Origin of the sequence: Indioceanicola profundi (assembly GCF_003568845.1) — a bacterium.
GTDB classification, from domain to species: domain Bacteria; phylum Pseudomonadota; class Alphaproteobacteria; order Azospirillales; family Azospirillaceae; genus Indioceanicola; species Indioceanicola profundi.
Genome location: NZ_CP030126.1, coordinates 1,007,307 through 1,063,523, shown reverse-complemented (window position 1 = coordinate 1,063,523; position 56,217 = coordinate 1,007,307). Strand labels below are relative to the sequence as shown.

50 protein-coding genes and 3 tRNA genes (2 of these 53 running past the window's edge) are annotated in these 56,217 nt (G+C 66.7%); 24 read left to right on the top strand and 29 right to left on the bottom strand.

The annotated features are described in order from the left end of the window. A protein-coding gene (locus DOL89_RS04980) for a hypothetical protein (protein WP_119678144.1) crosses the window boundary here: on the top strand, window positions 1–449 show its 3' portion. It extends 100 nt beyond the left edge of the window; only the last 449 of its 549 coding nucleotides appear in the window; its start codon lies off the left edge, out of view; the stop codon is at window positions 447–449. Window positions 450–452: 3 nt separating this feature from the next. Next, window positions 453–980 (top strand): hypothetical protein, encoded by a 528-nt coding sequence (locus DOL89_RS04975; protein ID WP_119678143.1) that lies wholly within the window; start codon window positions 453–455, stop codon window positions 978–980. Here DOL89_RS04975 and DOL89_RS04970 read toward each other — a convergent pair whose 3' ends face one another. Together DOL89_RS04970 and DOL89_RS04965 are read right to left on the bottom strand one after the other, a co-directional pair. Continuing rightward, a complete protein-coding gene (locus DOL89_RS04970) occupies window positions 981–2,507 on the bottom strand; it encodes a carboxypeptidase M32 (protein WP_119678142.1) in 1,527 nt (508 codons plus the stop codon). It abuts the gene before it with no gap. Between the two features lie 65 nt (window positions 2,508–2,572). Further along, window positions 2,573–3,994 carry a class II 3-deoxy-7-phosphoheptulonate synthase gene (locus DOL89_RS04965; RefSeq protein WP_225889895.1) on the bottom strand — a complete coding sequence of 474 codons (1,422 nt, stop codon included), beginning with the start codon at window positions 3,992–3,994 and terminating at the stop codon, window positions 2,573–2,575. Between the two features lie 378 nt (window positions 3,995–4,372). Here DOL89_RS04965 and DOL89_RS04960 point away from each other — a divergent pair, with 378 nt between their 5' ends. Together DOL89_RS04960 and DOL89_RS04955 are read left to right on the top strand one after the other, a co-directional pair. Continuing rightward, window positions 4,373–5,752: an AmpG family muropeptide MFS transporter gene (locus DOL89_RS04960; protein ID WP_119678141.1), complete on the top strand. Its 1,380-nt coding sequence runs from the start codon at window positions 4,373–4,375 to the stop codon at window positions 5,750–5,752. Window positions 5,753–5,928: 176 nt separating this feature from the next. Further along, window positions 5,929–6,003, top strand: a tRNA-Met gene (locus tag DOL89_RS04955). 333 nt (window positions 6,004–6,336) lie between these two features. On the opposite strand, the gene DOL89_RS04945 is transcribed toward DOL89_RS04955, so the two are convergent. Beyond that, complete coding sequence (locus DOL89_RS04945) at window positions 6,337–7,371, bottom strand: retropepsin-like aspartic protease (RefSeq protein ID WP_119678139.1); 1,035 nt, start codon at window positions 7,369–7,371, stop codon at window positions 6,337–6,339. A 102-nt stretch (window positions 7,372–7,473) separates the two neighbouring features. Here DOL89_RS04945 and DOL89_RS04940 point away from each other — a divergent pair, with 102 nt between their 5' ends. Continuing rightward, window positions 7,474–8,034, top strand: a complete 561-nt coding sequence (locus tag DOL89_RS04940) for an acyloxyacyl hydrolase (RefSeq protein WP_119678138.1) — start codon at window positions 7,474–7,476, stop codon at window positions 8,032–8,034. Here DOL89_RS04940 and DOL89_RS04935 read toward each other — a convergent pair. The 3 genes from DOL89_RS04935 to DOL89_RS04925 form a co-directional block, all read right to left on the bottom strand. Next, entirely contained in the window at window positions 8,031–9,650 is a 1,620-nt protein-coding gene (locus DOL89_RS04935; RefSeq protein ID WP_119678137.1) for a cisplatin damage response ATP-dependent DNA ligase, read from the bottom strand. The two genes, DOL89_RS04940 and DOL89_RS04935, sit on opposite strands and share 4 nt — an antisense overlap. A 13-nt stretch (window positions 9,651–9,663) precedes the next feature. After that, window positions 9,664–10,695 (bottom strand): ligase-associated DNA damage response exonuclease, encoded by a 1,032-nt coding sequence (locus tag DOL89_RS04930; RefSeq protein WP_119678136.1) that lies wholly within the window; start codon window positions 10,693–10,695, stop codon window positions 9,664–9,666. Between the two features lie 67 nt (window positions 10,696–10,762). Further along, window positions 10,763–12,307 carry an AbgT family transporter gene (locus tag DOL89_RS04925; RefSeq protein WP_119680252.1) on the bottom strand — a complete coding sequence of 515 codons (1,545 nt, stop codon included), beginning with the start codon at window positions 12,305–12,307 and terminating at the stop codon, window positions 10,763–10,765. A gap of 170 nt (window positions 12,308–12,477) precedes the next feature. Between DOL89_RS04925 and DOL89_RS04920 the strand changes: the two genes are divergently transcribed. Next, window positions 12,478–13,458, top strand: coding sequence for a pseudouridine-5'-phosphate glycosidase (locus DOL89_RS04920; RefSeq protein ID WP_119678135.1), 981 nt, complete (start codon window positions 12,478–12,480; stop codon window positions 13,456–13,458). A gap of 101 nt (window positions 13,459–13,559) precedes the next feature. On the opposite strand, the gene DOL89_RS04915 is transcribed toward DOL89_RS04920, so the two are convergent. Then, entirely contained in the window at window positions 13,560–15,167 is a 1,608-nt protein-coding gene (locus tag DOL89_RS04915; protein WP_119678134.1) for a carboxyl transferase domain-containing protein, read from the bottom strand. Between the two features lie 139 nt (window positions 15,168–15,306). On the opposite strand from DOL89_RS04915, the gene DOL89_RS04910 reads away from it, so the two are divergent. Next, window positions 15,307–16,125: an aminoglycoside N(3)-acetyltransferase gene (locus tag DOL89_RS04910; protein WP_119678133.1), complete on the top strand. Its 819-nt coding sequence runs from the start codon at window positions 15,307–15,309 to the stop codon at window positions 16,123–16,125. A 35-nt stretch (window positions 16,126–16,160) separates the two neighbouring features. Here DOL89_RS04910 and gabD read toward each other — a convergent pair whose 3' ends face one another. Next, window positions 16,161–17,651 carry an NADP-dependent succinate-semialdehyde dehydrogenase gene (gabD, locus tag DOL89_RS04905; protein WP_119678132.1) on the bottom strand — a complete coding sequence of 497 codons (1,491 nt, stop codon included), beginning with the start codon at window positions 17,649–17,651 and terminating at the stop codon, window positions 16,161–16,163. Window positions 17,652–17,748: 97 nt separating this feature from the next. Continuing rightward, window positions 17,749–19,113 carry a bifunctional UDP-N-acetylglucosamine diphosphorylase/glucosamine-1-phosphate N-acetyltransferase GlmU gene (glmU, locus tag DOL89_RS04900; protein ID WP_119678131.1) on the bottom strand — a complete coding sequence of 455 codons (1,365 nt, stop codon included), beginning with the start codon at window positions 19,111–19,113 and terminating at the stop codon, window positions 17,749–17,751. 96 nt (window positions 19,114–19,209) lie between these two features. On the opposite strand from glmU, the gene gph reads away from it, so the two are divergent. Further along, window positions 19,210–19,890, top strand: coding sequence for a phosphoglycolate phosphatase (gene gph / locus DOL89_RS04895; protein ID WP_119678130.1), 681 nt, complete (start codon window positions 19,210–19,212; stop codon window positions 19,888–19,890). 6 nt (window positions 19,891–19,896) lie between these two features. Here gph and DOL89_RS04890 read toward each other — a convergent pair whose 3' ends face one another. Next, the gene (locus tag DOL89_RS04890) at window positions 19,897–20,757 is read right to left on the bottom strand and encodes a DUF3108 domain-containing protein (protein WP_162937335.1); all 861 of its coding nucleotides are present in this window, start codon (window positions 20,755–20,757) and stop codon (window positions 19,897–19,899) included. 242 nt (window positions 20,758–20,999) lie between these two features. On the opposite strand from DOL89_RS04890, the gene DOL89_RS04885 reads away from it, so the two are divergent. Continuing rightward, window positions 21,000–21,074 (top strand) — tRNA-Val (locus DOL89_RS04885). A gap of 160 nt (window positions 21,075–21,234) precedes the next feature. Further along, window positions 21,235–21,495, top strand: a complete 261-nt coding sequence (locus DOL89_RS04880) for a GlsB/YeaQ/YmgE family stress response membrane protein (protein ID WP_119678128.1) — start codon at window positions 21,235–21,237, stop codon at window positions 21,493–21,495. A gap of 11 nt (window positions 21,496–21,506) precedes the next feature. Here DOL89_RS04880 and DOL89_RS04875 read toward each other — a convergent pair whose 3' ends face one another. Further along, window positions 21,507–22,001: a thermonuclease family protein gene (locus tag DOL89_RS04875; RefSeq protein WP_162937334.1), complete on the bottom strand. Its 495-nt coding sequence runs from the start codon at window positions 21,999–22,001 to the stop codon at window positions 21,507–21,509. Beyond that, complete coding sequence (locus DOL89_RS04870) at window positions 21,998–22,720, bottom strand: SOS response-associated peptidase (RefSeq protein ID WP_119678126.1); 723 nt, start codon at window positions 22,718–22,720, stop codon at window positions 21,998–22,000. The genes DOL89_RS04875 and DOL89_RS04870 overlap by 4 nt, the downstream gene beginning before the upstream one ends. A gap of 160 nt (window positions 22,721–22,880) precedes the next feature. Between DOL89_RS04870 and cysQ the strand changes: the two genes are divergently transcribed. The 4 genes from cysQ to DOL89_RS04850 all read left to right on the top strand — a co-directional run bounded on the left by cysQ (window position 22,881) and on the right by DOL89_RS04850 (window position 26,870). After that, window positions 22,881–23,660: a 3'(2'),5'-bisphosphate nucleotidase CysQ gene (gene cysQ / locus DOL89_RS04865; protein WP_225889894.1), complete on the top strand. Its 780-nt coding sequence runs from the start codon at window positions 22,881–22,883 to the stop codon at window positions 23,658–23,660. Window positions 23,661–23,805: 145 nt separating this feature from the next. Further along, on the top strand, window positions 23,806–24,012 hold the full coding sequence (locus tag DOL89_RS04860) for a hypothetical protein (protein WP_119678125.1): 207 nt from the start codon (window positions 23,806–23,808) through the stop codon (window positions 24,010–24,012). A 63-nt stretch (window positions 24,013–24,075) separates the two neighbouring features. Further along, window positions 24,076–24,900 (top strand): ferritin-like domain-containing protein, encoded by an 825-nt coding sequence (locus DOL89_RS04855; protein ID WP_119678124.1) that lies wholly within the window; start codon window positions 24,076–24,078, stop codon window positions 24,898–24,900. 104 nt (window positions 24,901–25,004) lie between these two features. Further along, window positions 25,005–26,870 (top strand): DUF885 domain-containing protein, encoded by a 1,866-nt coding sequence (locus DOL89_RS04850; RefSeq protein ID WP_162937333.1) that lies wholly within the window; start codon window positions 25,005–25,007, stop codon window positions 26,868–26,870. A gap of 75 nt (window positions 26,871–26,945) precedes the next feature. Here DOL89_RS04850 and prfB read toward each other — a convergent pair. From prfB to DOL89_RS04830, 4 genes are all read right to left on the bottom strand, one after another. After that, window positions 26,946–28,071, bottom strand: a protein-coding gene (gene prfB / locus DOL89_RS04845; protein ID WP_119678122.1) for a peptide chain release factor 2 whose coding sequence is annotated in 2 segments (ribosomal slippage) — window positions 26,946–28,001 and window positions 28,003–28,071 — 1,125 coding nt in all. Because the reading frame shifts where the segments join, the coding sequence is not laid out codon by codon here. Window positions 28,072–28,237: 166 nt separating this feature from the next. Next, window positions 28,238–28,897, bottom strand: a complete 660-nt coding sequence (locus DOL89_RS04840; RefSeq protein WP_119678121.1) for an OmpW/AlkL family protein — start codon at window positions 28,895–28,897, stop codon at window positions 28,238–28,240. Between the two features lie 383 nt (window positions 28,898–29,280). Continuing rightward, window positions 29,281–31,908, bottom strand: a complete 2,628-nt coding sequence (locus tag DOL89_RS04835) for a penicillin-binding protein 1A (protein WP_119678120.1) — start codon at window positions 31,906–31,908, stop codon at window positions 29,281–29,283. Between the two features lie 109 nt (window positions 31,909–32,017). Beyond that, window positions 32,018–33,274, bottom strand: a complete 1,257-nt coding sequence (locus DOL89_RS04830; RefSeq protein WP_225889893.1) for an N-acetylmuramoyl-L-alanine amidase family protein — start codon at window positions 33,272–33,274, stop codon at window positions 32,018–32,020. Window positions 33,275–34,000: 726 nt separating this feature from the next. Here DOL89_RS04830 and DOL89_RS04825 point away from each other — a divergent pair. After that, window positions 34,001–37,120 (top strand): Rne/Rng family ribonuclease, encoded by a 3,120-nt coding sequence (locus tag DOL89_RS04825; protein WP_119678119.1) that lies wholly within the window; start codon window positions 34,001–34,003, stop codon window positions 37,118–37,120. Between the two features lie 155 nt (window positions 37,121–37,275). On the opposite strand, the gene tenA is transcribed toward DOL89_RS04825, so the two are convergent. The 6 genes from tenA to cysE all read right to left on the bottom strand — a co-directional run bounded on the left by tenA (window position 37,276) and on the right by cysE (window position 41,550). Beyond that, window positions 37,276–37,977: a thiaminase II gene (gene tenA, locus DOL89_RS04820; RefSeq protein WP_119678118.1), complete on the bottom strand. Its 702-nt coding sequence runs from the start codon at window positions 37,975–37,977 to the stop codon at window positions 37,276–37,278. 3 nt (window positions 37,978–37,980) lie between these two features. Continuing rightward, on the bottom strand, window positions 37,981–38,295 hold the full coding sequence (locus DOL89_RS04815) for a ferredoxin family 2Fe-2S iron-sulfur cluster binding protein (RefSeq protein WP_119678117.1): 315 nt from the start codon (window positions 38,293–38,295) through the stop codon (window positions 37,981–37,983). A 110-nt stretch (window positions 38,296–38,405) separates the two neighbouring features. Further along, a complete protein-coding gene (locus DOL89_RS04810) occupies window positions 38,406–39,044 on the bottom strand; it encodes a hypothetical protein (RefSeq protein WP_119678116.1) in 639 nt (212 codons plus the stop codon). A 114-nt stretch (window positions 39,045–39,158) separates the two neighbouring features. Next, window positions 39,159–40,268, bottom strand: a complete 1,110-nt coding sequence (locus tag DOL89_RS04805; protein ID WP_119678115.1) for a cysteine desulfurase family protein — start codon at window positions 40,266–40,268, stop codon at window positions 39,159–39,161. 10 nt (window positions 40,269–40,278) lie between these two features. Further along, window positions 40,279–40,749: an Rrf2 family transcriptional regulator gene (locus DOL89_RS04800; protein WP_119678114.1), complete on the bottom strand. Its 471-nt coding sequence runs from the start codon at window positions 40,747–40,749 to the stop codon at window positions 40,279–40,281. 63 nt (window positions 40,750–40,812) lie between these two features. Continuing rightward, window positions 40,813–41,550: a serine O-acetyltransferase gene (gene cysE / locus DOL89_RS04795; RefSeq protein WP_119678113.1), complete on the bottom strand. Its 738-nt coding sequence runs from the start codon at window positions 41,548–41,550 to the stop codon at window positions 40,813–40,815. A gap of 269 nt (window positions 41,551–41,819) precedes the next feature. Here cysE and DOL89_RS04790 point away from each other — a divergent pair, with 269 nt between their 5' ends. Beyond that, window positions 41,820–42,482 (top strand): alpha/beta hydrolase, encoded by a 663-nt coding sequence (locus DOL89_RS04790; protein WP_119678112.1) that lies wholly within the window; start codon window positions 41,820–41,822, stop codon window positions 42,480–42,482. Window positions 42,483–42,581: 99 nt separating this feature from the next. Here DOL89_RS04790 and DOL89_RS04785 read toward each other — a convergent pair whose 3' ends face one another. After that, window positions 42,582–43,658, bottom strand: coding sequence for an anhydro-N-acetylmuramic acid kinase (locus tag DOL89_RS04785; protein ID WP_119678111.1), 1,077 nt, complete (start codon window positions 43,656–43,658; stop codon window positions 42,582–42,584). Between the two features lie 100 nt (window positions 43,659–43,758). Here DOL89_RS04785 and tyrS point away from each other — a divergent pair, with 100 nt between their 5' ends. After that, the gene (gene tyrS, locus DOL89_RS04780; protein WP_119678110.1) at window positions 43,759–45,027 is read left to right on the top strand and encodes a tyrosine--tRNA ligase; all 1,269 of its coding nucleotides are present in this window, start codon (window positions 43,759–43,761) and stop codon (window positions 45,025–45,027) included. A gap of 64 nt (window positions 45,028–45,091) precedes the next feature. Here tyrS and rpoH read toward each other — a convergent pair whose 3' ends face one another. Both rpoH and DOL89_RS04770 read right to left on the bottom strand, forming a co-directional pair. After that, window positions 45,092–45,970, bottom strand: coding sequence for an RNA polymerase sigma factor RpoH (rpoH, locus tag DOL89_RS04775; protein ID WP_119678109.1), 879 nt, complete (start codon window positions 45,968–45,970; stop codon window positions 45,092–45,094). A 74-nt stretch (window positions 45,971–46,044) separates the two neighbouring features. Next, complete coding sequence (locus DOL89_RS04770; protein ID WP_225889892.1) at window positions 46,045–47,157, bottom strand: RluA family pseudouridine synthase; 1,113 nt, start codon at window positions 47,155–47,157, stop codon at window positions 46,045–46,047. On the opposite strand from DOL89_RS04770, the gene DOL89_RS04765 reads away from it, so the two are divergent. From DOL89_RS04765 to DOL89_RS04755, 3 genes are all read left to right on the top strand, one after another. Beyond that, the gene (locus DOL89_RS04765) at window positions 47,148–47,501 is read left to right on the top strand and encodes a hypothetical protein (protein ID WP_119678107.1); all 354 of its coding nucleotides are present in this window, start codon (window positions 47,148–47,150) and stop codon (window positions 47,499–47,501) included. The genes DOL89_RS04770 and DOL89_RS04765 overlap by 10 nt on opposite strands. A 70-nt stretch (window positions 47,502–47,571) precedes the next feature. Next, window positions 47,572–48,600, top strand: a complete 1,029-nt coding sequence (locus DOL89_RS04760; protein ID WP_119678106.1) for a threonine aldolase family protein — start codon at window positions 47,572–47,574, stop codon at window positions 48,598–48,600. A gap of 137 nt (window positions 48,601–48,737) precedes the next feature. Next, window positions 48,738–48,813 (top strand) — tRNA-Glu (locus DOL89_RS04755). 280 nt (window positions 48,814–49,093) lie between these two features. Here DOL89_RS04755 and DOL89_RS04750 read toward each other — a convergent pair. Further along, window positions 49,094–50,326 carry an acyl-CoA desaturase gene (locus DOL89_RS04750; RefSeq protein WP_119678105.1) on the bottom strand — a complete coding sequence of 411 codons (1,233 nt, stop codon included), beginning with the start codon at window positions 50,324–50,326 and terminating at the stop codon, window positions 49,094–49,096. 507 nt (window positions 50,327–50,833) lie between these two features. Between DOL89_RS04750 and DOL89_RS04745 the strand changes: the two genes are divergently transcribed. The 3 genes from DOL89_RS04745 (at window position 50,834) to DOL89_RS04735 (ending at window position 51,893) form a co-directional block, all read left to right on the top strand. Continuing rightward, the gene (locus DOL89_RS04745; protein ID WP_162937332.1) at window positions 50,834–51,094 is read left to right on the top strand and encodes a hypothetical protein; all 261 of its coding nucleotides are present in this window, start codon (window positions 50,834–50,836) and stop codon (window positions 51,092–51,094) included. Window positions 51,095–51,157: 63 nt separating this feature from the next. Further along, window positions 51,158–51,394, top strand: coding sequence for a hypothetical protein (locus DOL89_RS04740; protein ID WP_119678103.1), 237 nt, complete (start codon window positions 51,158–51,160; stop codon window positions 51,392–51,394). A gap of 97 nt (window positions 51,395–51,491) precedes the next feature. Beyond that, window positions 51,492–51,893: a VanZ family protein gene (locus DOL89_RS04735; protein WP_162937331.1), complete on the top strand. Its 402-nt coding sequence runs from the start codon at window positions 51,492–51,494 to the stop codon at window positions 51,891–51,893. A 90-nt stretch (window positions 51,894–51,983) separates the two neighbouring features. On the opposite strand, the gene lon is transcribed toward DOL89_RS04735, so the two are convergent. The 3 genes from lon to DOL89_RS04720 all read right to left on the bottom strand — a co-directional run bounded on the left by lon (window position 51,984) and on the right by DOL89_RS04720 (window position 55,944). Beyond that, a complete protein-coding gene (gene lon, locus DOL89_RS04730) occupies window positions 51,984–54,440 on the bottom strand; it encodes an endopeptidase La (protein WP_119678101.1) in 2,457 nt (818 codons plus the stop codon). Between the two features lie 32 nt (window positions 54,441–54,472). Next, window positions 54,473–54,883 carry an Hsp20/alpha crystallin family protein gene (locus tag DOL89_RS04725; RefSeq protein ID WP_119678100.1) on the bottom strand — a complete coding sequence of 137 codons (411 nt, stop codon included), beginning with the start codon at window positions 54,881–54,883 and terminating at the stop codon, window positions 54,473–54,475. 125 nt (window positions 54,884–55,008) lie between these two features. Further along, complete coding sequence (locus DOL89_RS04720) at window positions 55,009–55,944, bottom strand: ketopantoate reductase family protein (RefSeq protein WP_119678099.1); 936 nt, start codon at window positions 55,942–55,944, stop codon at window positions 55,009–55,011. Window positions 55,945–56,036: 92 nt separating this feature from the next. Between DOL89_RS04720 and DOL89_RS04715 the strand changes: the two genes are divergently transcribed. Beyond that, on the top strand, window positions 56,037–56,217 hold the 5' portion of the coding sequence (locus DOL89_RS04715) for a hypothetical protein (protein WP_119678098.1). The gene runs 77 nt beyond the window's last position; 181 of the gene's 258 nt are visible here — the first part of the coding sequence; it begins with the start codon at window positions 56,037–56,039; the stop codon falls past the right edge of the window.

Below are 56,217 nucleotides of genomic sequence, written 5' to 3'. Positions count from 1 at the left end.
GGCTGCCCCAGATCAAGGCAGCGGAAGAAGTGATTCCCCTGCGGGCCCGCATGGAGGCGCAGTTCGATCTGCGCAGCACCGGTCTGAAGCAGGAGATCGCGCGCCTGTCGTCGGAGATGACGACCCTGCGCCGCCAGCGGTTCTCCCTGGAGAAGATGCTGCTGGACACGCGACGGGAGGCGGAGTCCCCCATTCGCGTCGTCGGCCGGGAAGGCTCCACCCCCGTCTGCTTCCGTGCCTGGATGATCAACCGGCAGGTCCAGGCCGCCGTCGTGGACGGAAAGCAGCACCCATCCCTGGACAAGAGTTGGGCCTCGCCGCAGGTGGTCGAAGTCTGGGCCGACAATCTGGGCGAGGCGCGCAGGGAGGTCCAACGCATCTATCCGCCTCCCCTCGGCTTCACGATCCTGAACCTGCGTCTGGACAGCTCGGACGGGCAGGAGGTCTGAACGGTGTCCGCAGGACTGATCTTCGCGCTGCTGATCGCGCTCGCCGTCTTCGGCTGGCGTCTGGAACGGGCGATGGCGCAGGTGGCCGAGTCGAAGCGCCGCTACCGGGCACTGATGGCCAAGCGTCAGGCCCAGGTGGACCGCCTGAAGAAATCGGCGCTGGAAACGCTTTATCTGAAGCGGGAGCACCGCCACACCGTCGCCACACGGGATGGCCTGATGGCGGATTGTGACCGGCTGGAAGCCGAAATCCGCCACATCGCGCGACCGGCAAACCGGGTTTTCGTACTGGATGAACGACGGATGCCATCCGACCGGACCTGGCTTCTGCACCTCTCCGCCCCGGCGGGGGATGCCGGGCGGAGCGCACCCTGGACAGGCGTGCGCCGCTTCCAGGTCTGGGCGGTGGACGAGGAAGCGGCGCGGGCAAAGGCACTGCGCCGCTTCCCGGAAAGTCAGGGCTACCGTATCGCCGCTCTCAAAGTGGTAGAGGGCGCGTCGGCCCCTGCGGCGCAGGCGGCAGCCGGCTGATCACTCCTCCGCGCGCAGATAGCGCCGGCGCAGATGGCGTTTGTAGACCTCCGCATCCAGACCGCGGCCGGTCGCACGGGCCAGGATGCCATCGGTCGTGTCCACACTGCCCAGGCTATGGACATTGGCGCGGAGCCATCCGATGAGCGGACCGAAATCGCCCCTTGCCAGCCCCTCCTCCATCTTCGGCACAGCCGTACGGCAGGAATCGAAAAGCTGTGCGGCGGCGATAGCGCCCATGGTGTAAGTCGGGAAATAGCCCCAGGCGCCGCTCGGCCAGTGAATGTCCTGGAGGCAGCCGCGGCGGTCGTCCGGCGGGACGATCCCCAGCAGGTCGCGCATACCCTCGTTCCAGGCGTCCGGCAGATCAGCCAGATCCATGGCCCCCTCGATCAGCGCCTTTTCCAGCCGGTAGCGCAGGATCACATGGGCAGGGTACGTAGCCTCGTCCGCATCCACCCGGATGAAACCGCGCTCGACACGGGTATAGAGGCGGTAAAGGTTCTCCTCCGTCCAGGCCGGGCCGGTGCCCCCGAACGCCTCCCGCAGCAGCGGGGCGGCGTAGCGCAGGAAGTGCGGGGATCGGCAGGCCTGCATCTCGACGATCAGGCTCTGGCTCTCATGCAGGGCCATGCCGCGGGCCGCCCCCACCGGTTGGGTCAGCCATGCCGCCGGCCGGCCAAGCTCATACATGGCGTGCCCGGTCTCATGCAGCACGCCCATCAGGGCGGAGGTGAAATCCCCCTCCTCATACCGGGTGGTCAGCCGCACATCGCCCGTGGCCCCGCCGCAGAAGGGATGCAGTGACACGTCCAGCCGCCCGCGGGTAAAATCGAACCCGATGGCCTTCATCAGAGCCTCGCCCATGCGGCGTTGGGTATCCACCGGGAACGGCCCCTCGGGCACAATCACCGGCGGCTGGGCGGCCTGATGGTCCAGGACGGATTGGATGAAGCCGGGCAGGAACTCCGCCAGATCGGCGAACAGAAGGTCGATCTTCGCCGACCGCCCTTCCGGCTCGTACTGGTCGAGCAGGGCGTCGTAGAGGCCGGTGCCCAGCAGGTCGGCCTTCGCCTCCGCGATCCGGCGCTGGAGGGTCAGCACCTCGCGCAGGTAGGGAAGCAGGGCCGGGAAGTCGTTCTCCGCTCGCGCCGTACGCCACGCCATCTCGCTGGCGCTGATGGCGCGAGAACTGGCTTCGACCAGATCGGAGGGCACGGCATTGGCATGTATCCACTGCCGCCGCATCTCCCGCAGGTTCGCCTGCTGCCAGTGGCGGATTTCGGCATCACCGTCGGCCGCCTGCATTTCCCGCTCCGCCTGGTCGATCAGCTCGCCCATGTCGGGGGCGGTCATGGTCTCGTGGGAGAGGACGCGCAATGTGGCGAGCTGCTCCGCCCGTCCTGCGGCGGCTCCTGCCGGCATGGTGGTCTGGCTGTCCCAGTCCAGGATGCCGATGGCGTCGCCCAGAGCGGAGACGCGGGCGAAGCGGCGTTCCAGTGCGGTGTAGGCAGGATGTGCGGTCATGAGGGCCTTCTCCGGCGGTGGGGACGGCATCATAGCCGCCCCCGCCGTGGAGGGAAGGACCCCGGTTACTCCGCCGCCTGCTCGAGAGCGGGCTGGCCGTTCCTTTCCCGCTTCACCTGGGCGGCCAGCTGGAAGGCCAGCTCCAGGGCCTGGCTGGCATTCAGGCGCGGGTCGCAGGCAGTGTGGTAGCGCAAGGCCAGCGCATGGTCGGTGATGGCCTGGGCACCGCCGGTGCACTCCGTCACGTCCTGGCCGGTCATCTCGAAATGCACGCCGCCGGGATAGGCCCCCTCCTCCCGGCAGACCTGCATGAAGCTGCTGACCTCCGCCAGGATGCGGTCGAAGGGACGGGTCTTGTAGCCGGTGGAGGATTTGATGGTGTTGCCGTGCATGGGATCGCACGACCAGACCACCTTCCGCCCTTCCTTCAGCACGCGGCGCAGGATGGGCGGCAGCTTGTCCTCCGCCTTGTCGTGGCCCATGCGCACGATCAGGGTCAGGCGGCCGGGCTCATCCTCCGGGTTCAGGATGTCGATGAGGCGGATCAGCTCGTCCGGGTCAGTGGTGGGACCGCACTTCAGGCCGATCGGGTTGGCGATGCCGCGCATGAATTCCACATGCGCCCCGTCCAACTGGCGGGTGCGGTCGCCGATCCACAGCATATGGGCGGAGCCGTCGTACCACTGCCCCGTGGTCTCGTCGAAGCGGGTCAGCGCCTCCTCATAGGGAAGCAGCAGCGCCTCGTGGCTGGTGAAGAACTCCGTCTCGCGGAGCTGGGGCGTGGTGTTGCCGGTGATGCCGCAGGCGGCCATGAACTCCAGCGCCTCGTCCAGCCGGCCGGCCAGATCGCTGTAGCGGTTGCCCTGCGGGCTGTTCTCCACAAAGCCCAGGTTCCACTGGTGCACCTTGTGCAGGTCGGCATAGCCGCCCTGGGCGAAGGCGCGCAGCAGGTTCAGCGTGGCCGTCGCCTGATTATAGGCGTGCAGCATGCGCTCCGGATCGGGGATGCGGGCTTCCGACGTGAAGTCGAATCCGTTGATAATGTCGCCACGGTAGCTGGGCAGCTCCTGCCCGTCGATCACCTCGGTATCGGCGCTGCGCGGCTTGGCGAACTGGCCGGCCATGCGGCCGATCTTCACCACCGGCGTGGCCCCGCCGAAGGTCAGCACCACGGCCATCTGCAGCAGCACCCGGAAGGTGTCGCGGATGTTGTTCGGGTGGAACTCCGCGAAGCTTTCCGCACAGTCGCCGCCCTGGAGCAGGAAGGCCTTGCCGGCCGCGACCTTGGCCAGATGCGCCTTCAGCCGCTGCGCCTCGCCCGCGAAGACGAGCGGCGGGTGCTTGGCGAGCTGGGCTTCGACAGAGTTCAGCCGGGCGGTGTCGGGATATGTCGGCACCTGCCGGATCGGCATGGCGCGCCAGCTATCCGGCGCCCAGCCATTGCTGGCGCCCTTGGACGGCATCCGGCCCTTCACTTCCGTCGGCATGGTCAACCTCATCTCATCAATACCCGCCGGAATCCGCGCTTTTCCATAGTGCCGCGCCGCGGCGGGATGGCTGTTCTAAACTCGGCCCCGGAAAATTTCCAGGCATTATACCCTGCCGTTTGCGCAAAGATCGTACCCGATTCTGCCGGGTCCGCCTATACTGGCGGGGCAAATCCCGAAGAACTGAGATGGCATCTCCCGCGTGAGCCGACACCTGCCGCCCGCACATCCCGCCCCTGCGCGCCACGCCGGCTTGCTGCTTCGACCGCTACAGCGCCATAAAGCTCTGAGATACCGTGCGCCGACGGCAGCTTTGCAGACGATCCGTTCATTTTCCCGCGTCAGGATGGCCCGCGCCGCGCAGTTCCAGGAGCAGCCATGACCACCAGCGAGACAAGCCCGAACGCCACCACGGCAGACCAGCCGGAGCGGCGCTCCACCGGCTGGCGCGACGTGCTGAAGGCGTTGGGCAGGCCCCGCGTTTCCATCATGCTGCTGCTGGGCTTTTCCTCCGGCCTGCCCTTCCTTCTGACCGGCAATACGCTGGGGTTCTGGCTGCGCGAAGGCGGGATCGAGCTTGCCACCATTGGCTTTCTCTCATGGGTCGGCCTCGCCTACTCGCTGAAATTCCTCTGGGCGCCCATCGTGGACAAGGTGGACGCTCCGGTCCTGGGCCGAATGCTGGGCCGGCGACGTGGATGGATGGCCCTGTCCCAGCTCGCCATCGGGGCCGGACTGGTCGGAATGTCCATTGTCGGGCCGGAAGGCGGTCTTGGCCTTCTGGCCGTCTTTGCCCTGCTGGCCGCCTTCGCCTCCGCCACACAGGATGTGGTGGTCGATGCGTGGCGCATCGAATGCGCCGCCAGCGATGAGGAGTTGGGCCTTCTCTCGGCCGCCTACCAACTGGGATATCGCGCGGCCCTGCTGGCCACCGACGCGCTGATTCTGTTCCTGGCCGCGGCCATCGGGTGGAGCGGGTCCTATCTGGCCGCCGGCATTGCCATGGGCATCGGCCTTGCCGCCACGCTTGCGGCCAAGGAACCAGCGCGGACGGAACTCGCGGCCGTCGCGGGTGCGCCGACCCTCTGGAGCCTGCGTGGCCTTTTCGACGCGGTGGTGGGGCCCTTCATCGCCTTCTTCCGCACGCACAGGGAACTGGCGCTGCTGATGTTGGTCACGATCAGCCTCTACCGGCTTCCCGACTTCCTGATGGGGCCGATGGCCAATCCGCTCTATGTGGATCTCGGCCTGACCAAGGAGGCCGTGGGGTCCGTACGCGCGACCGTCGGGCTCTGGGCCGCGGTCGCCGGCGTGGCCCTAGGCGGGATCAGCGCCGTCAGGCTCGGCTTCGGCCCGACGCTGATTTTGGGCGCCGTTCTGGGGCCGGCATCGAACATCGCGTTTTCCGTGATGGCCTGGACCGGCCCGGACATCGGCATCTTCGCCACCGCCATGGCCATCGACAATCTTTCGGCCGGATTCGCCGGCGTGGCGCTGGTGGCCTACATGTCCTCCCTCACCAGCATCGGGTACACCGCCACGCAATATGCGCTCCTGACGTCCTTCTATGCCCTGCTCGGCAAGCTTCTGAAGGGCTTCTCGGGGGGAGCTGTGGAGTGGCTCTCCTCGGCCTACGATCTGATGACGGCCTATGCCCTCTTCTTCCTGGTCACGGCAGCCATCGGCATCCCGGCGGTGATCCTGTGCGCGTTCCTGGACAGGGCAACACGCCGCCGTGATCGGTTGCGCAGCATCTGAACCTCATCAAGCGCGGCAGGGTGCGGCTGGTCGGCACCCATCGTCGTCTCACCGCCAGCGGCCGGGGTTGTTCCAACGATTTACCCCGCGTCAAATGCTTGACAGGGAGGATCGGTTTGACTAAATCACGGCTCCCGTCGCGACGATGGTCGCGGCGGGGCTCGAAAGAGCAAAGTGGCACCGTAGCTCAGTGGTAGAGCAGGGGACTCATAAGCCCTTGGTCGGGTGTTCAAATCACCCCGGTGCTACCAAGTTTTTCGCGGATCGCGAACCGAACAGCCGGCGGCCAAGACCCGACCGGCTGTTCTTGTATCCGACCCTCCCTCCTGCTTTCGGATGTTCAGGGCAGAAGGGCGACGGCCCGTTCGACACCGTCTCCGTCATATGGCTTCCTGATGATGCCCAGCGGGTTGGTCCGCTGTACCCGTGTGACGGTTGCGGCGGATCGGCCGGCATGGCGCTGGTGCAGACCCTCGCCGCCCAGGCTGATGTGGAGATCAGTACAGAGCGCAGCCCCGCCGGCGGAGCGCGGATTCTTCTTCTCGGCACTTTCCATCGAGCGGCGGAATAAGCTCCGCCCTGCCCTACCGCTCGGCTTCCTGAAGAGGGGCGGATGTCAGGTCGGCTATATGCTGGTCCGTCCTGGGCACCAGCACCATGCGGCGGTTCGCCGGGTCCAGCGTCACGCCGAACAGCGACAGCAATCCAACTCCCAGTCTTCCACTGATCTGCGGCGGCAGGCCGGTGCCCCGCGGGGCGATGGCGGCTGGCACCTCGGCCAGCCCGACCCCGGCCATCTCCACCCGATCCAGCGTCGTGCTGCGGAGCATGTAGGGACCGGCGGCGCCCAGCACAGGCAGATGGCCCGCCTCGCCGGTCTCTTCCGCCCCGGCGACAAGCCCGAGGCGCTCCGCCACATCGTCGTAGAGCGTCAAGGTGTGGAAGTCGCCGGTATCCACCATGACCAGCTCTGCCTGTCCGTTGACCAAGACGATGGTGGTCAGCAGGTTGCCGCTCCAGACCAGAGGCAGCACGGCCACGGCGTCAGGGGGAAGCGGCGGCGGATCGGCTGACAGCTCCACTTTCATCGCCGCGAAGTCCAGGGTCAGGGCGAAATTCTCCAGCAGCCGGTCGCCCAGCACGCCGGCCATTCTGCGGCCGGCATCCAGGGTGAGCACGGCCGGCGGCAGCGTCATGATGGCGACAGGCTCGTCGATGAGCATCAGCCCGCCGACGATCAGGTTGGGAAGCACCGCCTCCTCCAGCGCGAAACGGCGGCCGGCGGAGTCGTAGCCATGCCCTGCGGGTTGCGCCTCAAGCCCCAGCGTTGCGGCCGTCTCCCGGGTGAGCAGGTGGTAGTCCGTCATGCCCGTGTCGAGCACGAAGGGAAAGCCATCACGTCCGTTCAGGCTGACCTCCAGCACGATCCTGTTCCGGTCCAGCGTGAAGGGCATCTCAAGCGGCGCAGCCGGGATGGCGAGCGCCACCTCCTCCGCCTGAAGGCGGCCGGAATCGGGTCCTTCGTCCCCTTTGGCGCAGGCGGCGGCAAGGACCAGCATCGACAGCGCGGCGACCGGGCGGAGAAGGCGCGGGAACATGGGGGGGCGGCGGCGCGTCATCCAACCAATGCACCCGGTGAACCCGCGTTGCACAACGGCGCAGGTGGGGATGGCCCCCAAGGGGTAGAGCCGGTGGTGCGGCGGCAAGGGAGAGGTCAAGGCATGGCGTACCGGCGTATCCGTAGCGGAATCCTTGCTTCCCTGCTGCTTGCCGCGACCGGCACCGCCGCCCCGGCGGATGCGATGGAGTTCCGCGGCGGACTGCTGCGCCAGGATGCCTTCAGCCTCTGGGCCATCGGAACGAACCGGGAGCGGGCCTGGGCGATTCTGGCCGAGGTGGGCTTCGATCCGGTGGCCAGGGTACTTGGAGGCGACATCGCCCCCATGGTCGGCGGCACGCTCGCGCCGGGCCGGGAACTGGATACCGCCTACGCCGGGCTGACCTGGACGCTGGAAGGCGATGCGGCATTTCTGCGCCTGGGCATCGGCGGATTGATCCACAGCGGCAATCTGGAAAACCGGGCAGCCGCTGCGCGCCGCCGTCAATTGGGCAGCCGTGTCCTGTTCCATGTCCCCGTGGAGGTGGGGCTACGTCTCGGCCCCGATGGCGGTGCGGCTCCAAGCTGGGTCGGGCTGTACTTCAGCCATATGTCCAACGCCGATCTGTCGGACCCAAATCCCGGAATGGACAATCTGGGCGTCCGCCTCGGCTGGCGGTTCTAGCCGGCCACCATCCGCTCCAGCGTTCCCAGAAGGTCCGCCTCCTGGGCCGGCTTGTCCCAGCGGATGCGGCTGACGCGGGGGAAACGCATGGCGATGCCGGATTTATGCCGGGGGGAGCGGTGGACGCTGTCGAACGCCACCTCCAGCACCAGCCCCGGCCGCACCTCCCGCACCGGGCCGAAGCGGTTGGTGGTGTTGTTGCGCACCCATTTGTCGAGCTGGGCCAACTCCTCATCCGTGAAGCCGAAATAGGCCTTGCCCACGGGCACGAGCTGCCCGCCCTCCGACGGCTCCGCCGTCCAGGCGCCGAAGGTGTAGTCGCTGTAGTAGCTGGACCGCTTGCCGTGCCCGCGCTGGGCGTACATCAGCACGCAATCCACGGTCAGCGGTCCGCGCTTCCATTTGAACCAGGGTCCTTTCGGCCGTCCGGCGACATAGGCGGAATCGCTCCGCTTCAGCATCAGCCCTTCGATCGCCCCGTTCTCGATCTCCGCCTGCCGGGCACTGCCGCGCAGCTCCGCCAGCTCCTCCCAGCTCGCGAAGGACAGCACGGGCGACAGGTCCATCCGCCCCGGCCGGACCCGGTCGAACCATGCCTCCAGCCGCGCCCGGCGCTCATCGAAGGTCAGGCTCCGCAGATCCTCATCCCCGTCCATCAGGATGTCGTAGAGGCGGACATGTGCCGGAAAGTCCTTCAGCATCTTCGCCGTGACCTGCTTACGGTTCAGCCGCTGCTGAAGGTCGTTGAAAGGGGCGACCTGCCCGTCCCGCACCACCAGCAGCTCCCCGTCCAGGACGGCGTCGAAGGTCAGGCGCTGCGCCACGTCGGGAAAGGTGGTGGAGATTTCGTCGCCGGTGCGGCTGTAGATGCGCCCCTCCCCCAGCGTACGGCCGACCAGTTGCACCCGAATGCCGTCCCACTTCCACTCCGCCCTGTAGGAAGCGGGGTCCAGCGCCTTGATGTCCGGCTCCTCCAGCGGGTGGGCCAGCATCAGGGGGCGGAAACCGCCGGTGTCGGTGACGGTGGGCTTGCCCGTCCGGTTCTCCAGCCAGGCGAACAGCTCCGCATATGGCGGGTGCAGCCCGTGCCACAGCTCCTCGATCTCGTCGACGCTGCTGGCGGCACCGTTCTGCGCTCCCCAATCGGCCAAGGCGGTCTTTGCCAGCCGCGCCGAGACGCCGATGCGCAGCGACCCGGTGATCAGCTTCAGCAACGCCCAGCGCCCGGTGCTGTCCAGCGCATCCAGCCAGCCGGCGATCAGGGCCGGAACCTCGGCCCTGCTGGCCTGCTCCAGCTCCCCCACCACCTCTGCCAGCCCTGGCGGCGGGCGGTTCACCCCTTCCCGCTCCGGCCAGATCAGCGCCACCGTCTCCGCCAGATCGCCGACGAAGTCGTAGGACCAGCCGAACAGCTCCGGGTCCACCCGCTCCATGACCAGTCCGCGGATGGCCGCGGGCTTGGCGGCGGAGAAGGACAGGCTGCCCGTCAGCGCCGCCAGCGCCCAGCCCCGCTCCGGGTCCGGCGTGGTGGCAAAGTAGTCTTGCATCAGGCGGATTTTGCCGTTGCGGGACGGCATGAACACCAGCGCATCGATCAGGGCGGCGAAGCGGTTCATGGGATGGCCTGCCTCACACATCCTCCTCCTCGAACCCGACCAGGGCCAGGGCGCGGGCCGGGTAGCCGTTGGTGCGGCACCAATGGACCAGCGCCTCCTCCCGCCCATGGGTAACCCAGACCTCGCCCGGGTTCACGTCGCGCACTGTCTCAATCAATTCGTCCCAGTCGCAATGGTCGGAGATGATCAGCGGCAGTTCCACGCCGCGCTGGCGGGCGCGCTGCCGCACCCGCATCCAACCCGACGCATAGGCCACCACCGGATCGGGCAGGCGGCGGGACCAGCGGTCCTGGATGGCGGAAGGGGTGGACAGGACGATCTGCCCCTTCATCTCGTCCTTCTTCGACCCCGTGGCGGGACGCAGTTCCCCGAGATCGATGCCGTGGGCCTGGTACAGCTCGCAGATCGGGATGAGCGCTCCGTGCAGCCAGATCGGCCGGTCGTACCCGGCCTGCCGAAGCAGCGCGATCAGCCTCTGGCACTTGCCCAGTGCGTAGACGCCGACGACATGCGCCCGCTCCGGAAACAGGGCCAGGGAGTGCAGCAGCTTGCCGACCTCATGCTCGTCCGGCGGATGACGGAAGACAGGCAGACCGAAGGTGGCTTCGGTGATGAAGGCATCGCAGGAAACCGGCTCGAACGGAGCGCAGGTGGGATCGGGCCGGCGCTTGTAGTCGCCGGAGGCCACGACCCGGCTGCCCCGCCAGTCCAGCACCACCTGCGCGCTGCCCAGCACATGGCCGGCGGGCACCAGCCGCACTGTCACCTCCCCGATGGTGATCGGCGCGTGATAGTCCAGCGGCTGGAGATTCTCCCCCGCCTGCCCGCCCATCCGGGCGCGCATGATGTCCAGCGTGCCCGGTGTGGCCAGCACATTGGCATGGCCGGGCCGGGCATGGTCGGAATGGCCGTGGGTGATCACGGCGCGCTCGACCGCCCGCACCGGGTCCACATGGAAGTCGCCGGGCTCGACCCAGAGCCCGCCGCCCCTCTCCACAGGACAGGGACAGACCCAGCTTTCGGGTTTGGGGGCGGCGATGTGCATGCGGGAACCTTATGTTTCACAGCCTGGGACCGCAGCGGCGGATACGGCCCAAGCTGTGAAACGATTCTCAGCCCGCTCCGGGTACCGGGATCGTGCTGTATGCGCCCGGTCCGAAGGGCAGACCGGACAGGTACCAGATGCACATCAGCAGGGTGGAGCCGATGCCGAACCAGATCGAATAGGGCAGCATTGTCGCGATCAACGAACCGAGCCCGAAGTTCGACACGTACCGCTTACACATGATCAGGATCAGCGGCATGTAGGGAAGCAGCGGGGTGATGATGTTGGTGAAGGCATCGCCCACGCGGTAGGCGGCCTGGCTGGCTTCCGGCGCGACGCCGACGCCCATCAGCATCGGCACCATGACCGGCGCCAGGATGGCCCACTTGGCGGATGCGCTGCCGATCAGGATGTTGATCATCGAGGCCACCAGCACGATGGCGAGCATCAGCGGCAGGCCGGTGATGCCGATGGACTGCAGGAAGGCCGCGCCGTTGATCGCAAGGATGGTGCCGAGCTGCGACCAGTTGAAGAGCGCGATGAAGACGGATGCGGCGAAGGCCAGGACGAGATAGCCGCCCATCGTCCCCATGGTCTCGTTCATCATGCCGACCACGTCGCGATCGTTCCGGATCACCCGCGCGCCGATGCCATAGGCGATGCCGCACAGGAGGAAGGCGATGAACAGGATCGTGACGATCGCGCCGTAGAAGGGCGTCAGCGGATCGCGCGCCGCCTCGTCCCGCAGGATCGCCCCTTCCGGAACGGTCAGGAACAGCACGGCCGCCACCACGGCCAGGAGCGTCAGCCCGGCGAAGGACAGCCCCCGCTTCTCCGCCGCCCGCTGGGCGGCGGTGGGCTCCGTCTCCTGCCCGCCCGGCAAATCGACGGGCGAGGTCCGGTTCAGCCGCGGCTCAACCACCCGGTCGGTGACTACCGCGCCGATAATGGTGAAGAGCGGCACCAGGGCGATCATCAGATAGTAGTTCGCGGTCGCCAGCACCTCATACTGCGGGTCATAGAGCCGCGCCGCTTCCGTCGTGATGCCGGCCAGCAGGGCGTCCAGGCTGGTGATCAGCAGATTTGCGCTGAACCCGCCCGACACTCCGGCAAAGGCGGCCGCCAACCCGGCAATCGGGTGCCTGCCGACGCTGTAGAAGAGCGCTGCCGCCAGCGGCGTCAGCACCACATAGCCGGCATCGGCCGCAAGGCTGGCCTGGACGCCCGCGAACACCACGGTAAGGGTCAGCAGCTGGTCCGGCACTGCCCGCACCAGGGCCGCCAGCGACACGCCGATCAGGCCGGTCCGCTCCGCCACGCCGACGCCCAGCATGACCACCAGCACCAGCCCCAGCGGGTGGAAGCTGGTGAACACCGTCGGGAGTTCGGTGAGGAAGCGCCGGATGTTAGCGCCGTCGGCCAAGCTGATCGCCGCAACCTCCTTGCCCGTTCCGGGGTGCACCGCCGACGTGCCCGTGGCGGCAAGTACCATGGACAGGAACACGACCAGGACGATTGCAATCAGGAACAGGGTCACCGGATCGGGCAGCCGGTTGCCCGCCCGCTCGATCCCATCCAGCATTCTTTGGCCGAAGCCGACACGCTCACTCATGAAGCCCCCAGGGTTCTTGTGGCTGTTCATTCCACCACGGTTTGCCCGGACCATACTGTCATGCATCGCCGACGCAAAGAGGGACAGGGCGGGCATTCCACCGTACGGCTTGCACCCGGCCCCGGTGTTGCGCATCCTGCGCCTCCCGCTCGAAAGCCCAGGCCGCCGCCATGCCGCACAGCCAGCCCCACGAAGCCTTGTCCCTGCACCCCGAAGTCGCCGCCGCCCTGCGGGAAAACCGGCCCGTGGTGGCGCTGGAATCCACCCTGATCAGCCACGGCCTGCCGCACCCGACGAACATCGAAACGGCGCGGGCCATCGAGCAGAGGGTACGTCAGGCGGGAGCCGTGCCGGCGACCATCGCGGTGCTGGACGGCCGAATACGCGTCGGGCTGGTGGATGAGGATTTCGAGCGGCTGTCCGCCAAGGGGGTGCGCAAGGTCAGTCGGCGGGACCTGCCCCTGGTGCTGGCGCAGGGCGCGGACGGGGCGACCACGGTGGCCGCCACCATGATCGCGGCCGGGCTGGCCGGCATCCCCATCTTCGCCACCGGCGGAATCGGCGGCGTCCACCGGGGCGTGGAGACCACGCTGGACATCTCCGCCGATCTGGAGGAGCTGGCGCGCACCGACGTGGCCGTGGTCTGCGCCGGGGCCAAGGCCATCCTCGACCTGCCGAAGACGCTGGAATATCTGGAAACCAAGGGCGTTCCGGTCCTGGGCTTCGGGACCGACCTGTTCCCCGCCTTCTACACCAGCTCCATCGGCCAGCCGGTGGATGGCCGATGCGACAAGCCGGAGGATGTGGCCAAGGTCCTGCGCGCCAAGTGGAACCTGAACCTCACCGGCGGCGTGGTCGTCGCCGTCCCCATCCCCGAGGAGGCCGCCCTGGATGCGGAGGCGGTGGAACAGGCGGTGCGGCAGGCGGTGGCCGAGGCTGCCGACAAGGACATCCGCGGCAAGGAGCTAACGCCCTTCCTGCTCTCCCGGATGGAGCAGTTGACCGGCGGGGCCAGCCTCGCCGCCAACCGCGCCCTGCTGCTGAACAATGCGGAGGTCGCTGCCCGAATCGCCGTGGCCTATTGCCGCCTGAAGGCCGAATACGCTCCGCCCCGCAAGGCCCCGCCGAACTACAAGCGGCCGACCTATTAGGGTTCCGTAGGTCGGATCAAGCGGAGCGCCGATCCGACACGGTGGTTTGGACCAATGACGGTGTGTCGGATCATCGCCATGGGCTCGATCCGACCTACGAATCACATCCGGAACACGCCGAAATTCGTCCGCGGCACCGGCGCGTTCAGGCTGGCGCTGATGGACAGGCCCAGCACCGTCCGTGTCTCCGCCGGGTCGATGATGCCGTCGTCCCAGAGCCGGGCAGAGGCGTAATAGGGGTGCCCCTGCACCTCATACTGCTCCCGGATCGGGGCCTTGAAGGCCTCCTCCTCCTCGGCTCCCCAGGAGCCGCCACGCGCCTCGATCCCGTCCCTGCGCACGGTGGCCAGCACGTTGGCCGCCTGCTCCCCGCCCATGACGGAGATGCGGGCGTTCGGCCACATGTACAGCATGCGGGGACCGAAGGCGCGGCCGCACATGCCGTAGTTCCCGGCCCCGAAGCTGCCGCCGATGATGACCGTGAATTTCGGCACCGACGCGCAGGCCACCGCCGTCACCAGCTTGGCCCCGTCCTTGGCGATGCCGGCATTCTCGTACTTCCGGCCCACCATGAAGCCGGTGATGTTCTGCAGGAATACCAGCGGGATGCCGCGCTGGCAGCACAGCTCGATGAAATGGGCGCCCTTCAGGGCGCTTTCGCTGAACAGGATGCCGTTGTTGGCGATGATGCCGACGGGATAGCCCCAGATATGGGCGAAGCCGCAGACCAGCGTGGTGCCGTACAGCGCCTTGAACTCGTCGAATTCCGACCCGTCCACGATGCGCGCGATCACCTCCCGCACATCGTAGGGCTTGCGGGTGTCGCTCGGGATCACGCCATAGATCTCCTCCGCCGGATAGAGCGGCTCGACAGGTTCGCGCAGCTTCACCTGCGGGGACTTCACCCGGTTCAGGTTGCCGACGATCTGGCGCACCAGGGCCAGGGCGTGGCGGTCGTCATTGGCGTAATGGTCGGTGACGCCGCTGGTGCGGGAATGCACATCCGCCCCGCCCAGATCCTCCGCACTCACCACCTCCCCCGTCGCCGCCTTCACCAGCGGCGGGCCGCCCAGGAAGATGGTGCCCTGGTTCTTTACGATGATCGATTCGTCCGCCATGGCGGGCACATAGGCGCCGCCCGCCGTGCAGCTTCCCATCACCGCCGCGATCTGGGGTATGCCGGCCGCCGACATGGTGGCTTGGTTGAAGAAGATGCGGCCGAAATGCTCCTTGTCCGGAAAGACCTCATCCTGGTTCGGCAGGTTGGCCCCGCCGCTGTCCACCAGGTAGATGCAGGGAAGATTGTTCTCCTTTGCGATCTCCTGCGCCCGCAGATGCTTCTTCACCGTCAGCGGATAGTAGGTGCCGCCCTTCACCGTGGCATCGTTGGCGACCACCACGCATTCCGTGCCGCTGACCCGCCCAATTCCGGTCAGAATGCCGGCCGCCGGCACGTCATCGCCATAGACCTTATGGGCGGCAAGCTGGCTGAACTCCAGATAGGGCGTGCCGGGGTCCAGCAGGCTGCGTACACGGTCGCGGGGAAGCAGCTTCCCGCGCCCTAAATGCTTCTCCCGCGCCTTGTCGCTCCCGCCTTGCTTGATCGCGGCGACCGTCGCCTTCAGATCCTCCACCTGCGCCCGCAGCGCCGATTCATTCTCCGCGAAGGCGGGGCTGCGGGTGTCGATGGATGTTGGCAGGACCGGCATGCTTCTTCCCCCTGATCGTCCGGTTTTCACACCGGATCGTCTCGTCTGAAACGGACGCCAATGTGCACGGGCGGTTCCCATTGGGCAAGCGGTGCCGCTGTTGTATGAAGAGGGCTTGGCAACCCTTTGGTCGGCAGAAATGGCCCGCCCCGATATCTATGCGCGTACCACGGGCCTTCCGGTCACCCGGCCCGGCCTTGCCGGCGATCTGGCGGAACTGGGTCTACGACCGGGCATGAACGTCCTGGTCCATACCGCCATGGGCCAGCTCGGCTGGGTGGTAGGCGGGGCCATCACGGTGATCCGGGCGCTTGAGGATGTGCTGGGCAACAGCGGGACGCTGATCATGCCCGCCCATACGGCAGACCTGTCGGACCCCGAGTTCTGGCAGAACCCCGCCGTGCCGCCGGATTGGTGGGCTTTGATCCGCGCCCAGATGCCCGCCTTTGACCCGGACCTGACCCCGACCAACTATGTCGGAGTGGTGCCGGAGACTTTCCGCCATCTCTCCGGCGTGACCCGCAGCAACCATCCCCAGGTCAGTTTCTGTGCCCGTGGTCCCCGGGCGGAATTCATCACCGCGAATCACAGTTTGGAGTTCGGACTGGGCGAAGGATCACCCCTGGCCCGGCTCTACGATCTGGGCGGGCATGTCCTGCTGTTGGGCGCTACCCATTACAGCAACACCATACTGCATCTGGCGGAATACCGGGCCATCTTCTCCTCCAAGGTCACGGTGATGAACGGCGCTCCGGTAATGCGCGGCGGCGGGCGGCGCTGGGTCACCTTCATGGATCTGGACCTGAACACGGAAGATTTTCCGGAACTGGGCCTCGCCTTCGAGGCCACCTGCCCCACGGCCCGCATCGGCCCTGCGGGATACGGCACCGCCCGACTGCTGCCGGTTCGGGAGATGGTGGACTTCGCCGTCCAGTGGATGACGCGCAACCGGCTTTGAACCGACGGCGGCCATCCACTGTCAGCCCGGATGCCCTACTTCTTCAACCCGCCCATCAGCATGTACTTCACCTCGAGATAATCCTCGATCCCGTACTTGCTGCCTTCGCGACCCATGCCGCTTTCCTTGACGCCGCCGAACGGGGCCACCTCGGTGGAGATGATGCCTTCGTTGATGCCGACGATGCCGTATTCCAGCCCCTCCGCCACGCGCCACACCCGGCCGATATCGCGGGTGTAGAAATAGGCGGCCAGACCGAACTCGGTGTCGTTGGCCATGCGGATGGCTTCATCCTCGTCCTTGAAGCGGAACAGCGGGGCCAGGGGCCCGAAGGTCTCCTCCCGCGCCACCTTCATGTCGGTGGTGACGTCCACCAGGATGGTGGGCTCGAAGAAGGTGCCGCCCAGCCCGTGGCGCTTGCCGCCCAGCGCCACCTTGGCACCCTTGGACAGGGCATCCTCGATATGCTCCTCCACCTTCTCCACCGCCGCACTGTCGATCAGCGGTCCCAGCAGCACGCCTTCGTCGATCCCGGCGCCCACCTTCATGGCGCGCACCGCTTCGCCCAGCTTCTTGGTGAAGGCCTCGTAGACGCCGTCCTGCACCAGGATGCGGTTGGCGCAGACGCAGGTCTGGCCGGCATTGCGGTACTTGGAGGCCAGGGCGCCCTGCACGGCCGCATCCAGGTCGGCATCGTCGAACACGATGAAGGGCGCGTTGCCGCCCAGCTCCATGCTGACCTTCTTCATGGTGCCGGCGCACTGCGCCATCAGCTTCTTGCCGATCTCGGTGGAGCCGGTGAAGGACAGCTTGCGGACGATTGGGTTGGAGGTCATCTCCCCGCCGATGGCGGAGGCGGAGCCGGTGAGGACGGAGATCACGCCCGCCGGAATGCCCGCCCGCTCCGCCAGCACGGCCAGCGCGAAGGCGCTCAAGGGAGTGGCGGTGGCCGGCTTGATCACGATGGGGCAGCCGGCTGCCAGCGCCGGGCCGGCCTTGCGGGTGATCATGGCGGCCGGGAAGTTCCAGGGCGTGATGGCGCCCACCACGCCGACCGGCTCCTTCTGCACCACGATCCGGGCATCCGCCTTGAAGGTGGGGATGACGTCGCCATAGACGCGCTTGCCCTCTTCCGCGAACCATTCGATGAAGTTGGCGGCATAGGCGATCTCGCCCCGCGCCTCGGCCAGCGGCTTGCCCTGCTCCGCCGTCATCAGCCGGGCCAGATCCTCCTGGTTCTGCATGATCAGCTCGAACCAGCGGCGCATCAAGGCCGCGCGCTCCTTGGCGGTCTTGGCGCGCCAAGCCGGCCATGCGCGGTTCGCGGCTTCAATGGCCCGGCGCGTCTCCTCGGCTCCCATGTTGGGAACGGTGCCCAGTTCGCTGCCATCGGCGGGGTTGGTGACGGGGACCGTCTTGCCGCTGTCCGCGTCCACCCACTTCCCGTCGATATAGGCCTGGGTCCGGAGCAGGTCCGGGTCCTTCAGGCCGATGCGGGTGGCGGTGGCGTTGATATGCCTGTCCATTGCGGTTCCATCCCAAGGGTGCTGTTCGGATTTTGCGCGAACCTTAGCGCGCCGCGTCCGGGGATGGAACGGGGTGGTTGGGGGAATGCTCCCCCGATCACCCCTTCTTGGCTGCGGCCTTGGCCGCCTTCTCCGCCAGCTTGCGCGCCCGGAACCTCGGCGCCCAGCCTTCCTTGTTTTCCTGCCGGGCGCGGGCAACGGCCAGGGAATCGGCGGGGACAGTGCGGGTGATGACAGTGGCCGCGGCCACGTAGGAACCGCTTTCCAGCGTCACCGGCGCCACCAGCGTGGAATGGGTGCCGACGAAGACGCCGTCGCCGATGGTGGTGCGGTGCTTCAGGAAGCCGTCGTAATTGCAGGTGATGGTGCCGGCGCCGATGTTCGTGCCGCTTCCGATGTCGGCATCGCCCAGATAGCTGAGGTGGTTGGCCTTAGACCCGTTGGCCATCACCGTGTTCTTCAGTTCCACGAAGTTGCCGATGTGGCAGCCCTCGCCCACCACCGTGCCGGGCCGCATGCGGGCATAGGGGCCGATCTGTGCGCCGGCCCCGATCCGCGCACCCTCGAAATGGCAGAAAGCGCGGATTTCAGCCCCATCCTCCACCACCACGCCGGGTCCGAAGAACACGTTCGGCCCCACCAGCACGTCGCGGCCGATCACAGTATCCGGGCTGAACCAGACCGTGTCCGGGTCCACCAGCGTGGCACCGTTCTCCATAGCCGCCCGGCGCATGCGCCCCTGGAAGATCTTCTCCAGCGCCGCCAGTTCCGCGCGGGAGTTCACGCCAAGCGCATCTTCGACCGGTCCCTCCACCGCGGCGCAGTTCCAGCCCTTGGCGCGGGCCACCTCCACGGCGTCGGTCAGGTAATATTCGCCCTTGGCATTGGCGTTCCCGATGCCCTCGATGATGCCCCACATGCGCGCACCGTCGAAGGCCATGAAGCCGGCGTTGCACAGCCCCAGGGCCCGCTCCTCCGGGCTGGCATCCAGGAACTCCACAATCCGCTCCAGCCCGCCCTCGCCGGTGATCAGGCGACCATAGGCGCCGGGATCGGCCGGGCGCATGCCCATCACCACCACCGCCGGGTCGGCGGCGGTGCCCCGCGCCTCCACCATGCTCCCCAACGTCTCCGCCCGGATCAGCGGCGTGTCGCCGTACAGCACCAGCACGTCGCCGGCGAACTCCTCCAGCAGGGGGCGGGCGGCGGCCACGGCGTCGCCGGTGCCGGCCTGCCGCTCCTGCACTACGGTGGCGTGCGGGGCGGCTGCCTGCGCCACATTGTCCATGCCCGGTCCAACCACAACCACGATACGTTCAGGATTGAGCGCCTCTGCCGTGGCCAGCACATGCTTCAGCATGGGCATGCCGCCGATGGGGTGCAGCACCTTCGGCAGGGCGGATTTCATCCGGGTACCCTTGCCGGCGGCAAGAACAATACAGGCGAGCGGACGTCGGGTCATGGCGGAACGCTTGTCAGAACCGGGAGGGATGTCGGGGTTCTAGGTGCCATAGGTCCCCGTCCGGCCCAAGGACAACTTTTGAGACGGCGGTCAAACATGGCTCTGATTTCCCGCTTTCCAGCTATCCTCTTCGACTTCGACGGCACGCTGATCGACAGCGCGCCGGAAATCGCCCAGGCGCTGAACGCGCTGCTGAAGGAATACGACCGGCCCCCGGTCACGGCCGATCAGGTCCGCACCTTCATCGGCGACGGTTCTTCCCGACTTGTAGAGCGCGGCTTCGCCGCCACCGGCGGGCCCGTGCCGGCCGATGAACTGGCAGAGGCGGTCAAGCGCTATATCGCCATCTACGCCACCGTGCCGGCCGACCCGGACACGATCTATCCCGGCGTGAAGGAGACCCTTGGCCGGCTGCGCGACGCCGGGCACAAGCTTGCTCTCTGCACCAACAAGCCGGAATCGATCAGCCGCAACCTGCTGGACGGGCTCGGCTTGGCCGACATGTTCACGGCCGTGGTGGGCGGCGATACCCTGCCCCAGCGCAAGCCGCAAGCTGAACCGCTGCTGCACGCGATCCATGGCCTCGGTTTTTCGCCGGACGGGGCCGTGATGGTGGGCGACAACGGCAACGACGTGGCCGCTGCCCGTGCCGCCGGCATCCCGATCGTCGCGGTCAGCTACGGTTACCCACGCATGCCGGTGTCCGAACTCGGGGCCGACAGGGTGATCGACCGCTTCGCCGACCTGCCGGGCGCCCTGGAGTCCCTGGCGGGCTGACAGGGGTCAGCGCGTCGGAGGCTTTGCGGCCGGCCCGTCCGCACCCGCCCCTACGCGCTCGATCTCCGCAAGATGGACCACGACCGTGCCCAGCGGGCTGCTTCCCTGGGCACGGACCGGCACCGGCGGTGCACCGGGTGCCGCGGAGGCCATCCACATCAGCAGGTCTTTTCCATCCCGGTCGTCGCGACGGCGGCGCTCCTCCTCATCGCGGCGGCTGCGGCGGTCGTCGCCTTTCCAGGCCCCGGCGAGCTGCTTGTAGTCGAATCCGCAGACCTGCGCCTCCCCGGAGAAGACGGAGAGGTCGGTGGCCGCGATCTTCTCCGCCCCCTTCGGCACGAAGGTCAGATCGTAGCGCTGGCGTCCGTCATAGACCTTCGCCATGGCATCGCAGCCCCGCCCGGCTGCTACGGCCTGCACAGCGGTGAGCATGGCCGTCATGGGATCGACGGTTCCGGGCTTCAGCTTGTCCGGCACCGGCTCCCGGTCCTCTTCCGGCGGCGGCTCCGCAAGGGTCAGGCGGGGGGTGCCGTCCGCATCATAATCCAGCGTGGTGTTCCGTGGCTCGTCCCGCCAAGCGCCGACAGTGCGGTAGAGGGCTGGCCGCGGCGCACCATCCTCGGCAATGGTGCCGGTGGTGACGATATCCGTCTTCCAGCTCGCCAACCGCCCCAGAAAACCGTCCGTGGCCGCCTGCAGGCCGACGCGATAACTGTCCCCGTCCAGGCCCAGAAAGCCCGTGGCATCCAGCACATGCAGCCCGCCAACATAGACCCGGTAGGTCAGCTGCCAGTCCGCCGCCTGCAACTGATCCGCCGATTGGGCCGACACGCACGGCATTCCGGCCATCAGCACCCCCGCGGACATGACAGCTCCAAGGAGAGCGCGGCGGAACGCAACGGATACGGAGGATCGAACGGGCGGCGCACGGAACTGGGTCATGGTTACTCCCGGGGCTGGCGGCGTCCTCCTCCAAAGATAGGAAGGCCGCGCCGCTCCGCAATCTCCCCGGTTCGCCTCCGGCGGCTTCATGAAGCTTTTATGCAGAAATGAAATTCGGCCGTTGACAAGCCCCGTCCGGGCAGCCTATATCGCCGCCCACGACGGATGGGCGCGTAGCTCAGCGGGAGAGCATCGCCTTCACACGGCGGGGGTCGTAGGTTCAATCCCTACCGCGCCCACCATCCGTTGCCCCTCACATGGTTCAGCGAGATTGGACAGCCGTTCATGCGGCCCGTTCCGCTATATTAGCGTCCTGTCCATCGCACTGCGGAATGACGGAACTTGCCGGCCCCTCCTCCGGTTGATTGCGGCATCCAATGCAATCCTTGAGGGGAGCTAACCATGGGAATCCTTTGGACTCTGATCATCGGCCTCATCGCCGGCATCATAGCAAAGCTGCTGATGCCCGGCCGTGATCCGGGCGGATTCATCATTACCACTCTGCTGGGCATCGCCGGCGCTTTCGTCGCTACCTATCTCGGCCAGGCGGTCGGCTGGTACCGGGCCGGCGAAGGAGCCGGACTGATCGGGGCCATTGTCGGCGCCATCATCCTGCTGGCCATCTACCGGATGGTCGCTGGCGGCCGCCGGACTCATACCTGACCGCAATCAGGTTAAAGTCCCGCACCCCCTTGGATCTGGCGATCCCGCCAGATCCAAGGGGCTTCCGCGCGTCCGGTCCAAAGGCCACGGCGGCGCGACATCGCCAATGCTTCCTGTTTCGCGTAGTCCGGCGCAATGCGGCGATAGGACATCGCCCAGCCGGCAAGGACCTGGAAAGCGCCAATATCGTGCCCATTGACGGTGCAGCGCGCCAGCCGCCCGTCATCCTTGGCGCCCGGCAGCATGGTACAGGTCGGCGAACCGGCCTGGAGCAGACGTTCCAGCGCCAACCGCGACATCTCAAAGCAATCATACTCCACGCCGCGGCCCGAGACGCACTTCTGTCCCCTGTCGGGGGCGTCAATGCCGTAGAGGCGGATCTCCTGCCCTTCGATGGTGAGCCGGTCGCCTTCGACCGCGATGGCTGGACCGGTCAGGACGTCCTGCGCCGCTGCCCCTGCTGCAAATATTCCCCACAGGACTGCTGCGGCTACCCACATTCTCATAGCAGCCGCGGTTCCTGTTCCATGGGGCGGATCAGTTCTTCCCCCTCGTTCCGAACGGAATTGACGGCGGTGGAGACCGGCACCGTTTCCAGCAGATCATCCGCAGCCGGCCGCAGGAGGTCCTGAAGCCGTTGCGGCGGGGTCGCCGGGTCCAGCCAGGCATCCCAGTTCCCTGCATCAAGGATCACCGGCATGCGATCATGCAGGAACGACAAGGCGCGGTTCGTATCGGTGGTCACAATGGTGGCGGTCAGCAGGGGCTCCGGCAAGGGCGGCTCCCCTTTCGGCCCGCGCCAGCTTTCCCACAGCCCGGCAAAGGCCAGCATGCCGCCGTTGCGCGGACGGATGTAATAGGGCTGCTTCTTGCCGCCCACCGCCTGCCATTCATAGAAGCCGTCCGCCGGGATCAGTACGCGGCGACGCCGGAACGCTTCCCGGAAAGCGGGCTTCTCAGCAAGCGTATCCGCGCGGGCATTGATCATCTTGGAGCCGATCCCGGCATCCTTCGCCCAGAAGGGCACAAGTCCCCAGCGCATCGGCACCAGTTGTCGCCCACCCTCCGCAGCCTCGCCATCCTCACCGGCGGAGCGGGCCCGTATCGTCGCGATGGTCTGCGTAGGGGCTACATTCCAGCGCGCCTCCAGGTTCGGCCGTTCGGCAACGCCGAACACGCGGCCGATTTCCGCTACCGGGGACGCCAGGACGAATCGTCCGCACATGATGCCGCCGCCTGCTTCTTGGAATCCGTCGGACCAGGATAGCAGCAGCCGGCCTGCCGGGAAAACAGGACCGCCGCGCGCGTCTGGCTGTTGCGCTCATCATTCCGGCTCCTATGATCCCGGCGGCCCGCAAGCCGCCCCTTGGGGAGTGAAACGCACTGTGACAGCCGCATATTCCGATCCCGCCGCCCTTCTGCCCGGCATGGCGGAAGCCGCCCGTGCCGCCGGCGCCGCCATTCTGCACCACTACGAAGCCGGGGTTGACCCGAGCCGGAAGGCGGATGGCAGCCCGGTGACCGCCGCCGACACCGCTGCGGAAGCCGTGATCACTCCCGCGCTGCGCGCCCTGGCTCCCGATATTCCCGTCATTGCGGAGGAGGCTTTCTCCCGCGGAGAAATCCCCGACCTCTCCACCGGCCCGTTCTGGCTGGTCGACCCGCTGGACGGCACGAAGGAGTTCCTGAAGCGGAATGGCGAGTTCACGGTGAACATCGCGCTGGTCACGCGCGACGGCCCGCTGGCCGGCGTCGTCTATCTGCCGGTGACGGGTGAGATGTTCACCGGCTGCGGCCCCGGTACCGCCGCCCGCCAGTTGGGCTCCGGCCCGGCGGAGAGCATCCAGGCGCGCCGCGCCCCCGATGCCGGACTGACCGTCATGGTCAGCCGCTCCCATGCGGACACGGAGAAGCTGGAGGGTTTCCTCAAGGACTGGCCGGTGGCGGAGCGCGTGGTCGCCGGGAGCTCCCTGAAATTCTGCCGCATCGCCCAAGGACTTGCCGACCTCTATCCCCGCCTCGGCCCAACCATGGAATGGGATACGGCCGCCGGCCATGCAGTGCTGGATGCCGCAGGCGGCCGGGTGGTGAAGCTGGACGGGAGCCCGTTCACCTACGGCAAGTCCGGCTTCCTTAACGGGAATTTCCTGGCCCGTGGGGCGTAATAACGATGAAGGGGTAGCGCGGCCCAGAATTGTGACGGCCGCGTCATGTTTTGCCCGCGAAATGATCCTTTCCGGACACAGGCCGGAAATCCTTTGGCAACAACTCGGACCTAGGTTCCGCGCATCACCTGACCGGGTTGAAGCCATGGACCAGCCGACCGCATCCCCCACCATCAAGGACCGCCTGTTCACGGTTGGACTCTGGACCCTGCTGCTGGGCATGTCCTGGTCCCTCCCCGTCCTGGGCCTGATCGAGAATCAGCGCGAGCGGGAGCGGATGGAGTCCGGCATCTACTATACGCCCAAGATGCCGGCCGAATGGTATGTCCAGAAGGACCACGCAGCGCGCTGACCCCGCGCCGCTGCGGCTTTGCGGCGATTGACTCCGCCGCCGTCCGGCCCTTTCCTGCCGGCCATGACCGACCAGCTTCCCAATACCCTGTCCGATGCCGCCGTCGCCGTGCTGACGACCTCCAGCCCCGCGGAAAAAGTGCGGCTGAGCAGGATCTTTGCCGCAGCCTGGCGCGATGGGCGGATAGCGGAGCTGGGCGACGCCCATCCCCCGGCGCGGCCGGCAAGGCCGGAGAAGCCGGAGCTGCGCCTTCCCCGCGACATGCCGAAGCGCCGCAAGGCGCAGAGCACAGCCGGCCGCGTCGCCCTGCTGCACGCCCTTGCCCATATCGAGCTGAATGCCATCGATCTGGCCTGGGATATCGCGGCGCGCTTCCGCACCCTGCCGGATGGAATGCCCCTGCCGCGCCCCTTCTATGATGACTGGGTCACGGTGGCCGATGACGAGGCGAAGCATCACGGGCTGCTGGTGGAGCGACTGGCCGTGCTGGGGGCCGTCTATGGCGACCTGCCTGCCCATGACGGGCTGTGGCAGGCCAGCGAGATGACCGCGGGCGATCTGCCCGCCCGGCTTGCAGTCGTCCCAATGGTACTGGAGGCCCGCGGCCTGGACGTGACGCCCATGATGGTGGACAGCCTGCGCAAGGCCGGAGACGACGCCAGCGCGGAGGTGCTTCAGATCATCCATGACGATGAGATCGGACATGTGGCGTCCGGCCGCCGTTGGTTCGGCGCCTGTGCCCAGGCCCTTGGTCGCGATCCGCAGGAATTCTGGCAAGAGCTGGTGCGTACTTGGTTCAAGGGCGACCTGAAGCGCCCCTTCAACCATCCGAGCCGCGACCGGGCTGACTTTCCCCGCGACTGGTACGAACCTCTGGGCGTGGGCTGACCGCCCGGTCTGGCGCTGCCCGCCCGCGGGCAAGTGGTTCTGGACCCGGCATGCGCATTGGCCCAAAGTGCGGCTCTTCCGATATGTCAGCCAGGACTCCGCCCATGATCCGTCTTCCCCGCCGCTCCCGCCATGCAGTCCTGTCCCTGGCGGTCGGCGCGCTGTTGTCCGGTACGGCCATGACCTTCGCCGCCCCGTTCCTGGCGACGTCCGCCGTGGCGGCGGAACAGGCAACGGCCGAGGATGCCAAGCTGTCTGCGTTCCTGGACGAGGTATGGCAGCGGAATCTGGACCGTTTCCCGACGTTGCGGACCCAGCTTGGCCTCGCCGGCGATCACAGCAGATGGGTTCCCGCCTCCGATGCATTCGCGGAGGAATCGGCGGAGCTGACCCGCAAGGATCTGGAGCGCATGCGGCGCGAAATCGACCGGAACGCCTTGTCCGACGCCGGTCTGATGAATTACCGCATGTTCGAGTATGTGGCGGAGGATGGGCTGCGCGCGGCCTCGCACCTCTACGACACCTATCCCTTCACCCGGTTGGACGGGCCGCATACCAACATGCCGACGCTGCTGGCGAGCGTGCATGCGGTGAACAGTATCAAGGATGCGGAAGACTACATCTCCCGCCTGAAGGGCATGCCGCAGGTGCTGCGCGAAGCGGAAGCGGCGATGCAGCGCCGGGTGAAATCCGGAGTGGTTCCGCCGGCCTTCAACTTCCCGCCTATTGCCGAGAGTTCCCGCGCCGTCGTCAGGGGAGCCCCCTTTGACGACACCGACGCGGACAGCCTGCTCTGGGCCGACTTCAAGGGCAAGGTCGCGGCGCTTGATGCTGACGAGGCGGAGAAGAAGCGCCTTCTGGACTCGGCCCGCGCCGCACTCCTGAAAGAGGTGAAGCCGGCCTACACCGCCTATGCCGACGCGATGGAGGCCATCGGGCGCGGCGTTACCGGAAACCACGGCATCTGGGCCGTTCCAAAAGGCGCCGAAATCTACCGCGACGCCATCCGCCACTACACCACCGTCGACCACCTCGATGCGGACAAGATTCATGATCTCGGCCTGCGCGAGGTCGCCCGCATCCAGGAGGAAATGCGCGGCATCATGCGGCAGGTGGGCTTCAAGGGCGACCTGAAGGCCTTTTTCGACCATCTGAAGACGGACCCGTCCTTCTATTACCCCGATACGGAGGAAGGCCGGCAGGCCTATCTCGCCCAGGCCACCAAGGTCATCGAGACCATGTCCGGCAAGCTGGACGAATATTTCGGCGTGAAGCCGAAGGCCCCAATCGAGGTTCGGCCGGTGGAGAAGTTCCGTGAGAACTCCGCCCCCGGCGCCTTCTACGAGTCGCCGTCCCTGGACGGCACCCGGCCGGCGATCTTCTACGCCAATATGGCGGACATGAAGGGCCTGCCGAAATGGGACCTGGAGACTCTGGCCTATCATGAGGGCATTCCGGGCCATCACATGCAGCTCGCCATCGCCCAGGAGCTGACCGGCGTGCCCGAGTTCCGGAAGGTCTGGTTCACCTCCGCCTATGGCGAGGGCTGGGCGCTGTATGCCGAGAATCTGGCCAAGCAGATGGGCTTCTTCACCGATCCCTATTCCGATGCCGGCCGGCTGGGGGCGGAGTTGTTCCGCGCGGTGCGGCTGGTGGTGGACACCGGGCTGCACGCCAAGAAATGGACCCGCGAACAGGCCATCGACTACATGAACGAGAACACGCCCAACTCCGTGGTGGACAACACGCGGGAGGTGGAGCGTTACATGAACTGGCCGGCCCAGGCGCTGTCCTACAAGGTCGGCATGCTGGAAATCCAGCGGCTGCGCGCCAAGGCCGAGGCGGAACTCGGCCCCCGCTTCGATATCCGCGGCTTCCACGACACCGTACTTTCCAACGGCGCCGTGCCGCTGCCCATCCTTGAGGAGCTGGTGGACGGCTGGATCGCGAAGATGCGGCAGGCGGGGTAAGGCCGGACAGACGAAAGGGGACGCCGAGGCGTCCCCTTTTGCTTGGTGCTTCTCTCTCAGATCGGAAGGCAGCCCTCAGGCCGCCGCCTCCCCGTCCGCGCTGCCCTTGATGCGGCTGGCGAGGGCTGCTTCCAGGAAACGGTCGATGTCGCCGTCCAGCACGCCCTGGCTGTCGGATGTCTCCACGCCGGTGCGGAGGTCCTTTACCATCTGATAGGGCTGCAGCACGTAGGAGCGGAGCTGGTGGCCCCAACCGATGTCGGTCTTCTGGGCTTCCAGCTTCTCCGCCTCTTCCTCGCGCTTGCGCAGCTCCATCTCATAGATGCGGGCGCGCAGCATGTCCCAGGCCTTGGCCCGGTTCTTGTGCTGGGACCGCTCCTGCTGGCAGGCGACGACGATGCCGGTCGGAATGTGCGTCAGGCGCACGGCCGAGTCCGTCTTGTTGATGTGCTGACCGCCCGCGCCGGAAGCGCGGTAGGTGTCCGTGCGCACATCCTTTTCCTGGATATCCACCACGATCTTGTCATCGATCACCGGCGTGACCGAGACGGAGGAGAAGGAGGTGTGCCGCCGCGCCTGGCTGTCGAACGGGCTGATGCGCACCAGCCGGTGCACGCCCGATTCCGTCTTCAGCCAGCCGAAGGCGTTGTGCCCCTTCACCTGGATGGTGGCGGACTTGATGCCGGCCTCTTCGCCCGGCGTCTCGTCCAGAAGCTCGACCTTGTAGCCGTGCTGCTCCGCCCAACGTGTGTACATGCGCAGCAGCATCAGCGCCCAGTCCTGGGACTCGGTGCCGCCGGCGCCGGAGTTCACCTCCACGAAGCAGTCATTGGCATCCGCTTCGCCGGACAGGAGGCTTTCCAGCTCCTGCTTGGCCGCACGCTCCCGGACCGCGACCAGAGCCTTCTCAGCTTCCGCAATCATCTCCTGATCGCCATCGGCCTCGGCCAATTCGATCAGTTCGACATTGTCCTTCAGCTCCTGTTCCAGCGCCCTGTATCCATTGATGGCGCTGTCGAGCTGGTTGCGTTCACGCATGATCTTCTGGGCCCGCTCCGAATCGTTCCAGAGATTCGGGTCCTCGGACAGCGCGTTCAGTTCATCGAGGCGGTAGAGGGATTTTTCCCAGTCAAAGATGCCTCCTCAGCAGCGCCAAGGACTGTTGTACAGCCTCGACGACCGCTTGTGTCTCGGCCCGCATGGCGGTTCCCCTTGATACAAACCCGGTCTGATAGCGACAGAATTGTCGAGGGGCTTATGTAGCCTCCATGACCGCGCAGGCCAAGGCTTCTTTGCCCTTTCGCCAAATGGAAGGGGCGCGGCTCCCTTTTGGACCCGCGCCCCCTCGCCGCCCTTTCCAGGGCGGATCAGAACCGGTAGCCGATGCCGACACCGACGATCCAGGGATCGAGATCCACGTCCGCATCCACCACCGTGGTGGGGTTCACCGTGATCTTCACGTCGGTGTTCAGCCACAGCTTCTTGACGTCCAGGTTCACAAACCAGTTGCCCGTCACCGCGACATCCACGCCCGCCTGGAGCGCCCAGCCGAAGCCGTCATCGTAGGAGACGCTCTGCGCCGCACCCGCATCCTCGCCGTAGAAGATGGTGTAGTTCACGCCGGCGCCGACATAGGGGCTGACCTGACCCTTGGGGTTCAGGTGGTACTGGAGCGTGAGGGTCGGCGGCAGCAGCCAGACATCTCCCAGATCGACCGAGGCGCCCAGCGGCGTTCCGTCCGCCTTCACGTCATGGTTGGTCGTGGCGAGGATCAATTCCGCCGCGATGTTGTCGGTGAAGAAGTAGCTGAAGTCCAGTTCGGGGACGACTTGGTCGTCCACCTTGGCCTTCCCGGTGATGTCCGCGCCGCCGACCGAAAGGCTGCTGGACTCATTCGGCGTGACGTAGAGTCCGCGCAAGCGCACCAGCAGATCCCCGGCTTCCTTGGCGGACGCTGTCGCCGGCATGAAAGCGGAAGCGGCCACAAGGGCGCAGGTTGCGGTCGCAAGCGTGGCAAGACGAGACATGTTGGCTCTCCTTAATCATGCAGTCGCCGAACGTTCCGGCATTCGCACGATGTTGTTCTTGTGAAGTGAGGAGAGCTTTAGGCCGGCAGCGAAGACTTGACCCTGATGTAGATCAATTGGAAATCGTCCAGTCGCGTCTGTTACCCGTCGGCAACATGGGCGGCGGATGCATGGCGGACCTGTGTGGACGTGCGGTCGATAGCGCGGACACGATGCGCGGTTCAGATCGGCTTGGAGCTGGACGAATGGCAGCGCCTATGCTGGAACGCATTCGAGGCGACGGCAGGATTGCCGATCGCCACATATCTACGCTCGTGTCAGCAGGCTTTCGCAATCGGCCATGATCCTGGATCAGCTGATCCGCGACCATGGCCGGCGAATGCCTAGTACACGCCGCCGGTGCCGGTGCCGACGGTGGGCTGGCGCGGACGGCCCTGCGCGGCCGCGCCTTCCGACAACCAGACGGAGCTGTCATCGCTGCCGTCCAGCACCCCTTCTCCGCCAGTCGGCTCGGTGCCGGGGATGAAGGCCTCCCAGATCGCGCCGCGGTCGCCGGGGCGTGCCGGACGGCCGGTTTCCGCATCCACCCGGACGAGCCGGAGTCCCGGCGGCATGCGGAACGGGGTCGCCGGCTGCCCCTCCAGTGCCGCTGCCATGAAGTCGCGGAAGATCGGAACCGCGATGCTGGAGCCTGTTTCTCTGGTGCCGAGGGAGCGTGGCTGGTCATAGCCGACAAAGATGCCGACGGCCAGATCGGGGGAGAAGCCCACGAACCAGGCGTCCAGGCTGTCGTTGGTGGTCCCGGTCTTGCCAGCCAGCGGTTTGCCGACCTCCCGGATGCGGATACCGGTGCCGCGCTGGACAACGCCCTCCAGCATGGAGACGATCTGGTAGGTGTGACGCGGATCGGCGACCTGCGGCCGGTCGTCCGGAATATTCGGCACCGGCATGGCGTGACGCGGCGGCTCTTGGCCTTCCGGCACGGACACCAATCCAGGGCCGGCAGCGGCCACCCGGACCGGCGACGACGCGTTGTCGTTCGCCGCACCGCCCAATGTCGGCGCCACATCCTGCCAGACAAGCCCTTCGCAACCGGGGCAAGGGCGCTGATCGTGGCGGTAGATCGTCTTGCCGGTCCGGTCCTGGACACGGTCGATAAAGGTCGGCTCGATCTTCTTGCCGCCATTGACCAGCATCGCGTAGGCGGATGTCAGGTTCAGGACCGTCGTCTCGCCCGCTCCCAGCGACATGGAGAGATGGGGCGGCAGGTTCTCGGTAATTCCGAACTCCCGTGCGATCTTTACGATCGGGTCCATGCCGACATACTGGGCCAACCGCACGGTCATCACGTTGCGCGACTTTTCGATACCGACGCGCAGCGGTGTCGGGCCATAGAACCGGTCCGTGTAGTTGGACGGCTTCCACTTGCCCAGACCAGCACCCTGATCCATCGCGAAGGGCGCATCCAGGATCAGCGAGCTGGGGGTGAAACCCTGCTGAAGGGCGGCCAGATAGACGAAGGGCTTGAAGGCGGAGCCGGGCTGGCGGTGGGCCTGGGTGGCGCGGTTGAACTGGCTTATCCGGGCAGAGAAGCCGCCCACCATGGCCAGCACGCGGCCGGTATGCGGGTCCATCGCCACCAGCGCGCCTTGAACCTCCGGGACCTGCCGCAGGGCATAGCTGTCCGCCGCGGCGGGCGCATTCTCATCCCCCTCAACGGCTTCGTCGCCAAGTTCCGCAGCCGCGGCGTCGGCCGGGTCGACCGCCTTCTCCAGCTTTTCCACCAGAACGACGTCGCCTGTGACGATGGCGTCGGAAGGCTGCTTCACGGCCGGGCCGAGCTTATCGCCGTCCAATGCCTTCCGAGCCCATTTGAGCTGTTCCAGCAGGATGCGCCCGCGGCTTCCGTCGGTGAGCCCGACCTGCGCCTCCTCCGGCGTGGTCTCCAGCACGACGGCAAGTTGCCACTCTTCGGCTCCTGCGGGCTTGTCGACGGCGGCGAGCTGGTCCTTCCAGCCATCGAAATTCTCCAACCGGGTGACCGGGCCGCGCCAGCCCTTGCGGCGGTCAAAAGCCATCAGCCCCTCGCGCAGTTCGCGCCGGGCGATGGTCTGGACTTCCGGGTTCAAAGTCGTGCGGATGGAGAGACCGCCCCCATAGAGCTTCTGCTCGCCATAAACGCCCAGCAGTTCGCGCCGGACCTCCTCGACGAAATAGTCGGCCTGAACCATCTGGACGCCGCGCTCAGCCCGGAAGGTCAGGGGCTCGGCCCGGGCCTCCTCGGCCTCCGCCGGCGTGATGTAGTCATCCTCCAGCATGCGGCCGATCACGTAGTCGCGCCGTGCAATGGCCGCGCCGCGGAACCGCTCCCGGTAATACCGGTCCGGCGCCTTGGGCAAGGACGCCAGGAACGCCGATTCCGCGATGGTCAGCTCATCCAGCGATTTGTCGAAATAGGCCAGCGCCGCGGCACCCACGCCATAGGAGCGGTTGCCAAGGAAAATCTCGTTCAGATACAGCTCGAGGATGCGGTCCTTGCCCATGGCCCGCTCGATCCGGTGGGCCAGGATTGCCTCCCGGATCTTGCGCTCCCAGCTCACCTCATTGGAAAGAAGGAAGTTACGAGCAACCTGCTGGGTGATCGTCGAAGCGCCGATCAGCCGCCGGCCCTGGGCAACATTCTGGACGTTCTGGGCCACGGCTCGCGCCACGGCGATCCAGTCCACGCCCGAATGCTCGAAAAAGTTCTGGTCCTCGGCCGAGACGAAGGCGCGGGCGACGCGCCTGGGAATCGCCTCGATCGGTACGAACACCCGCCGCTCCGTCGCGAACTCCGCGATCATGCGTCCATCTCCGGCATGGATGCGGGTGGAGACCGGCGGATCGTAGTCCGCCAGCTGCCGATGCTCCGGCAGGCCCTGCCCGAAGTGCCACAGCCCCCAAACGAAGGCCGCCGCCGCGGCGATACCGAGCAGCAGCGTGATGGAGAACAGGCCGAGTAGGATACGCATCGCAGTACCGGGTCCAGGTGATCGAAGGGCCGCCCAATGAACGCGGCAGGACTGCCGGCGGACCTCGCCGGGCAGGACATCCTACAGATCAGGTGCGATTATGTCGCCCCTATGACCGGCTGGCGAATATCTGCCCGCCGAAATAGTCGTCCACGGCCCTGACCAGACCGCGAGCCAGTTTCTGCCGGTGGCCGGCGCTGCTCAACAGCTTCGCGTCGGCGGGGTGGGAGAGATAGCCCATTTCGACCAGTATCGACGGCACATCGGGCGCCGTCAGCACCGCAAATCCGGCGGATCGCTGTGGATGCGGCAGCAGCTTCACCTGCTTGCCCACCTCCCGCACGGTCAGTGAGGCAAGGCGGAGAGACTGGTTCCGGGTATCCCGCTGGGCGAGGTTGATGAGGATGGAGACCACCTCGTCCGCCTCCCCCGACAGATCCATGCCGACGATGGCGTCCGCCCGGTTCTCGCGTTGGGCAAGCATGTCGGCCTCCCGGTCGGTGGCCTTCTCCGACAAGGTGTAGACTGACAGCCCCCGCACCTCCTTGCGGCCGATGCTGTCGGCATGCAGCGAGATGAAAAGGTCGGCGCCCAGTGCCCGCGCATTCGCCACGCGGTCCCGTAGCCGCACGAACACATCCGTTTCGCGGGTCATGGCAACCCGGTACCGCCCGGTCGCGAGCAGTTGGCGGCGCAGCTCAAGGGCGGCGGCCAGGGTGATGTCCTTCTCCTTGGCGCCGGTCACGGCGATAGCGCCGGGGTCCTGGCCGCCATGTCCGGGATCGAGAACGATGAGAGGCTTGCTTGGCGGAGTCGGCTTCGCGCGGGGCACCGGCACCGCCACCCCCATGCCGGACACCGCAGCCGGCACCAGTCGGGACGTCAGGGCCACAGAAGCGGCAAGTTGCGGTTCGGGCGGGGGCTTCGCCGCGGGAGCCGCGCTGCGTGCCGGCGGCTGTACCTGCCGGAGGTCCGGCGTTGCAGCCACGGCCGGCAGCGCAGACTGTGCGGTCCCGCCTTGCAGAACGGCAGCGACGAAGCCCGTCGCATCCACCTGCACCAGATCCAGAACGAAGCGCGGCGGCTTGCCGTCACGGGGAGGAATCACCTCGGCCCAGGCGACGCGTACCGGAGATGTGGTATCCAACACGATCCGCACCCCGCTGGACGCCGGTTCACGTCGCAAGCGCCCGATCAGGCCGCGGCCGGCGGGCATGGCGGGCGGCATGAACGCGATCTCGGGAAGGTCGATTGCAACGCGCCAGGGGTCGCGCTCCGTCACCAGCCGGAAGGCCGTTTCCCGACTCAGCTCCATAACGAAGCGGGTCTTGTCGGGATGCACGCCGAGCCGCATCTCGGTCGCCACCGGCGCAGCGCCGATCCCAGGCAGCGCAGCCGCCTGGACCGCCTGCGGCTGCGCGAGGGCAGAGGGTGCCGGGCAAAGTCCTGCGATGGCGAGAAGCAACAGGAAGAGCCCCCGGACGCAAACGCCGATTGCCGCCTGCAGCCGGCAGTGGCCGCGGCGGGGCTGGATTCGCCCTGGTGCCCTGGATTGTCTCACCGTCACCGCGCCCCCTCCTGCGCGCCGCCGTCGAATCTTGCCCTTCTGTGTACCCTAGAAGAATCAATGCACTCAAGACGGATGATGAGACGCCATCTTATCAGGCTGCCGTCCGCCAGCCAAACTGCCGAAAGCGGGACCAATAAATTCAACGGACCAATTCTTTCATTGTGGAACGGGGTAGCGAGTGTTTATCTTCACGGTCGCGACAAACCGCATCCAGCACCGCTCGCCTTTGGCGGGTGGGGCGTCGCCTCCCGGGCTTGCGCGGCAGGCCGAACGCTTTCCGCCCCGCATCCGCGGATCGCGACGCTTCCTGGATCAGCGGTGAAGTAGAAACTCGAAGCTGGCTTTCCGGAAGTTGAACCTCCGGAAGGCCCGGCAAGGGTGCCCTCCCCGTCCTGGCAGCCTCGGATGAGCGCCGTTCGGCGGGAAGATCGGGCCCGCGCCGAGCAGCTTCGCTCAGACAGGTGGCGCGCCTGTCCCGCCGTGGGTCGCGCGGATGGACTGGCGCAGCCATGGGGAAAACATATGGCCAAGCGTATGCTTGTGGACGCGACGCATCCGGAGGAAACCCGGGTTGTCGTCGTGAATGGGAACAAGCTGGAAGAGCTCGATTTCGAAATCGCCTCCAGAAAGCAGCTCAAGGGCAACATCTATCTCGCGAAGGTCATCCGGGTGGAGCCGTCGCTCCAGGCCGCCTTCGTCGAGTATGGCGGGAACCGGCACGGTTTCCTCGCCTTCTCCGAAATCCACCCCGACTATTACCGCATCCCGGTCGCTGACCGCGAAGCGCTGATGCGGGAATATGAGCGCGCCGCCCGCGAGGAGCGGGAAGAGGATGAAGCCTCCGCGCCCGAACTGGCCGAGGCTGAAGCCGAGAGCGGCAGCGGCGTCGAGGATGTTCCCGCCGGCGATGAACCGGTGGACGAGGTCGGCGGCACCGCCCCCGCCCTGCCCGCCGGAAATGGCGATGATGCCGCGGACGAAAGCGGCCCTTCCTCCGAGGCGCATGCTATCGCCCCGCTGGAGGGCGCCGAGGGCGAAAGCCCCCTGGCCTCCCCGGCCGAACAGACCGTCGCCGCCCCGGACGAGACGGTGACCGAGGCTCCCGCCGAAGAGCCGGCCAAGCCGAAGAAGCGCACCACGGCCCGTCGCCCCCGCAAGACCAAGGCGGAGAAGGCGGGCGAAGCCGCCGCTGAGACGCCTGCCGAGGGCGCGGATGCCGGCGATCAGGCGGCTCAGGCCGCCGATGGAGCCGCTCCGGCCGAGGGTGAGAAGAAGAAGCCGGTCCGCCGTCGCAAGCCCAAGACCGTTGCCATGTCCGCCGAACCGGCGGAGTCGGTCGAGGAGGAGGTGGAGGACGTCCGCAAACCCCGCTCCGTCCGCCCGCTGAAGAGCTACAAGATCCAAGAAGTCATCAAGCGCCGGCAGATCCTGCTGGTACAGGTGACGAAGGAGGAGCGCGGCAACAAGGGTGCGGCGCTGACCACCTACCTGTCCCTGCCCGGCCGCTACTGCGTGCTGATGCCGAACACCCCGCGCGGCGGCGGCATTTCCCGCAAGATCACCAACCCGGCCGACCGCAAGCGCCTGAAGGACCTGCTGGAGGGGCTGGATATTCCCGACGGCATGTCGGTGATCCTGCGCACGGCGGGTATCGAGCGCTCCCAGCCGGAGATCAAGCGCGACCTCGAATATCTGATGCGCCTCTGGGACAATATCCGGGAGCAGACGCTGCAGTCCGTTGCCCCGGCGCTGATCTATGAGGAAGCGAACCTGATCAAGCGCTCCATCCGCGATCTCTATTCGCAGGATGTGGATGATATCTGGGTGGAGGGCGAGCAGGGCTACCGCACCGCGCGCGAATTCATGCGCATGCTGATGCCCAGCCACACCAGGAGGGTCCAGCATTATCAGGAGGAGATCCCGCTCTTCCACCGCTATCAGGTGGAGGACCAGATCGACGCCATGTTCAACCCGGTGGTCCAGCTCAAGTCGGGCGGCTATCTGGTCATCAACCAGACCGAGGCGCTGGTCGCCATCGACGTCAACTCCGGCCGCTCCACCAAGGAGCGGAACATCGAGGAGACGGCGCTGAAGACCAACCTGGAAGCGGCGGACGAGGTGGCACGCCAGCTCCGTCTCCGCGATCTGGCCGGTCTGATCGTCATCGACTTCATCGACATGGAGGAAGGCCGTAACAACGCGGCCGTCGAGAAGCGCCTGAAGGAGGCCATGAAGGCCGACCGCGCCCGCATCCAGCTCGGCCGGATCAGCTCCTTCGGTCTGCTGGAGCTGTCGCGGCAACGCCTGCGCCCCTCCCTCCAGGAGATCAACTTCGAGCGCTGCCCGCATTGCGAGGGCACCGGGCATATCCGCTCGCTGGAGAGCGCCGCGCTTGCGGTGCTGCGTGCCATCGAGGAGGAAGGCATCCGTCGCCGCTCGAGCGAGATCACCGTCACCGCGGCGACTCAGATCACGCTCTATATCCTCAACCAGAAGCGCGACATGCTCAACGCCATCGAGCGGCGCTACGGGTTCCGGGTGTATCTATCCGCAGACGACAGCCTGATCCCGCCGGCCCACCGGCTGGAGCGCATCCGTGCCAAGCTTCCGGGTGAGGATGCGCCTGTGGCCGCCATCACCGCGGAGCGCGTCTTTGCCGAGACCGACCGCGCGCTGGAGGCCGAGGCCACCGACCTGGACGAGGTCGAGCAAGACGATCCGGAGGAGGTCGAGGCTGAGGCCGCCAATGGGGATGCCGCCAACGGGCACCAACAGAACGGCAATGGGGACCGCGATCGTCGCCGTCGCCGCCGTCGCCGTCGTGGCCGGGACCGTGATACCGACCGTGGCGAGGGTGAGCAGCAGGCCTTCGGTCCCGCCGAGGATCAATCCAAGCCCGAAGCGGAGGTCGCTCAAGGCTTCGATGCCGAGGAAGGCGAGGACGACGACGAAGGCGATGAGACCGAAGGCCAGCAGTCTGCCGAGGGCGAGAACAGCCACGATGCCAATGGCGACAGTCGCCGGAAGCGCCGCCGTGGCAAGCGCGGCGGTCGCCGTCGTGCCCGCCAGCGTGAGGAGGAGATGCAGCAGTCCGCCGACACGGCGGAAGGCGACGCCGCCGGGATTGCCGGTGCACAGCCTGCTGCCGACGTCTCCGAGGCGGATGCGTCGGACATCACCACGCCCGAGGTGACGACCGCTGATGCTGTCCCCGCCGCGGAAAGCGCCACGCCGGAGGCGATGGCGGCCACCGCTGATGTCGCCCCTCCGGGCGAAACGGTGACCGAGGAAGCTCCGGCCCAGGAGGCTCCTGCTCCGAAGAAGCGCGCCACCCGTAGCCGGAAAAAGGCCACTGAGGACGCCGCGCCCGAAGCCGCCGAAGCGCCCGCGCCGAAGAAGCGCGCGACGCGGAGCCGGAAGAAGGCTGCTCCGGAGGCTGCGGCCACCGAAGCACCTGTCGCCGAAGCACCTGCTGCCGAAGCGTCGGCAACTCCGGCCGCTGGGGCTGCGCCCGCTCCGGAAGCGACCGATGCGCCTGCCGCCGCATCTGCGGAGGATGTACCCGCCAACCCGGCGATCACGGTGAACCCGCCGGTGGAAAAGCCCAAGAAGGGCTGGTGGAGCCGACTGGTGAAGAACTGAGGCCCATACCGGGCTGAAATGAAAAATGGGGAGGCCGCGAGGCCTCCCCATTTTTCATTGCCTTCGACCGATCGGAATTGAGACAGACGGAGTTCTCCGCCCAATGTCAGCCCCTGCCCGTTCAGGGCTCGATCCCGCCTGAGGTTCCGACAGCTTCAATCCGCGAGCGACAGGCCCATGTCCCAGAACCCGGCTTCCAGCCGGCTGGCCGCCTCGAAGGCACGCAGCAGCGAGTCGAAACGGGCATTGCCGCCGCGGCGCGCGCTCAACCGTTCCAGCAGCGCAACCTGACTCTGCGCCACTTCCCGATAAGCGGGATCGGCATACATCTCGATCCAGTCGCGGTAGGGATTGCCGTCCAGCCGGGTTGCCGGATCTGCCAGGAGATTGGCCGCGATCTCCGCATAGCCGATCACACAGGGCGCCAGCGCCACATGAAGGTCGAGCAGGTCGCCGGCCATCCCGCGCTCCAGAACGAAGCGGGTGTAGGCCAGCGTGGCCTGCGCCTCTGGCGCAGCCGCCATCTCCCCTTCCCCCACACCCCAGCGGGCGCAGTACTTAACATGCAGACCCATCTCCAGGTCCAAGATGGCGGACATGGAGCGGGAGGCCGCCCGCATGTCGGCGAGATCATCGGCCTTGTACGCGGCCAGCGCATAGGCGCGGGCGAAATGGATGAGGAACAGGTAATCCTGAACCAGATAATGCCGGAACGCCGCCTCCGGCAGCGTTCCATCGCCCAGCCCGACCACAAAGGGGTGGCGCACATAGCGGTCCCAAGACGCCCGCGCGCCGTCCCGCAGCCGGGCGAACAAGCCGCCCGGCACAGCGAGATCCGGCAGCGGAGCGCCGCCCATCGATCAGGCCCCGCCGGGCAGACGCACGGTCAGGCCGTCCATCTCCTCGGTGATGCGGATCTGGCAGCCCAGGCGCGAGGTCTTGGTCAGGCCGAATGCCAGGTCCAGCATGTCCTCCTCATCCTCGCTGGCGTCGGGCAGCACGTCATACCATTGCGGGTCCACGATCACATGGCAGGTGGAGCAGGCCAGCGAGCCCTCGCACGCCCCTTCCAGATCGATGTCATGCCGGCGCGCAACTTCCAGGATCGACAGACCCAGGGGCGCGTCCACTTCACGGCGGGTACCGTCCGTCTCAACGAAAACCATCTTCGGCATGCTGCCAATACTCCCAAGCTTCCCGGCGGCGGCACTCTTCCGCGCCAGACCGCCGATGTTGTTACGGACCTGCCCGGTCCAAGTCCAGCATTTGCGTCGATCCCGTCCGGTCAGAAGCCGGGACTGCCGGCCAGCAACTCGCTCCGGCGTACTCTCCCCTCCATGACGGCCAGCGACAGCGCCTCCACATGCCGCACAAGCTTCTCCGCGCGGTCCAGATCGTCGGCGCGGAAAGCAGCGGCGAGATCACGTAGGGCCGCCTCCATCTCGCCCTGCAACCGGGCGGCGATGCGATCCACGGCCGTCGCGTCCAGCGCCAGGGAGAACTCCTCCCGCCATGGCCCGGCATCCGCTTCGATGTCCGGTAGATACCGGTCGGCTTTCTCCAGCAGCAATCTTGCCCGCCGCAAGGGATCGCGCAGCTCGGCATGGGCGTCGGCGATGGCGGCGCGATGCCGCTCGGCCATGGTCCTTTCCATAGTGCCGCGCTTTTCCAGACGGGCCGGGTCCAGGATACGGGTGAAGCCGGCCGCCTGCCGCTCCAGATCCGCCTGATCGATGTCGAATCGGGCGGGCAGACGCAGGCGGGTGAACGCATCCACATCCGGCGGCGGCTGCAGACTCCCGCAGCTATGGCAGAACAGCGCCTGCGGGCTGACCGGTTTGGCGCAGAACCAGCAGCTGTTCATGCCTCCGCTGATCGTTTCCCCCCGCCGGGGGCCGGATTTCGTGTCGTTCGAGTCGGTCATGGCACCTGGTCAAGGCTGAAGCATGCGTGCCGGATCATGAGACAAAGCGCGGCGGATTTCCTTTGATAAACGCCCGCGGGCGACAGGGTTGCGCATCGCGCCCGCCGGAAGCAGTCATGCGCGGCGATCTCGGGATCGGCCGTACTGCCGGACCCACGCCTGAATGAAGCGGTCGACCTCTTCCGAGGTGCTGCTCCAGCCAAGGCTGACCCGGATCGCCGATCCTGCCAGTTCCACCGGGGCGCCCATGGCGGTCAGCACATGGGATGCCCGCACCTTTCCGCTGGAACAGGCAGCACCGCTGCTGACCGCGATCCCGGCGAGATCGAAGGCCATCAGCTGGGTCTCCGCCGTCAGACCCGGCAGCGCTATGCAGCTCGTATTCGCCACCCGCGGGGCATCGGCCCCGAAGATCACCGCATCCGGCGCGGCTTCGCGGACCCGTTCCTCCAGACCGTCGCGGAGCACGGCCAGTCGGGTATAATTATCCAACCCCTCCAGCGCCGCGGCGGCGGCGGCCCCGAAGGCTGCGATACCGGCCACATTCTCCGTCCCGGCGCGTATTCGCCGTTCCTGCCCACCGCCACGAAGGAGCGGGTCCAGCATGAGCCCCGGTCTCGCCACCAGCGCGCCCACGCCCTGCGGCCCGCCGATCTTGTGGGCGGACAGGGTCGCCATATCGAGGCCGAGAGCGCCCATGTCGAAGGGAATGCGCCCCACCGCCTGAACGGCATCGCTATGCACCAGTGCGCCCTGGGCCTTGGCGATGCGCACCACCTCCGCCAGAGGCTGGATCACGCCGGTCTCGTTGTTTACCGCCTGGATGCTGACCAGTGCCGGCCCGCTGTCCGCCGCCAGCACTCGCTCCAGCGCCTCCAGATCGACGAGCCCCTTGGGACCGACAGGAACCACCTCAGCATCCGAAGCGGCGTCCAGAACAGCGGCATGTTCCGTAGCCGAAACGATCAACCGCGCCCTGCCTTTTACCCGCAGGGCCAGATTGTTCGCCTCCGTTCCGCTGCCGGTGAATATCACGTCCGCAGACGTAGCTCCCGCAAGGCGCGCCACTGCTTCGCGCGCATCCTCCACCCGGCGGCGGGCGGCACGGCCGAAGCCGTGGACGGAGGACGGATTTCCGACCTCCTCCATGCAAGCGATCAGCGCCGCCCTTGCCTCCGGCCGGAGCGGCGCCGTCGCATTCCAGTCCAGGTAGATACCGTTCACGTTCGGGCCATCACTCCGCCGTCATTGCAACCCGCGTCTCCTCCTGCACCACCATGGCATTGGTGGCCAGGATACGGCGTTCGATGACGTCGGCCAGGGTTACGGAACTGAGATAGCTGTGGACCTGATTGTCCAGTTCCAGCCAGAGATCATGGGTCAAAGGGCAGGTCCTGATGGGCTGCGCGCCATCCATTGCGCCCGTTCCAAAGGATGCGGTGCCTACCGGCCCGTCCACGGCCATGACGATATCGGCGATGCAGGTCTCCTCCGCTGGCCGGGCCAGCAGATAGCCCCCGCCGGGTCCGCGCACGCTGCTCACCAGCCCGTTCCTGCGCAGCCTTGCGAAAAGCTGCTCAAGATAGGACAGGGAAATCTCCTGCCGGTCGGCGATCTCCCCCAGGGGAACAGGATATCCGTTGCTGTGCCTCGCGAGGTCGACCATGGCCATGACGGCATAGCGGCCTTTCGTGCTCAGTCTCAATACGCCCTCCGTTGCTTGGCGCGGCGCCGGCTCGGCCCCCCGGCGCGCCCATTTTCCGCGGCCTCAGGCCGCTCCCGTCGTTTCTGTTTGCATATGGCGATCTTCGTCGCCCTTCTCGAGCGCGACCGGGCTTCCCTCCACAGGATTGCCGGTCCGCTCCAGTTCTTCCACGCGCTGGCGGAGCGCATGCACCTGATCCAGCAGGCCCGACATGGCCCTTGCCACTGGATCCGGCAAGTCCCCGCAGGGTGTTCCATACGCCATGAAGGGCTGCGCCTGTACCCGGTCGCGCGGCACCACGACCTTTGCTGGGATGCCGACCACGGTGACGCCCGGCGCAACGTCGGACACCACGACCGCGTTCGACCCGACGCGGGCTCCCGTTCCGATGGTGATGTTGCCCAGCACTTTGGCCCCGGCGCCGATGATGACGTCATTCCCGACGGTCGGGTGGCGCTTGCCCTTTTCCAGCGAGGTGCCGCCCAGCGTCACCTGATGGTACAGCATCACGTTGCTGCCGATTACCGCCGTCTCCCCGATCACGACGCCCATGCCGTGATCAATGAAGAAGTTGCGTCCGATCGTGGCGCCGGGATGAATTTCGATTCCAGTCAGCCAGCGGGCAAGATGCGATATCCAGCGCCCCGACAGGTGCCAGCCGCCCGTCCAGAGACGGTGCGCAAGCCTGTGCAGAAGAATGGCGTGAAGGCCTGGATAGCAGAGAACGACCTCCAGCCGAGAGCGGGCGGCAGGGTCACGGGCGATGACTGCATCTATCTCTTCGCGAAGACGCTTGAACACAAAGGCTCCCGCTGTGGTATAGTCCGCGCCCTGACCGGCTTGCCTTGGGCTTTTCTGCGGCAGCCGGGCACCTTGTGACCCCACGGGTGCCACCACTTACGGTGTGCGGGGTGCCATTGGCTGCGATATAAGATGACCACTATACACGGTCAAGCACTCCACCCCCCAGTTTCCGGCGACGTCCGGCGGCCCGCCCGGATGGCGCGGACGGGGGGCGGCGTAGCATCCGGGACGGCAATCCGCACATCATGCACTGGGACCGGTGACATATGCCTGACGTGATCATCAACGGGCCGGCTGGCCGGATCGAGGGACGCTATACCCACTCCAAGCAGCCGAACGCCCCTGTCGCCTTGCTGCTGCACCCGCATCCACAGCATGGCGGGACGATGAATAATCGCGTCGTCTATACGCTGTTCCACGCCTTCACGAAGCGCGGTTTCTCTGCCCTGCGCTTCAATTTCCGCGGCGTCGGGCGAAGCCAGGGCACCTATGACCGTGGAGAGGGGGAGCTGTCGGATGCCGCCTCCGCCCTGGACTGGCTGCAGACCTACAATCCGAATGCCAGCGCCTGCTGGATCGGCGGGTTCAGCTTCGGCGCCTGGATCGGCATGCAGTTGCTGATGCGCCGGCCGGAGATCGACGGGTTCCTGTCCATCGCCCCGCCGGCCAACATGTTCGATTTCGGCTTCCTGGCTCCCTGCCCGGCCTCCGGCCTTGTGGTGCATGGCGACCGGGACGAAGTGGTGCCGGAACCGTCCGTGGCGCGTCTGGTCAACAAGCTGTCCAGCCAGAAGGACATCAAGATCGACTACCGCAAGGTCCCCGGCGCCAATCACTATTTCCTGAACATGGCCGACGACCTTGCCAAGATCGTCGACGACTATCTCGACCAGGCGCTTGGCACGCCGGCGAAGGCCATTGCGGAGTGAAGCGAAGTCCGCCACGCTTTGCGTGACCGACTTACGTATTGCTATGACCATGAAGGCGTAGGTCGGTCACGCGGAAGCGTGGCCGACAGGCGGCATCACTCATATTCGATGCAGCCGGCCTCCTGTCAGCGGCTTCGGCACGCCAGTCGTTCCTGGCACCGACAGCGGAAGTCCCAGCACCGACCGCACGGCCAGATAGGCAAAGGCCTGTGCCTCCAGGGCATCACCGTCCCAGCCCACCACCTCAACCGGGTCCACCGGTACCCGCAGCCGCTCCCGCAGCATGCCCATCAGCGTGCCGTTCAGTCGGCCGCCGCCGCAGACCAGCCAGCGCGCCGGCGGTTCCGGGAAGTGCGGCAGCGCCGCCTCCACCGAGGCGGCGGTGAAGGCTGTCAGCGTGGCGGCCCCGTCCGCCGGCGACAGTCCTGCCACGATGCCACGGTCCCAGGCATCACGGTCCAGCGACTTCGGCGCCGGGGCCGCGAAGTAGGGATTCTGGATCAGCCGGGACAGGCTTGCATGGTCCATCTGCCCCGTGGCCGCCAGCTCGCCCCCGGAATCCATGGGCCGTCCGGTCTTCGCCAGCATCCAGTCGTCCACCAGCGCATTACCCGGCCCGGTGTCGAAGGCCAGCACGTCCAGCGCGGTCCGCCCCAGCCAGGTGACGTTGGCGACCCCGCCGATATTCAGCACGGCCAGGGGCCGCTCCAGCCCCGCCGCAAGTGCCTGATGGTACAGCGGCACCAGCGGCGCGCCCTGCCCGCCGGCCGCCACATCCGCCGTACGGAAGTCATTCACCACGGATATCCCCGTCAGCATGGCCAGCCGGGCCCCGTCCCCGATCTGCCATGTCATCCGTTCCTCGGGCGCGTGCAGGATGGTCTGCCCGTGGAAGCCGATCAGGTCCACCTGCCCCGGCGGCAGGCCAGCCTCCGCCAACAGGGCGCGCACGGCCTCCGCATGCAGGTCGGTGAGCTCCCGCTCCACATGGGTGACATCGCCCCTTCCGCCCATCACGGCGCGCAGCCGCTCCCGGAAGGCGGGCGCGTAGGGCGTGAACAGGAACCGGCGGGTCTCCACCCGGTCGATGCCGTCGGTACGCACCAGGGCGGCGTCGATGCCGTCCATCGAGGTGCCGCTCATCAGGCCGATGACGGTCTTGACGTCGCGGAGCATGGGTGGACCTCCTGAACCGGGCTGCCGCAGCCGTGGGCGATGTGCTACGAGAGGCGCCCAAACTATCCATCACACAGGCCAGACAACAAGGGTTCCGATCATGAATACCCCCGTCCCCAGCACGGTGAAGTCCGAGTTCCTGCGCACCATGCTGGAGCGCGGCTATTATCATCAGTGCACGGATGTGGAGGCGCTGGACAAGAAGTTCAGCGAGGGCGTCGTCGTGGCCTACAACGGTTACGATGCCACGGCCGACAGCCTGCATGTGGGCCATCTGCTTCCCACCATGATCCAGCGCTGGCTGACCAAGTGCGGCGCCAGGTCCCTGCTGCTGATGGGCGGCGGCACCACCAAGGTCGGCGATCCGTCCGGCCGGGACGAGACGCGCCAGCTCCTCACCAACGACCAGATCAACGCGAACATCGCCAAGATCCGGACCGTTTTCGACCGGCTGTTCAATTTCGGCGACGGGCCGGGACAGGCCACGCTGGTCAACAATGCCGACTGGCTGGACAAGCTGGAATACATCCCGTTCCTGCGGGATATCGGCCGGCACTTCACGATCAACCGCATGCTGACCTTCGACTCGGTCCGACTGCGCCTGGACCGGGAGCAGCCGCTGACCTTCCTGGAGTTCAACTACATGATCCTCCAGGCCTACGACTTCGTGGAGTTGAACCGCCGCTACGGTTGCGTGCTTCAGACCGGCGGGTCGGACCAGTGGGGCAACATCGTCAACGGCGTGGACCTGGGACGGCGCATTTCCAATGCCGACCTGTTCGGCCTGACCTGCCCGCTGCTGACCACCTCCAGCGGAGCCAAGATGGGCAAGACCGCGGCCGGCGCGGTGTGGCTGAACGCAGACCGCCTCCCGGACTGGGACTTCTGGCAGTTCTGGCGCAATACGGAGGATGCGGATGTCGGCCGCTTCCTGAAGCTGTTCACCGAACTGCCCCTGGATGAGATCGCCCGCCTGGAAGCCCTTCAGGGCGCGGAGATCAACGAGGCCAAGAAGATCCTGGCCACCGAAGTGACCAAGCTGGTTCGTGGCCCTGAAGCGGCCGAAGCCGCTTCAGAAACCGCCCGCCGCACCTTCGAGCAGGGCGCGATGGCGGAAGGGCTGCCGACGGTGGAGGTGAAGGCCGTCGACCTCGAAACCGGCATCCCGCTCTACATCCTGCTGGCGCAGTCCGGCCTCGCCGCGTCGAACGGCGAAGCCCGCCGGCTGATCAAGCAGGGTGGTGCGAAGGTGAATGACGAGGCGGTGAGCGACGATGCCGCCAGGATCACCTCCGGACAACTCACCGCCGATGGGGTCATTAAGCTGTCCGCCGGCAAGAAGCGGCATGCGCTGGTAAAGCCGGTGTAAGTCTGAAGAAGGGTCTTCTCTTCCCCCTCTCCCCGCCGGGGAGAGGGGGAAGCTATTCCGGCGTTTACGCCAGCCGCTGCTCCAGCGCCGCGGTCCTGATGCTTTTCTGAAGCTTTTCGAACGCCCGGACTTCGATCTGGCGGACGCGCTCGCGGCTGATGCCGTACTGCTGGGACAGGTCTTCCAGCGTGGTCGGATTGTCCTTCAGCCGGCGCTCGATCAGGATGTGCCGCTCTCGCTCGTTCAGGGTCTTCATGGCAGCAGCCAACAACGTCTTGCGCTTGCCCAGTTCCTCCCGCTCGGCGAGGCGGACCTCCTGGGTCTCCTCCTCGTCAACCAGCCAGTCCTGCCACTCCCCTTCCCCGTCGATGCGGAGAGGCGCGTTCAGGCTGTGGTCCGGGGCGGCCAGACGGCGGTTCATATTGACCACGTCCTGCTCCGGCACCTCCAGCTTCTTGGCGATGGCGGCCACGGTCTCGGGCGCCAAGTCACCGTCCTCGATAGCCTGCATCTGGCCCTTCAGCTTGCGCAGATTGAAGAACAGCTTCTTCTGCGCGGCCGTGGTGCCCATCTTCACCAGCGACCAGGAGTGCAGGATATATTCCTGGATGGCCGCCCTGATCCACCACATGGCGTAAGTGGCAAGCCGGAAGCCGCGGTCCGGGTCGAACCGCTTCACCGCCTGCATCATGCCCACATTGCCTTCGGAGATCAGCTCCGACACCGGCAGCCCGTAGCCGCGGTAGCCCATGGCGATCTTCGCCACCAGCCGCAGGTGGCTGGTCACCAGCTTGTGGGCAGCGTCCGGGTCCTCATGCTCCTGCCAGCGCTTGGCCAGCATGTACTCCTCAGCCGGTTCCAGCATGGGGAACTTGCGGATCTCCTGCAGATAGCGGGAGAGATTGCTTTCGGAGTTGATGACTGGAACAGGAGGTGTCGCCATGGTTCGGACCCTTTCAGGGCACCGCTCCTGGCGGACCGGGGCACATACCCCACCGCCAGGACCGGACAATGATATTATAACGTTTCCAGCTCTGCGATTAAGTGCTGAATATCGTCTGGTATCTCGGAGCTGAAGTCCATGTGCTCGCCCGTGACCGGGTGCACGAACTCCAGCTCCAGGGCATGCAGCGCCTGACGCGGGAAGGACAGCGCCGCCTCTCGCGCTCCCGCCCGCATGTTCTTCAGCCGGGACGGACGAACCTTGCCATAGAGCGGGTCGCCGATCAGCGGATTGCCCATCTCCGTCATATGGACCCGGATCTGGTGGGTGCGGCCGGTCATCAGCTTGCATTCAACCAGCGCCGCATGCAGCCCCAGCGTCCTGATCACGCGGTACAGGGTGATGGCCGGCTTGCCGCCCTTTTCCAGCACCGCCATGCGCTTCCGGTCGTGCGGGTGGCGGCCGATATTGGCCTCCAGCTCGCCCTCGCGGACGGCCGGCATGCCCCAGATCACGGCGATGTAGGTGCGAGACAGGGTGCGATCCGCGAACTGGGCCGACAAACCCTGGTGCGCTCGGTCGGTCTTGGCCACCACCATCAGACCACTGGTGTCCTTGTCCAGCCGGTGCACGATGCCGGGCCGGCGCACGCCGCCGATCCCCGACAGGCGGTCGCCGCAATGGTGCAGCAGGGCGTTGACCAGCGTTCCATCGTGGTTCCCGGCAGCCGGATGCACGACCAGCCCGGCCGGCTTGTCGATCACCAGCAGATCGTCATCCTCGTACAGGATGTCCAGCGGGATGTCCTGCGGCTGCGGTAGGGCGGCGATGGCCTCCGGCACCTGCACGGTGGCCGTGGTCGTCTGGCCCGGTTTGACCCGGTATGAGGCATCCACTATGGTCTGCCCGCCCACCGCGACACAGCCCTGCTCGATCAGGGATTTCAGGCGCGACCGGGACAGGCCGGCTCCCGCCTCGCCTGCGCCCGCAACGGCCTCCGCCAGTGCGCGGTCCAGCCGGTCCCCGCCCGCGATCTCGACCGACAGGCTACCGCCGGACAGGGCGGCGCCGGCCTCTTCCCCGCCCTCCCCGGGCGGAAGCAGGTCGTCGTCCAGATCTTCAGCCTCGGGGCGGGACAAGGCATCCTGCCGTCCGGGCTCAACGCGGGAATCATCAGGTGCGGGCAATCAAAACTCTCCTGGCGCTCATGGGCCTCCTCATAGTCGCAGGCTTCGCCTTCATCGGGTATGAGGTCTTCAAACGCGCCACCGACCCGACCCATCCCCGTGCTTTCGTCCGGAAAACTCCGGAACCGACGCAGGCCAGCTCGCCGCAGATCAGTTCCACCCTGCCGGCTGGAAGCCGAATCGGGCAGATGCTGGTCCTGGGCACGCGCGTGGTCTACCACGTAACCCATCCGGACGGCAGCGAACAAATCCACGTCCTGGACCCGCGCGCCGGCACAGTGGAAGTGCCTGTAACCGTTCCCACGGCAGACAGTGTCGCCCAGCCGGTCCCGGGTCAGCCGTGACCTCCATCACTCTGCTTTCCAACATCCTGGCAATCTTTGGCGGTTCCATGGCCGCCCGAAGGACGGATCAATGAATTTCAAATCCGACAACGTGACCGGCGCGGCACCGGAGATCGTGGCGGCCCTGATCGAGGCCAACGGGGCCGGGCCGATGTCGTCCTATGGCGACGATCCGATCACAGCGCGGGTGCAGGCGAAGATTTCCGACCTGTTCGGCACCGACTGCGCCGTCTTTCCCGTGGCGACCGGCACAGCCGCCAACAGTCTGGCCCTGGCTGCGCTGACGCCGCCCTGGGGCGCCGTCTATTGCCATGCCGACAGCCACATCAACACGGATGAGTGCGGCGCGCCGGAGATGTATACCGCCGGGGCCAAGCTGGTCACCCTGCAGGGCGAGAACGGCAAGATTTCCGCCGGTACCCTGTCCGACGCCCTTGCCAACGCGCATATCGGCTTCGTCCATGCGGTCCAACCCAAGGCCCTGTCCCTGACCCAGGCGACAGAAGCCGGAACGGTCTACAGCCCGGCCGAGGTCGGGGCCCTGGCCGAGGCGGCGAAGCGTCATGGCATGCGGGTCCATATGGACGGCGCCCGCTTCGCCAACGCCGTGGCCTCGCTGGGCTGCCACCCGGCCGACGTGACATGGCGGGCCGGTGTAGACGTACTGAGCTTCGGGGCTACCAAAAATGGTGCGATGGCGGCCGAGGCGGTGGTGTTCTTCGACAAGGAGCTGGCGGCCGAGTTCGGCTACCGCCGCAAACGCGCGGCGCATCTGTTCAGCAAGATGCGGTTCCTTTCCGCCCAGCTCGACGCCTATGTGACGGACGGGCTGTGGCTGCGCCTCGCCACCCATGCCAACGCCATGGCCCGCCAGCTCGCAGAAGGGCTGGGCACCATTCCCGGCGTTGAGCTCCAGTCGCCTGTCGAGGCGAACGAGGTGTTCATCGCCCTGCCGGAGGAGGTCATCGCCGGGCTGGAAGCTAAGGAATTCGGCTTTTATCGCTGGGAAGGCAACGTGATCCGCCTTGTCACGGCGTGGTGCACGAAGGTGGAGGATGTACAGGCCCTGCTCTCAGCGGCCCGCGAGCTCGCCCACTGAACCAGCATTTCCGCCGCGTCCGCGCCGATGCGGACCGGCGGCCCGGAGCGGGTGGGCAGGATTTTCACGCGGATGCAAAAAAGCTGTTGACCGACCCTGCCCGACCCTCTAAATACCCGCCCCACACAGACGGCCTCGTCCCCTTCGTCTAGAGGCCTAGGACACCGCCCTCTCACGGCGGTAACAGGGGTTCGAATCCCCTAGGGGACGCCATCCGCTTCGCGTCAAAAGCCCCGCCCTCACCGGCGGGGCTTTCGCGTTTCAGGGCCGCAGGTCGGATCGAGCGCAGCGCCGATCCGACACGGATTATCCATTCATGCCGGTGCCAGAGCGCCAGCCCCGTAGGTCGGTGCGAGCGCAGCGGGGGCTGACGCGCCGTCGCAACGTCCTGACACCGTGTCGGATCATCGCCATGGGCTCGATCCGACCTACGCGCAAACGAAAAGGGCGGAGCCTCGCGGCTCCGCCCTTCTCACATCCATCCAGCCCAGCTTCAGCGTTGCGGGCGGTTCTGGGCCTTCACCGATACCCGTTGCGGCTCGAGCTGCTGGAAGACGCTCTCGAACAGCATCTCGCGGGCACGGGCAACGATGTCGTCCGTGCTGGGGCTGCGGGCGAACATCTTGGCGGCGCGGCCGCGCAGCTCCTCCACGCTGGGCAGGTGCGGCAGGCTCGGCATGTGCAGGCCGGCCAGCTTCTCCTCCGCCATCTTGCGGGCGGCGGCCAGCTTCTCCTCCAGCTCGACCCGGGCATGGCCGGCGGAGGCGGAGGTCTCGGCCATGGCCTCGCGCAGGCGGGCGGCGATCTTGTCCGTGTCGAAGCTGGCAGCGAGCTGGGCGGCCGCCTTCTCGATCACCTTGGTGCCGAGGCGTTGCTCATTGCGCACCACGGCCTTCGGCGGCTCATGCATGTCCCAGACGATGCCGACCCAGGACAGGGCCTTCAGGATATAGTAGGTCGGGTCCCACTCATACCAGCGGAAGCCCTGGCGAGCGGCGGACTGGTAGGCGTGGTGGTTGTTGTGCCATCCCTCGCCCATGGTCATGATCGCCAGGAACCAGTTATTGCGACTGTCGTCGCCGGTGATGTAGCGACGCTTACCGTGCACATGGGCCAAGCTGTTGATGCAGAAGGTGGCGTGGTACACGGCCACCGTGGACCAGAAGAAGCCCACGATCAGCCCCGGCCAGCCGGCGATCAGGAAGCAGGCCACGGCCAGAACCACGCTGGGCAGCTGCTCATACTTGTGCAGGAAGCGCAGCTCCGGATACTTCGCCATGTCGGCGATCTGGCTCAGGTCCGTATCCGCATGCTTGGGCATGAAGATCCAGCCCATATGGGCCTTCCAGAAGCCGACCTGCTTCGGGCTGTGCACGTCGTGCTCGGTATCGGAGTAGCGGTGATGATGCCGGTGCTTCGCCCCCCACCACAGCACGCTCTTCTGCGTCGTGCTCTGCGCCAGACATGCCAGGAGGAATTGGAAGACCCGGCTGGTCTTGAAGGCGCGGTGGCTGAAATAGCGGTGGTAGCCGGCCCCGATCCCGAACAGCCGTGCCCAATAGAGGAACACGCCCAGCGCCACCGCCTCCCAGGTCACGCCGGTCCAGATCGCCAGGAAGCAGGCGAGATGGACCAGGATAAAGGGAATGGTGGAGGGATAGACGATGTCGTCGGGCAGGTAGCGGGACTCGTCGGGACCGCTGGTTGGCTTTTCTTGGACGCTCACGGACGCGCAACTCCGAAGAGGGTGGTGGTCTGATTCCGGCAGTGTCCGGCCGGTCCGCCGGATCACTTCCTGCCGACCGTGCCAGGACAAATGGCCTTGACGCGCAGGTCAACAAGGGAGCGGCTGTCGGATTACGGTCGGTCGGCCCGGATTCGGGTCTTCTGCCCGCTTGAAATCCATTAGAGCACAGAACCGGCGGGATAAGAACGTCGCAGGCATGCGGCGGTTCGACCGGGGAAGATGTGCGGGCACCCACCCCATTTTTGCGGTTATAGGGGGTAGTTCGACGCGCAGAAGGTGGCAAAAGCTCCTCCTCAAGGTTGACCACCCTAACGGGCGCTGCCCTTCGCCGTGCGGGTGCGCACATAAGGGATAAGTGGACGCGTTCCGGGCAGCCGGAACCTATGGATAAAGCTGATACCTGGAGGAACCGCCATGCATGCTACCGCCTCGCATCTCTTACTCACCCGGCCTACTGCGTCCTCGGCCAAGGTTGAGGGGAATGCCGTGTCCTACTTCTTTGCGCTTGATACAGATGGCCGGATCGCCTGGCCGTTCCGGTATGTGTGGACGGAGAGCGGCATTCAGCCCCAGCGCTGGCGTTTCGGCCGTTGGGTACAGAGTTCCCAGCTTCTGGCATTCATGACCGGCAAGGACGACCAGTTCGTCGATGCCACCGCACAGGAGGTTGAGAGCTGGATTCAGCGGCACTCCTGCGCGTGGCACAGCATGGCGCACAAGAACGAGTACACGGCCGCCGCGGAATAATCACCCCGCCCGGCCCGGGCACAAACCGACATCCGATCCGTTCACCATTCCGGAGGTGGTGCGATGGAAGAAGCGGATAACCGGGCCCGGGACCTTGGCGAGCAGGCTGGCGAAGCCTCTCGCGGGGTCATGCCCGTGCTGGGCGATATCTTCGAAGGATTCTGGGACGGACTCGTCGGCAATGCACCCGACGGGTCCACTGACGCCTATGAGGCGTCGTATGAGATAGGCTCTTTCGTCCCCGACATGATCATTGCGGTGTGGGACTTCCTGACGGGCTTCCTCCAGGGGTTCTTCTGACCTTGTGCGCGCCGCTCCCCTGCCATAGCCTTGCCTCAGTTCCCCCCATGATGGGCGCTACCGGACCTATGGGTTCCCCAGCGCCATGAGGACAAGCTTGCTGCTCAACCTGATCGCCTTTCCGCCGCCGGAGTTGCGTCGACTTGCAGCCCTGGGCCTGTTCGGCCTGTCCGTGGCCCTGTGCTGGGCCTTGGTTACCCCAGGTATGGGCCCCAGCGAGGATATGGGTCTGGACAAGCTGGCCCATACCGGCGCGTTCGGCCTGCTGGGCGCCATGGCCGCCATCGCTTGGCCCGGCCGGTTAGGCGCCATTCTTGCGATGGCGGTGCTCGCGCTTCTGGCAGGCGCTACGGAGCTGGCGCAGAGCCTGGTGCCGGAACGCAATGGCGGAATCGCCGATGGATTGGCGGACGTGGTGGGTGCCGCCCTTGGCATTACCGTAGTCTATCTGATCCGCCGCCGTCAGGTGGCCCGTATCGGATCGTATCAGAACATGTGACATCGGCCGTATCGTCCGCGGCCGAACGCCATGGCATCGAGGCAGACCGGCCGGGCATTGCCCGGCCGGTATTCTGTCTCCCCCTCGCCCCTACTCCGCTGCCTGCACCCCCTGCTTCTCCTGGCAGCATTCCGCGAGATCGTCGCCAAGCGCGCAACGGATGGCGTCGTCCACCGTTTCCAGCCAGACGAAGGAGAGCCGGTTGCGGGCATCCTCCGGGATTTCGTCGAAGTCGCGGCTGTTCCGCTTCGGCAGCATCACCGTTTTGATGCCGGCCCGCGCCGCGGCGGTGACCTTCTCCTTGATGCCGCCCACCGGCAGGACCAGCCCGCGCAGGCTGATCTCCCCCGTCATCGCCACCTCGTGGTTCACGCGCTGCCCCGTCAGCAAGCTCACCAGCGCCGTGAACATGGCCACGCCCGCGCTCGGCCCGTCCTTCTGGATGGCGCCGGCCGGAACATGGACATGGATATCGTTCTTCTCGAACATCTCCTGCGTGATGCCCAGCCCCTGCGCACGGCTCTTCACCAGCGACAGGGCCGCCTGGGCGCTCTCCCGCATGACGTCGCCCAACTGGCCGGTCAGGATCAGCTTGCCGCTGCCGGGGAAGCGGCTGGCCTCGATGAACAGGATGTCGCCGCCCACCGGCGTCCAGGCGAGGCCGGTCGCGACACCGGGCACGCCGGTGCGCATCGCGACCTCGTCCTCGAACTTGCGCGCGCCCAGCACCGTATGCAGGTCGCCGATATCGATGCGCACCTGCTCCGCCTCGCCGGACGCGATGCGCACGGCGGCGTGGCGGAAGGCGGAGCCGATGGTCCGCTCCAGGTTCCGGACGCCGGATTCCTTGGTGTAGCCGTCGATGATCTCGCGCAGTGCCGCATCCGTGATCTCCGCCTGCCCCTCCTTCAGGCCGTTGGCCTTCATCTGGCGGTCGATCAGGTACCGCTTGGCGATCTGGAGCTTCTCCTCGTCCGTGTAGCCGGCGAGGCTGATCACCTCCATGCGGTCGCGCAAGGGCCGCGGGATGGAATCCAGCATATTGGCCGTGCCGATGAACATCACCTTCGACAGGTCGAAGGGCACACCGAGGTAATTGTCCCGGAAGGTTGAGTTCTGCTCCGGGTCCAGCACCTCCAGCAGGGCCGCGGACGGGTCGCCATGGAAGCCCTGGCCCAGCTTGTCCATCTCGTCCAGCATCAGGACGCAGTCCTTAGCCCCCGCCTTGCGGATGGCCTGGATGATGGTGCCGGGAAGCGCGCCCACATAGGTGCGGCGGTGCCCGCGGATTTCGCTCTCATCATGCACGCCGCCAAGGCTGACGCGCTGGAACTGCCGGCCCGTGGCATGGGCGATGGACAGGCCGAGCGAGGTCTTGCCGACGCCCGGCGGGCCGACGAAGCACAGGATCGGGCTGCGCCCCTCCGGGTTCAGCTTGGCGACGGCCAGGAATTCGATGATCCGGCGCTTGATCTTCTCAAGCCCCCAATGCTCCTCATCCAGGATGCGCCGAGCCTCGTGCAAATCGATGGGCTTGGCGGTGGTCCTGGTCCAGGGCAGCTCCGACAGCCATTCCAGATAGGTGCGGAGCATGGAGTACTCGGCCGCCTGCTCCGGCAGCCGCTCCAGCCGGCGCAGCTCCTTGGTGGCGTGCTTGGAGACCTCCTCCGGCAGCTCGGCATCCTCCAGCGCCTTGGCGAGCTGGCGGGCCTCCTCGCCCTCGTCGCCGGCCTCGCCCAGCTCCTTCTGGATGGTGCGGAGCTGTTCGCGCAGCAGGAATTCGCGCTGGCGCTTGTCCACGCTTTCGCGGGTCTGGTCGCTGATCTCCTTGGTCAGGCGCAGCATCTCGATGCGCTGGTTCAACAGGCGGGAGACGGCGTCCAGCCGGTCCTTCAGGTCCAGCCTCGCCAGAAGCTCCTGCTTCTCCTGCGGGTCGATGTCCAGATATGTGGCCACCATATCCGCCAGCAGGGAGGCGGAGGTCATGTTCTCGATGGCCTGCGTCATCTCCGCCGGCGCATTGGGCAGCAGCCCCACCGCTTCGATGGCGTGCTGGCGCAGCAGGTTGAAGCGGGCCTGGATTTCCGGCGCATCCTCCGCCGGGTGGGCGATGCGCTCCACCCTGGCGACCATGAAGGGCCAGCCCTCCAGATGCTCGATGACACGCACCCGCTCCTCCCCCTGGAGGACCATGTGATGGGTGCCGTCCGGACCGGTCAGGTAGCGCAGCACGGTGCCGGCGGTGCCATATTCATGCAGCTCCCCGCCGCCGGGATGCTCCACATCCTCATCCCGCTGAAGCAGCACGGCAAGCTGGCGGTGACTGCGGGCAGCCTCTTGCGCCGCAGCGATGGAGCGTTTGCGGCCTACCGCCACCGGTAGCACCACGCCCGGGAACAGCACCATGTTGCGGACCGGAAGCACGATCATCGCCCCTTCCGGCAGGGGCGGCCAGGGGCCGGGCTTTCCTTGGCTGCTGGTCTGGCCGGGAATGTTCTCGGCGGCGGTTCCGGTGCCGGGCTGCGGACGGTCGTCCGATGCGGTCATGGCGCGCCTCGTTTCCTCATTCATTTCAGAATTCAGCCCTTGTGCAGGACCAGCATCAGGCATCCATCGGTCAGCTCGCGCGCACCGATGGTCAGCGGGCCGGGCGGCAGCTCGATGCGCCGCTCGAACCGTCCATAGGGGAGTTCAAGACGATGGATCAGGGTGCTTCCCGCATCTTCCAGCGGGAATGACCGCTCCCCTGTCACGATCAGGGTGCGGTCTTCAAGCAACACGTCGAGCTGGTCCGCCGATACGCCGGGCAGCGCCACCAGGATGCGGTATTCGTCCGCCGTCTCGAAAAGATCCACCGGAGGCTCCCAGGCCGGGCGGCCGGAACCGGTGCTTGTGCTCGGGCGGAACATCTGGCGCTGCATCTTCTCGACCCGGTCCAGCAGGTCGACGGCCTGGGCCCACATGAAGACGGAAGGGGCGCGTTTCGGCATGGCGGAGGGGGTCCTGCACGGTCGGGCAAAAGGCGGCCGTGCTATTCCGGCCGCCGGTTTCCCCTCCCAACCGGCGGCGCGTCCAGGTGTTGCAGTCCCGCAGAACCCGCTGCGGGCGGAGCCGGTCAGCCAGCCGCCTGCGCGGCCTTCTTCTCCCGCTCCGCCTCATAGGCGCGCAGATGCAGCAGGGCCAGCGACATCAGCGGCATGGCGACGCCGCGCGAGGTCCCCCGGCGGACGATATCGCCCAGGATATGCTCCGCCTCCGTCCGGTTCCCGCGGGAGATGTCGCGGTACATGGAGGCGGTGACGTTACTGGACTTGTCGACGATCTGCGCCTGGTACTCGGCCACGATCTCGTCGCGGGGCGGATAGCCTTCGGCCGTGGCCGCGGCGCGGCACTCCTCGAACAGCCCGGTCATGAACGCCTCGCCGCCCGGCTGGCTGGCGATGCTGCCGACGGAGGCGCGCATGGTGCAGGTGCCGCCGGCCAGGGTCGCCAGGAAGAAGAACTTCTCCCAGAGATCCAGCATGATGTTCTCGCTGGTGCGCCAATCCACCTTGGCCCCGTCGAACGCCTTGGCCAGGGCATCGACCACCGGCTGCTGGCCGGGCTGGCGGGCGCCGAAGACCAGCTTGTGGATGGGGTTCAGGTGCCGGATGGTGCCGCCCGGTTCCATGGTGATGGGCATGTGGGTCAGCCCGCCCATCACCCGTTCCGCCCCGAAGGCGGCGTCCAGCCGGTCGATATGGTTCAGCCCGTTCAGCAGCGGCATCACCACCGTGTTGCCGGTCATGGCCGGGCGGATGGACTCGATGGCATTGTCCAGGTCGAAGGCCTTGCAGGCCAGCACCACCAGATCGAAGCCCGGCTTGGCCGCCTTGATGGTCTGGGCCGGCAGGCGGATATTGCCCTGCGGGCTTTCCACCACCAGCCCGTTCTCCAGCAGTTCGGCCTGACGGCGGGGGCGCACCAGGAAGGTGACATCCGCCCCCTGCTCCATCAGCCGCCCGCCGAAATACCCGCCGACCGCACCGGCGCCCAGGAACAGAATGCGCATCACCGCCTCCCTGATTTGTTGTCGGGGTGAACCATAGCGGGCGGCGGACCAGGGCCAAAGCCCCTTTCCCACAGGATGGAAGGCCGAAGCCCATGCCCTTGCGCTTGCTGATCCCGGTGCTGGTCGCGGCCGGCTGGCTGTGCCTTGCGGCCGCGCCGGTCATGGGGCTGTGGCTGGCGCTTGCGGACGGCCCCTGGATCGCCGCCCTGACCCTTTTCGGCGCAGCCTTGGTCTGCGGCCTAATGCTGCTGGGCTTCGCAGCGAACCTGAAGC

Coding starts and splice junctions, on each gene's coding strand:
- DOL89_RS04970 (WP_119678142.1), bottom strand. CDS start 2,507: ATGACCGCACATCCTGCCTACACCGCACTGGAACGCCGCTTCGCCCGC.
- DOL89_RS04965 (WP_225889895.1), bottom strand. CDS start 3,994: ATGCCGACGGAAGTGAAGGGCCGGATGCCGTCCAAGGGCGCCAGCAAT.
- DOL89_RS04960 (WP_119678141.1), top strand. CDS start 4,373: ATGACCACCAGCGAGACAAGCCCGAACGCCACCACGGCAGACCAGCCG.
- DOL89_RS04945 (WP_119678139.1), bottom strand. CDS start 7,371: ATGACGCGCCGCCGCCCCCCCATGTTCCCGCGCCTTCTCCGCCCGGTC.
- DOL89_RS04940 (WP_119678138.1), top strand. CDS start 7,474: ATGGCGTACCGGCGTATCCGTAGCGGAATCCTTGCTTCCCTGCTGCTT.
- DOL89_RS04935 (WP_119678137.1), bottom strand. CDS start 9,650: ATGAACCGCTTCGCCGCCCTGATCGATGCGCTGGTGTTCATGCCGTCC.
- DOL89_RS04930 (WP_119678136.1), bottom strand. CDS start 10,695: ATGCACATCGCCGCCCCCAAACCCGAAAGCTGGGTCTGTCCCTGTCCT.
- DOL89_RS04925 (WP_119680252.1), bottom strand. CDS start 12,307: ATGAGTGAGCGTGTCGGCTTCGGCCAAAGAATGCTGGATGGGATCGAG.
- DOL89_RS04920 (WP_119678135.1), top strand. CDS start 12,478: ATGCCGCACAGCCAGCCCCACGAAGCCTTGTCCCTGCACCCCGAAGTC.
- DOL89_RS04915 (WP_119678134.1), bottom strand. CDS start 15,167: ATGCCGGTCCTGCCAACATCCATCGACACCCGCAGCCCCGCCTTCGCG.
- DOL89_RS04910 (WP_119678133.1), top strand. CDS start 15,307: ATGGCCCGCCCCGATATCTATGCGCGTACCACGGGCCTTCCGGTCACC.
- gabD (WP_119678132.1), bottom strand. CDS start 17,651: ATGGACAGGCATATCAACGCCACCGCCACCCGCATCGGCCTGAAGGAC.
- glmU (WP_119678131.1), bottom strand. CDS start 19,113: ATGACCCGACGTCCGCTCGCCTGTATTGTTCTTGCCGCCGGCAAGGGT.
- gph (WP_119678130.1), top strand. CDS start 19,210: ATGGCTCTGATTTCCCGCTTTCCAGCTATCCTCTTCGACTTCGACGGC.
- DOL89_RS04890 (WP_162937335.1), bottom strand. CDS start 20,757: ATGTCCGCGGGGGTGCTGATGGCCGGAATGCCGTGCGTGTCGGCCCAA.
- DOL89_RS04880 (WP_119678128.1), top strand. CDS start 21,235: ATGGGAATCCTTTGGACTCTGATCATCGGCCTCATCGCCGGCATCATA.
- DOL89_RS04875 (WP_162937334.1), bottom strand. CDS start 22,001: ATGAGAATGTGGGTAGCCGCAGCAGTCCTGTGGGGAATATTTGCAGCA.
- DOL89_RS04870 (WP_119678126.1), bottom strand. CDS start 22,720: ATGTGCGGACGATTCGTCCTGGCGTCCCCGGTAGCGGAAATCGGCCGC.
- DOL89_RS04860 (WP_119678125.1), top strand. CDS start 23,806: ATGGACCAGCCGACCGCATCCCCCACCATCAAGGACCGCCTGTTCACG.
- DOL89_RS04855 (WP_119678124.1), top strand. CDS start 24,076: ATGACCGACCAGCTTCCCAATACCCTGTCCGATGCCGCCGTCGCCGTG.
- DOL89_RS04850 (WP_162937333.1), top strand. CDS start 25,005: ATGATCCGTCTTCCCCGCCGCTCCCGCCATGCAGTCCTGTCCCTGGCG.
- DOL89_RS04840 (WP_119678121.1), bottom strand. CDS start 28,897: ATGTCTCGTCTTGCCACGCTTGCGACCGCAACCTGCGCCCTTGTGGCC.
- DOL89_RS04835 (WP_119678120.1), bottom strand. CDS start 31,908: ATGCGTATCCTACTCGGCCTGTTCTCCATCACGCTGCTGCTCGGTATC.
- DOL89_RS04825 (WP_119678119.1), top strand. CDS start 34,001: ATGGCCAAGCGTATGCTTGTGGACGCGACGCATCCGGAGGAAACCCGG.
- tenA (WP_119678118.1), bottom strand. CDS start 37,977: ATGGGCGGCGCTCCGCTGCCGGATCTCGCTGTGCCGGGCGGCTTGTTC.
- DOL89_RS04815 (WP_119678117.1), bottom strand. CDS start 38,295: ATGCCGAAGATGGTTTTCGTTGAGACGGACGGTACCCGCCGTGAAGTG.
- DOL89_RS04810 (WP_119678116.1), bottom strand. CDS start 39,044: ATGACCGACTCGAACGACACGAAATCCGGCCCCCGGCGGGGGGAAACG.
- DOL89_RS04790 (WP_119678112.1), top strand. CDS start 41,820: ATGCCTGACGTGATCATCAACGGGCCGGCTGGCCGGATCGAGGGACGC.
- DOL89_RS04785 (WP_119678111.1), bottom strand. CDS start 43,658: ATGCTCCGCGACGTCAAGACCGTCATCGGCCTGATGAGCGGCACCTCG.
- tyrS (WP_119678110.1), top strand. CDS start 43,759: ATGAATACCCCCGTCCCCAGCACGGTGAAGTCCGAGTTCCTGCGCACC.
- rpoH (WP_119678109.1), bottom strand. CDS start 45,970: ATGGCGACACCTCCTGTTCCAGTCATCAACTCCGAAAGCAATCTCTCC.
- DOL89_RS04760 (WP_119678106.1), top strand. CDS start 47,572: ATGAATTTCAAATCCGACAACGTGACCGGCGCGGCACCGGAGATCGTG.
- DOL89_RS04740 (WP_119678103.1), top strand. CDS start 51,158: ATGGAAGAAGCGGATAACCGGGCCCGGGACCTTGGCGAGCAGGCTGGC.
- lon (WP_119678101.1), bottom strand. CDS start 54,440: ATGACCGCATCGGACGACCGTCCGCAGCCCGGCACCGGAACCGCCGCC.
- DOL89_RS04725 (WP_119678100.1), bottom strand. CDS start 54,883: ATGCCGAAACGCGCCCCTTCCGTCTTCATGTGGGCCCAGGCCGTCGAC.
- DOL89_RS04720 (WP_119678099.1), bottom strand. CDS start 55,944: ATGCGCATTCTGTTCCTGGGCGCCGGTGCGGTCGGCGGGTATTTCGGC.